This window comes from Blautia sp. RTP21359st1_E11_RTP21359_211015 (genome assembly GCF_040910705.1).
Lineage (GTDB): Bacteria > Bacillota > Clostridia > Lachnospirales > Lachnospiraceae > Blautia_A > Blautia_A fusiformis.
The window spans coordinates 34641-84794 of the sequence record NZ_JBDGAB010000011.1 but is presented as its reverse complement, the minus strand read 5'-3'; the positions used below and the strand labels follow the sequence as shown (position 1 = coordinate 84794).

The following is a 50154-nucleotide window of genomic DNA, read 5'->3' as shown; positions in this document are numbered from 1 at the left end:
GGCGAGTTCTGGCCCTGCCGCAATGCTTTTAGCCGTCTCACGGAGCCCTAGTAGTATCCCCCGACGGAGTCCCTGCCTGGAGCGATGCCACCTTCCTCTAGCGTCCCTCTATACATCCGCCTCACGAGTCCACAAGCCCTTCCCGGACCCGCTCCGTAAGACTGTCTCCACCCTTACGATACCAATCTTCCACAAAAGAGTCAAAAGAACTCACAGGCATCCTCCCCATAATGATCTGGATAAATGCGTTCTTCTCCAGCAAACGCAAAGTCTGAGGAATCTCCCCGTCACCATCCCCCAGATACTTCTTCTCCGGAGCACGGTAATTCGCATCCACCAGAAGCCCCACCGCCGAGATCCTGGACTTATACGCCGCCCAGGCCTCTACCGAAGGCACCTCCGCCTCAAGATACTCCTTACACGCATCAAAATAAGACGCCTCAATGGCACTGAGATCCTCCCTGGTCTTCTCATCGCCCGGACTGTAAAGAACCTCACGGATATGCTTTGTCACTATATAAGTAGCCTCATTATAATCCACATTGATCATTAGCGGACGCGCCGTAGGATCCACATTCAAGGCAAAATAAGTGTTCATCTCATCCGCATCCTCTGCCTCATATCTGGAATGGTCAAACAACACACTCAAAATCTTCATTGCAATCTCCGGATGCTCATACCCTTTACGCACAACTACATATTTATTATCTCGAAACGTAGAGTATACCTCCACAGTCCGCTTTACATCCGCAGTCAGATAATACGGTTCCCAGTCTGCCTCTTTATTCTTCCGATACTCATCCATAAGAGGATTATTCGGAGTCCACCAGAGCCCGAAAAACGCTCCGCATTTTCCATTCACCACAAGATCACGGATATTATTCTGTGCACGTAAAGCAAAATCCGAATCAAGTATTCCCTGCCTGTAAAGCTCTCTGAGATACCCCAGAGCCTCCTTTGTCTCCTCCGTCAGCGATCCATAGACAATTTCTCCATCTGCATTTTCAATCCACTGCTGCGGATATGCCCCGAACTTTTCAAACACAGAGTCCACCGAATAGCTGGTGCTGACCGTGCCCACAAGTCCCGGATCACAGACAAGTCCCACAGGATCTTCACCATCCTCTGCGCCCATCCGGTTTTCCTGAAACGCACGGATCACTGAAAAAGCCTCTTCCAGTGTCTTCGGTTCTTTCAGTCCCAGCTGCTCCATCCAGTCACGTCTCAGCCATAAAAGCTGCGCCCCATCATCAATGGCAGTCTCCGGAAGTGCATACAGTTTTCCGTCAAAAGTCCCAGATGCCAAAAGTTCCTCTCCATAGCTCTCATACATTTCCTTTATTTTATCGGAAGCGCAGCTTTTGTATACTTCCGTCAGATCCTCGATAAGATCATTTTCAACCAGTTCTTCCAGAGTTTCCCTGTCCGACACCAGAAAAATATCCGGAAGATTCCGATCTTTGACCAGGATGTTCAGGGCTTCGTCATACCGCTCCTCACTCTCCATAAAAACATTCTTATTCTGAATATTCAGTGTTTTTTTCAGATACCGGGTATATGCATTGTCCTCATAATTCTGCCCGTCCGGAAGATTAGAATTATTAGCCCCTTTCATCTGTCCCAGAGTATAAGTTACAAGCTCCGGATATTTCCCCAGAGGCGTGGTTTCTGCCTGTTCCCAGCTCTTACTGTTCTTTTCGGACAGAACATCTATATCTGTTTTTTCCATTTCTGCAGTTCCTAAAGAACACCCCGTCAAAAGTGCCAGGCTCAGTATCGTACTCAGAAATACCACTGTTTTTCCCAGACTAAGTCTCATCTTTTTTTACCTCTTTCGGGATCCTCATATCAACGCTTGTCCCCTCACCTACCTTGCTCAGGATCCGGATGGCATATTTTTCTCCATATAAAATGCACATACGGTCATTGACATTTTTAAGGCCATAGCCTTTTGCCTGATATGTGAGCAGCTTTTCTGCCTGCTCCTGCTCCATCCCTATTCCGTTATCTTCAACCCGGATCACTACATCTCCATTCTCTTCAAAGAAATAAAGTTTCAGAAGCTTTTCCCCTTCCTCCTTCACATCCAGGCCATGCTCCAGAGCATTCTCAACGATGGGCTGCAGGGCAAGCTTCGGAACCAACTCCTGCTGCACAGACGGATCGATATTCCACTCCACCTTAAAATCATTGTCATGCATGATCAGCTGGATTTCCAGATAAGCTTCGATATTCCGAATACAGGTTTCCACAGTCACCATATCTGCTCCCTTACTGAGCGCTGTCCGGTAAAATGTAGATAATGCCAGTGTCACACGGCTGATCTCCTTCTGACGGCTCTTAATCGCCATCCAGTTTATAATAGAAAGAGAATTATAAAGAAAATGGGGATTGATCTGGGCAGTCAACGCTTTCAGTTCAAATTCCTTCAGAGCGATCTTATTTTCATACACTTCTTCGATCAGTCGATTAATTTCATCCATCATATGGTGAAAGCTTCTCACCAGCTGTCCTACCTCATCTCCAGAATCACTGTAAACCGTAACTTCACGGCTTCCCTGGTTCACCTGTTCCATATTTCTGGTAAGCTGCTCAATCTTTCTGGTAAACAGCTTAGAAAACGTCATTCCAAGCACAATGATGATCACAACACAGAAGCCGATCAGTGGGATCTCACTGATCAATACTTTTGAAACCGAGCTCTCGATCACAGCCGGAGGTTTGTAAAAATAATAGGTCCATCTTGTTTCATGTCCGCTGCTGCTGACATAGGTATATTCTTCCCTCAGACGATCCAGCTTTTTTGCGGTTTCTTTCTGTGCTGAAATATCACTGGCCGCCAGATTTTCTCCATGATAGACGATATTTTGCTGATCATCCACCACAAAGCCTCCGGAATTCCGTTCAATAATATTAGCCAGAGGCTGGAATACTTTTCCGTAATCCAACAAAATACAGAGCACAGCCTCCCTGATCTTACCATCATATATTTCCCTGACTGCCGCGATCTGACGATTATCCCGGTCCACGATCCACTGAACCGTCACGGTATTATTTAATTTGTCACTCCACCATTCCCCATCAACCTCTGAAAGCGGAGCCAAGGTATATTCATGGCGCACGGGAATGCTTTCTGCAAAAAGATGTATCCCCAGAATTGCTTCGTGGTAGGATTTCGGCACCGTCAACAGCGGATCCACAACTTCCGTATACTGTTCATATGCAGTATAACGATCCATATCTTTGTTGAAGATCACCTCCTGGATTTCAGGAGAATAGGTAAGATAATTCAAAAGGCTGGCATAAATTTCGATCTGCCCGTCAATGTTTTCTCTGGTCTGCTCCAAAATGGAGTACATATCCTCCATCTCATTTTTCCGTACAAGACTACTCATACGACTGTGACTATACAGTGCCAACACAGTCATCGGCACCAGGGATACCACCACAAGAAGATTTGTCAGCTTGTACCGGTATTTCATATTATTATACTTCTTCAGAAGACTCTTCATCCTCATTGTTTCCTTTCCGATAGGACTCCGGGCTGCTTCCGTAATATTCCCGGAAGCTCCGGCAGAAATACGAAGAATTGGCAAATCCTACCTGCTCGCTGACCATGGCTACTTTCATGTTGGTAGTTCGTAGAAGCTCCTTGGCCTTTTCCATGCGGAACACACGGATAAAACGATTCAGGTTCATCCCCGTCTCCTTCTTGAAAATAAAGCTGAGATAGCCGGAAGAAAGATATACTTTTTCTGCCAATGTTTCCAGATTCAGATCTTCCGCATAGTGATTGTAAATATAATTTTTGACTGCTGCCACCTCATCTCTGGATTCGCTCATGGAACGGTCCAGGAACTCCTCGTACTGGCGGATATTTTTTTCTGTAACCTCAATGATCTCCTGAATGGTAGAACAGCCATACAGATGATCCACCTCCAGATCCAGCCTGTGCTCTCCGGCAAAACGATTCTCCTGAAACAGCTCCCTTATCACATTGGAAAAAACAAATTTCACATACATGGCCGAAAACTGGGTATTGGACTGATATTTGGATGCCAGGCTGCGGAAATGGCTCCACAGCTGCTTCACATCCTTTCTGGAAATATCTTCTGAGATTTTTTCCATAAGCCTGGAATCCTGCTCCTCTTCTCCGGTATTTTTTTCCTCGTCCTCCTCGCTGGTGTAGACATGAATATCCGGATGATAAAATTTTTCTTCCATCTGCTGCTCCAGCTGTTCCATGATTTCCGGCAGTTCCTGATATCCGTCAAAACGCCGGCTTACAGCCAGATGAAAGCGAACAGGATGAAGGCGCTTCAGAAGATTATAGACATTTTTTGCCACAAGGACATAATCACAGTACACATCCTTAAAAAGAAGCAAAGACTGACGGCCATTAAGATTCAAATAGAAGAAAGAACGGCGAAGCTCTTCCCGGATCTCAAGGGGAACCTCATCACTGGCAGAATCAAAAAAAGCTTCATCCGATTCAATAAGAATTGCACAGTGCCACTGCTCCCAGACAGAAAAATCCACAATTCCTTCCGCTTCCTTCAGACGCTCCTGATCTCCGGAATAAATGTAGCCCAACAGAAAATACTGCTGAAGAAAGCTCTTTTCTTTTATGGACTGCTGCTCTTTATTTTTCCGGGATGCGATCTCCTTCTGGATCTTCTGTATGGTGTCATGAAAGCGGTCCGGATCCACCGGTTTCAGTACATAATCCGTCACACCATAGCGGATCGCCTCCTGAGCAAAAGCAAAATCTCCATAACCTCTGAAAATGATAATTTCCAGATCCGGATATTCCTCTCTTGCTTTTTTTGAAAGCTCCAGACCATCCATATGCGGCATTTTGATATCTGTCAGCATCAGATCCACCGGATGCTTTCTCAGCTCATTTAATGCCAGCTTGCCATTAGCCGCCTCATAAATCTCCCACTCTCCCTCCTCCATAGACAGAAGAAAGCGGATTCCGTCACGTTCCAGTTTTTCATCATCTACCACCAAAACTCTGTACATTCCTCACCTCGCCAAATATGGCCTGATCCACGTAAAAGCACGCAGAGCAGGCCGTTTTTCTTTCATTTTAACATTATTCAACTAATTTGTCAGCCCTTAACAGCTCCTGCAACCACACCTTCAATGATATATTTCTGGCATGCAAGATAGAAGGCAATGATCGGAATGATGGAAAGAACAAGAACGCCCATCATCGCTCCCATATCAATGGTTCCGTAACCGCCCTTCAGATACTGGATGGCAATGGAAATGGTTTTATATTTCTTGATATCAAGTACCAGATATGGAAGAAGATAATCATTCCAGATCCACATGGTTTCCAGGATCGCTACAGTTACACAGGTCGGTTTCATAACCGGAAGAACCACTTTAAAAAATGTCTGGATCGGGGTACAGCCATCGATCATGGCAGCTTCCTCGATCTCGATCGGAATGGATTTTACAAAACCGCTGAACATAAATACCGCAAGTCCTGCTCCATATCCAAGATAAATGATGATCAGTCCCCACGGAGTATTCAGTTTCAGGATGTTTGCAATCTTGGAAAGAGTAAACATTACCATCTGGAATGGTACGACCATGGAAAACAGGCACAGCATGTACATGGTTTTTGTCAGCGTGTTGGTAACACGGTTGATATACCAGGCACACATGGAGGTACAGAGCAGAATTACCGCAACAGAAAATACTGTGATAAATAATGTCCATCCAAATGCCTGGAAAAATCCGGTTTTTGCTAGACCATTTACATAGTTTTCCAGACCTACGAACATTTTATCCGTTGGGATCGCAAAGGGATAACGACTGATGTATGCTTTTTTCTTAAAAGAATTAATCAAAACCAGAAGGATCGGGAAAATATAAGCAACAGATACCACACTCAGGATCGCAGTCCACAGACCGCTGAATTTTACTTTTTTATTCATTACTGCTGTACCTCCTTACTTCTTGTGAGACGATTCTGGATCATGGCAATTGCTCCAACCAGGATAAAGAAGATCACGGCCTTCGCCTGTCCTACACCTTCCCATCCGGTACGTCCATAGAAGGTATTGTAAATATTCAGTGCAAGCATTTCTGACATATTGGAAGGCTCACCATTTGTAAGAGCAAGGTTCTGGTCAAAAAGCTTGAAGGAGTTGGTAAGTGTCAGGAAAGTACAGATGGTGATGGACGGCATGACCATAGGAATGATCACATGCTTCAGAAGCTGTCCTTTGTTCGCACCATCGATCTGTGCAGCCTCGATCAGTTCACCCGGGATATTCTGGATACCTGCAATGTAAATGATCATCATATATCCGATCTGCTGCCAGCACATCAGGATCACAAGACCCCAGAATCCGTAAACAGAAGAATATGTAAGTGTTTTATTGATCTGAAGAAGCAGACCGTTTAACAGAAGCTGCCATACATAACCAAGGATGATTCCACCGATCAGGTTTGGCATAAAAAATACAGTACGGAATATATTGGTTCCTTTGATCTTCTTGGTCAGAAGCAACGCAACTGCAAAACCGATCACATTGATCAGAACTACTGATACAACCGTAAATGCGGTGGTGTACCATAATGCATGTCCAAAGGTTCCATCCTCAGTAAAAATCTTCACATAGTTCTGTAATCCCACGAATTTTGCATCCGTTACTGTGGTAAATTTACAGAAGGAAAGATATACGCCCATGATAAAGGGAACGATAAATCCAATGGTAAATGCCAGCAGGGTAGGCAGGACAAAAACCGGAAAATACTTTTTCATCATCTTATTCTGCATGTTTTCTCTTCCTTTCTCCTGAGGATGCATCCTTCCCTACTTTACACATCCTCTCTTCATTAAAAGAGGCAGGCGGAAACCGCCCACCCCTTCGTGATCACGTTTCAGTTATACCTTATCAGCCTTCATTTGCTGCTTTGTACTCTTTTGCCCATCCGTCAACAAATGCAGTTTTCACAGCATCCCACTCGCCGGTACCCTGTGCATACTCAAGCATTGCACTGCCGACCTGGTTTTTCCACTCTTCAGAAGGCATGGTTGTAAAGTTCCATGAAACCGGAGTTTTACCAGCTTTTACATATTCGTCGGCTGCTTTTACAAGCGGATTTGCAGACTCATAATTCTCATCAAAGGTCTTGAATGGTGTTGTAAATCCCATTTCCTGGCTTATAGATTCTCTTCCTTCATCACTTGTGATAACCCAGCTGAGGAAATCAAGAGTTGCCTGGATATCCTTCTCATCTGCTTTTTTGTTTACGCACCAGTAGTTCTCACTGCCTGTGCAAAGTCCCTGGTCCTCTTCACCATCTACACCAATATAGATTGGAAGCATTCCCATATCCTCGTCTGCTACTTCGTTATCTTTGATGTTATCATAAGCCCAGGTTCCATTCTGATAGAACACAGCCTCTCCAAGACCAAATTCAGCATTTGCATCATCGATAGTCTTGCTGGAAAGAAGGCTTGGCTCACAGGTAGAATCTGTGATATAAAGGTCAAACAGGTTCTTGAAGTTGTCAAGATAGGTCCCTTTGATCGCATCTGTGGATGTGATTCCGTCTTCTTTGTACTCATAATAGATTGGAAGGTTTGCAAGGTGTGTCTTGAAGCGCCAGTCACTGGAAGAATCAAAGCCTGCGGAAGTAAATGCACCGTCAACTCCAAGGTCATCTTTCTTAGCCTGGATATCATCTGCAACCTTCTTTAATGTCTCAAAATTGTTGATCTCATCTGCAGACTTGATCACAGCGCCATCCATCTCACAGTATTTCTTAAGAAGCGCTTTGTTGTAAATAATTCCATATGTTTCAATTACATAGGCGATACCGTCAACTGCACCGCTGTCCTCCTTCAGTACGAAATCGTCACTCTCCACATTTTTATAAACATCGCTGTCTTTCAGGTCATAGCAATAATCCTTCCAGGATGCAAGTCCAACTGGTCCGTTAACCTGGAACAGTGTCGGAACCTCATCCTTGGCCATCTCTGATTTCAGAGTAGACTCATAAGTTCCGGAAGCAGCTGTAACAACGGTAACCGGTACACCAGTCTCATCGGTGTATTTCTTTGCCAGGTCTGACCACTGATCTGCCTGCTCCGGTTTAAAATTCAGATAATAAACAGAGCCTTCACTGTCATCCCCCTTTGCCATAGCCGGAACTGCCGGGATCATAGTAGCTGCCATCAAAGCTGCAAGACCAAATGCTGTTGCTTTTTTCATTCTCATAATCGTACCTCTCCTTTACCTTATATGATATTCAATTTGTTTCGCGGATATGCTTAAAACGTCCATTTCGCATATTCCTGACCGATAAGCTTCAAATCAGCTTCTCGATTAACTTGATATTATTGTAAATCGAAGAGGTCATTTTCACTATATAAAAAAATCAAGAAACATGTTGATTTTTTTATATAGTAAAAATATTGATATTTTATCATGAAAAAAGAAGCCGGAACAGGCTTACTCCCATTCCGGCTTCTTTCATATATTATTTTCGATTCATCATGCTTTATTGACAGATCCGAAAAGCTCCATTTTCTCTTTAACAGTAGCTTTGATCGCTTCTGCTCCAGGTGCAAGAAGCTTACGTGGGTCATATCCTTTACCCTGCTGATCTTTACCCTCTTCAATGTATTTACGTGTAGCTTCAGCAAATGCAAGCTGGCACTCTGTATTTACATTGATCTTGGAAACGCCAAGGCTGATCGCTTTCTTGATCATGTCTGCCGGGATACCTGTACCACCGTGAAGAACAAGCGGCATATCTCCTGTCAGTTTCTGAATAGCATCCAGAGTCTCAAAGCTTAAGCCCTGCCAGTTAGCCGGATATTTTCCGTGAATGTTACCGATACCAGCTGCAAGGAAGTTGATTCCGAGATCTGCAACTCTCTTGCACTCCTCAGGATCAGCGCACTCGCCCATACCAACAACACCATCTTCCTCGCCACCGATGGAACCAACCTCTGCCTCAAGAGACATGTTGTGCTCAGCAACGATCTTAACCAGCTCTTTAGTCTTAGCTACGTTCTCATCGATCGGATAATGAGATCCGTCGAACATAATGGAAGAGAAACCAGCCTCAACACATTTCAGGCATCCATCATAGCTGCCGTGGTCAAGATGAAGAGCAACCGGAACAGTGATGTTCAGCTCTTCCATCATACCGTTAACCATACCTACAACAGTCTTATAACCTGTCATGTATTTACCGGCACCCTCGGAAACACCAAGGATTACAGGAGAGTTGAGCTCCTGAGCTGTCTGAAGGATAGCTTTTGTCCACTCAAGGTTGTTGATGTTGAACTGACCAACTGCATAATGGCCTGCTTTTGCTTTTTTCAGCATTTCTGTTGCGTTTACTAACATGATAAAATCCTCCTAACCTGTATTAGGATACGGAAAAACCGTGTCCTTTATATCCAACCGTACTCATAATAGCAGATTTCCTTTGGTAAGTCCAGTATTTTACCAAAAATGCTGATGCTGTGGGAATTATTATTTTTTTTGAGAAAAAGCTTGCAATTTTATCAAATGTTATATATAATACATTTGTTGTTCACGGATGGATTCCCGAGTGGCCAAAGGGGGCAGACTGTAAATCTGTTGGCACCGCCTTCGAAGGTTCGAATCCTTCTCCATCCAGCGAATTTAGCTCTTACATCTTTGCGATGTAGGAGCTATTTTTTTTGTGCAAAAAGAAAACCGCAAAGGGGCCGCAAAGCCGCGGCCCCTTTGCACACCCCTCGGGCTTTTTTAAGGAGTTCTTGGTTGTGGATGAGGGGAGGGTGTTGACTTGTGTCTGTATGCTTGGGTATTGGATGTGGGACGCTGTGCCGATCTGGTTCCTGTATGCTTCGGTGTTGGATGCGGGATGCTGTGCCGATTTATTTTTTGGGGGATACGGCCGGCTGCTTTATTGGTTATGGATTGTTTTGAGGCCGTTTTCTGTATGCTTCGGTGTTGGATGCGGAACACTGTGCCGATCTGGTTCCTGTATTCTTCGGTGTTGGACGTGGAACGTTGTGCCGATTTATTTTTATATATTGTGTTTTTTGGGCACTGGGCAGAATGTACATTCGCTTCTATTGTCTGCTCTCTGCGGTTGAATTTTCAGCCGGGGATGTGGCAGCGGTATGGGCTGCTGCGGAGGAGGTGTGATACTGCTTAGGCTGCGGGGATCGGCGTTATTGAGACAGGGGCTGCTGTCTGAGCCAGAGGCGAGTTCTGCCCCTGTCTCAATGTTTTTAGCCGATTTCCGGAGCCTTAGCAGTATCCGCCGACGGAGCCCTGCCCGTACCGCTGCCACATCCCCGGCGTACGGTTCATTCAATCCACCACACAAAGAAAAAGACGGCCACCCCCCAAAAAGCGAGACAGCCGTCCTTTCCTCACACATCATACATAGGAAATCGAAACACCGAAAAAAATCTATTTGTTAACTCTGTTAACCGTATTACCATCCAGAAAAGCCTTGATATTATCAACCGTAATATCCATGATCCTCTGTCTGGAAGCCTGAGCAGCCCAGGAGATATGCGGAGTGATGATGCAGTTTTTAGCCTTGAGAAGCGGATTATCCCCCTTGATCGGCTCAGTAGAAACAACATCAAGACCAGCAGCATAAACCTTCCCACTATTCAGAGCATCTGCCAGATCCTGCTCAACAACAAGCTGACCACGGCTGTTGTTGATAAGGATAACTCTATCCTGCTTCCTTTGTTTGCAAGAACGATAACATCTCCCGGCTGAGCCATATCCAGTGCTTTATGGAACAGAAGGTTATCTCCTGCCGGTGCATTTACTGTAAATGCAGTTCCCAGAAGTCTTGCCTTCGGGTTCAGCGGGAAAATACTGGAATCTACGGCAGCGATCTTTCCACAGTTATCATCAATATTTGCAACTGGAATTCCACGGAAGGCTTCTACTAATTCTTTTGACGGTCTTTCAAAATTTCGTCTGATCCTACATCCTAATGCCATATGAAAACCTCTCTTCTTTTGATATACAAGCTTACTATTGAATAACGAATAATTTCTCTGTATAATATAAATAATTTTTATATTATCAAAGCTTAAACCATCCTATAGACAACACCAAAGAAAAGGAGCTGTTCATATGAATCTTGCTGAAATCGAAACCTTTCTCACCATTGTAAATACCAAGAGCATCACCCGTACAGCGGATCTTCTTTTTCTTTCCCAGCCTACTGTCAGCCACCGGCTCACATCTCTGGAGAACGAACTGGGTTTTCCCCTTGTGATCCGTCAGAAAGGCCACAAGCAGGTGGAACTGACTGCCAAGGGAACAGATTTTATCATCCTTGCGGAACGCTGGATGTCTCTCTGGAAGGAAACTATGGAGTTGCAGCGCAATCAGGATTCCCTGCTACTTACCATCGGCTGTACAGACAGCCTGAACGTAGCTGTTTTCGCACCACTGTATGACAGGATCTTAAATGAACAGACCAAGCTGGACCTGAACATCGAGTCCCATCACTCTTCAGAGCTCTACGGTCTTCTTGGAGAACACAGCATTGATATCGGATTTGTCTACCACAAATTGCATTACAAGAATATCATAACAGAGAAAATCTTCGAAGAAAAACTTTATCTGATACAATCGGATCAGCCAGTGATTCCGGCTCCGGCAATACATACCGATGAGCTGGATCCATCCCTGGAGCTGTTTTTAAGTTGGGATGACAATTATCAGATCTGGCATGACCGCTGGCTTTCCTCCGCTTCCAGGCCTCACATTGCGGCAGATACCATCACACTTTTGGACCGTCTCTGGAAAAAACCGGGGAACTGGATGGTCGCACCACAGTCTGTGATCCTGGAGCTTTCCCATTACCGGCCTCTTTTTATCAGTGAACTGAAAAACACACCGCCAAACCGTGTCTGCTATAAGATCAAGCATAAATATCCAAAGTCCACTAGCAAACGTGCCGTGGAATTCTTCGAAAATGCACTGGAAGACTTTCTTGCAGAATCCACTCCGTCCTTCCCGATCGGCCAGGTATGGGAACGACAGAAATAAAAAAAACGGTAAGCACAAGTCCGTCAGGAAGATTTTCTGCTTTACCGTTTCTTCTTATTATATTATTTATACCAGGATTTTTGATCCACCGCTTTCCACCAAAAAAGCGGTGGGTATTTTTTATCTGATCATTTGTTTTTCAGCTCTTCCACTGCTTTTTTGATCCTTGCACATGCTTCCTGAAGATCCTATTTGTCACAAAAATTGTCATAAAAGAGCCACGCCCGATAAAGGGAATGGCTCTGATTATTACATTACATTTTCAAGCTTTTTTATTTCATTCTGTACTCTTGCAGCATCTACGTGATTGTATATGTTCATTGTAATGCTTATGTCACTATGTCCCATGATCATTTGTAAAACTTTGATATCTAGGCCAGCTTCTGCACATCTGGTGCAAAACGTATGACTCAGCATATGTGGATGTGTCAAGTATAGGACAAAAAAATTTTATTTTTTTCTGCCGAAGACTATCTGACGTTTCCATCAGGTAGTCCCAGCACCTTTATTATCTTCTGATAAGTCATTCTTGTCCTGCTCAAGTTATCTCTGTTCTGAAAAAATATCGTCAAAATTCCATTCGATTTCAATTTCATCCTGAATCAGAGAAACAGCAGCACCCATCACTGCAATCAGCCACACTCTCCAGTTCATACAGGTAAGACACGAAAGAATACAGATAAAATTCAGATAACCTCCTACAAAGTTATCAATCATACGGATTCCCATTCCTTCCAGCGTATGAAGGCCAGTAGTAATGGAATTGAGAATCGTGCCTTTATTCATATTCTGGAAATATCCTAAAGATACACGTTTCAGTGCATCTCCTACTGCAAGTCTGTCTCTGGCAATCAATTCATAACTGATCGACTCCTGAAATCTTGCTCTCAGATAATCAAACAGAAAGCGCAGAAAAATGAAGAACAGCAGAATCACGATACTTTTCCCAATCCAAACCGTTGAGACAGCTTTTCCCTGTCCTTCGCATTCTACAAGCTTCCCGATCATATATGCAGCCCATATGACCGGCATTGCCGCAAACCAGCCTGAAAAAAAGGAAAAAATAAAACCGATATACAGATTCTTTTTACAGTGCCAAACATGATTCTTCACCTTCTTTCTGGCTTCCTACTGCCCAGTGCCTTACTCCCACATGAGCCTGCCACATTCGCTGATAAAGCGGACAGTTCTGAATCAGCTCTTCCTGGGTTCCTGCTCCTTCTATACAGCCATTTTTCAAAACAACGATTTTGTCTGCATCTGTGATTGTGGAAAGTCTATGTGCAATAACCAGCAATGTCTTGCCTTTTGTCAGTTCTTCAATACTCTTCTGAATCTTGTTCTCATTTTCCGGATCCGTAAATGCAGTCGCTTCGTCAAGGATGACGATCGGTGCATTTTTCAGAGAGCTCCATTTGTTTTCCGTAAATATAGCAGTTCCAACCGGAACATCAAGAAGATTTCCTGAAAAGTCATCAGGAACATATGATAAAACTTTTCGTGCTATATCATTATCATCCGTGCCACTCCAAAATAGCTTAATATACAGTTTGCTGAAAATATTTCTTTGCGTAAGAACATCGTCATATATATTTTTTGATGTTTCATAAGCATTTTGTATTTTGTCTGCCATATTACCCTCCAAATTTAATTTTAATTCTAAAAGCTTAAAACTATCGTTCTCTAATCTTCCTGACATTACGATTCATGAGGTGTCTTCCAATATGTCTATAAGCAAATGCTTTAAAGGCTGAAATTTCTTGATGATGTTCCTTCAACAGTTCATCTGGACAATCATAAACACCAAAATCCTGATTGATTCCCTCGCTCTGAATATAAGTATTGTTCCTATCAAACTCAATAATGAGATTTCTGAAATCCTTGACTGCTACTCCATAACCGCAAAATGCACCTGTACATTCCGAATTTTGTTCCTGTAACTTCTTTATGTAGGTTTTATCCAAAATGAAAGCTTCCAGTTCGTACCACTGATTTTCGAAATTAATTTCTACCCAGCTATGGAAAATACTTTTTGGAGCATTACGGTAAACAAACCCGGTCATAGCCCCTTTCTGCAATCTTTTATCAATCGTAAAACCATGTACTCTGCATGGAATATTGCAGGCACGTAAAAGTGCCATAAATAAAGTTCCTTTTGTATTACATTGTCCATAACCATCTGCAAGTACTTTTGAAGCTGAAATTCCGTCATCAATATTATATCCAAATAAAACATCATCTCTTACATAGTTGTAGATTGCCTTAATCCTTTCAAATTCACCCATTTCCTTCCATTTCATATTTTGAATAAGTTTTTGAATTGCCGGATTAGAAAAATCAACCATTCGTGTTTCCCTAAGATACTTATCTTTCATTTCCTATCGCCTTTCCCATAGGTTTTCTCACAACACAATGCATTCGCATACCTTTACGAATTTCAAATTTTTCTACTTTTAATCCTGCTTTTTTGCAACATTTTATGACCACATCTCTTGTTGGCACTTGGACATCTCCATGTCCGCATATATTTGCCAACGGCATTTCCAATGTATTCATTAGCCATACCAATACTTTATTGTCACTGGTCACATCTCTCAGTATCAATCTTCCATTTGGGCGAAGACATCTTTTCACACTGTCAAAAAATGCCTGTGGATCCGGATAATGATGGAAGCTCATAGAACAAATAATTGCATCAAATGAATCCTTTTCAAAAGGAAAGTTCTCACAGTCTCCTACAACAAATGTTGTATTTGGTATATTTTTCTTTTTTGCCTGTTCAATCATTGCCGGAGTCAGATCCAGTCCTGTATAATACCGGTCTGGATGTTTTTCTGCTAATAAAGAAATCATCGGAGCAGGCCCACAGCCTGCATCTAATAAATCTCTAAATGGCTCCTTCTCTAATTCTTCCAGAATATCCGGATAATCTTTCTTGCACATTTCGTAAATGCCAGCATGGTTACTTTCATATCTTCCTGCTGCTTTTGTAAACTCTTTAATTGACAATTTTTTATATTCTTCATTTTTCATGCTTTTTTCTCCAATCACTGTACCTTTTTCGCCTTGCATCCGCATTTCTTCATTTTTTTCATATAAGCATAAAACTGCTTATGCAATTCCCTCATTTCATCTGGTGCCTTCATAGCATGTTGATACATAAATTTATCTCCAAAACTGCTTCCAAATGTAACTGCCAGCATAATCGTCAGAAATGACAATGGTAAAAAGCGAAAAATATTCATTTTCCATGGTGACAGTTTACCCTTTTGTTTTCGCCAAAAATTAAAATTTCTTTTCAGCCTTTCTGCTGTTTTCCTCATGATTTTCCATTCTTTTCCCACTTTCTCCGGATCGTCTGATTCATAATACGCATCTGCAATCGGTACCACCATAGCAAGATGACAAAGCTGCCATAGATGCATATCCGTTACTTTCTGGTATGGTATATGAGCATGCCTCAATATCTCTGAAAACTGCTTAGTTCTTTCGGATTTATTTCCTGATATTTCTGCAAATGTTGTTGGCTGAATCAACCTTGGAGTAAGTGCTGCATCAAGGATACCATCATCATTTATACTTCCGCCTGCTCCTGGAAAAGCCGGTAATATTCTTCCTTTTCCGACAATGTCTTCCCATTTATTGTAACTGTCCAGTGAATTTATCATTGTAACAATCGTATTACTTTTATTATTTTTCAATTCAGTAAGTGCTTCATACAGCTGGTTTTCCCGGACAGTAAGCAAGACAAAATCATAAATATCATCGTTTGGTAGTTCTCCAAGAATCCTAATCTCTGCCTTTATTACTTCCTGATTTTTCTTATATTTCAATCCATTATTTCTTAAAGCCTCAAGTCTTTTACCTCTGGCATAAATATTTGTATCATAACCGGCTTCTGCAAATAAAGCCGCATACAAGGATCCAATCACACCAGCACCATAAATCAATATTCTCATAAGAATCTTTCCTCTCCTCTTACCCCAGTGCCACATCCAAGATCATCATCAAACTAAATCCAAGTGCAAAGAAAAGCGTACCGATATTCGAGTGCTGTCCCTGAGACATTTCCGGAATTAGTTCTTCAACCACGACATATAACATAGCTCCTGCTGCAAAGCTGAGTAAATATGGTAATGCCGGGATTACCAGCTGTGCGACAAGAATCGTCATTACTGCTCCAATCGGTTCAACGACTCCTGAAAGTACACCTCCCAGAAATGCCTTTCTCTTACTTTCACCCTCTGCCCTAAGCGGCATGGATATAATCGCTCCTTCTGGAAAATTCTGGATAGCAATTCCAAGTGATAAAGCAAGTGCACCTGTTGCTGTAATCTGTGCATTTTCAGCAAGAAATCCTGCATACATTACACCAACTGCCATACCTTCAGGGATATTATGTAATGTAACTGCCAACACCATCATCGTAGTACGGCCAAGTTTGCTTTTCGGTCCCTCTGTCTGATCACTTCCAACATGAAGATGTGGAATCAAATGATCAAGTGCGAGTAAAAACAATATACCAATCCAGAACCCAACAACTGCCGGAACAAACGATAAAGTTCCCATATTCTCAGATTGTTCAATTGCCGGAATCAGAAGACTCCAGATTGAAGCAGCAACCATTATACCTGCTGCAAACCCTGCAAGTGCACGTTGCAGTAACTTGCTAAGTGTTTTTCTCATAAAAAACACGCATGCTGCACCTAGCGTTGTTCCAACAAATGGAATCAGTATACCTTCAAAAACATTCATTAGCATTATGTATTCCTTTCTGTATAGTCAAAAGTACTTTCACATCGTTCTGTTGTTAGCTTTAACTAACTATCATATATAAAAGAAACCGTGCAAAAAGCAAACTGTAATTTCACACGGTTTTCCTTATGTTTAAGTATATCACTTACGAAATCATATAACAATATAATTCTTTTAACAATTTACAAGAGAAAGATCATCCATGTATGCACGATCTACAAAAATCTCAGATGCTGTGCGAAGTCCCTTGCTCTCAGCGATATCACCAAGAACTGCTCCTGCACAGTAATAAACGATCAGATCTTTGTCATACTCACAGATTGCCTCGCAGATCGCTGTGGAAATATCCTCGTCATACTGGCAGGCATTCCCCATTGCTCCATGAGGAGCGACATGCTGAAGCTTCATTCCGTAGCTCTTGGTAAATGCAGCCAGTGCTCCGATCTGGTATCTGACGTAATTCTTAACTTCATCATGAGAGAGAACCATCTTTCTTCGTCCAAAGCCAAGAAGATCCGGATATCTAGGATGGGCTCCAACCATAACGCCACGTTCCTTTGCCATGCGGACTACCTTATCCATTACCATCGGATCGCCTGCATGCCAGCCATATGCTACATTTGCTGTTGTGACATATTTGATGATCTCTTCATCGCCGCCAAGCTTATATGCGCCAAAGCTCTCACCCATGTCACTGTTTAAGTCGATACTGTACATGTTGCTACCTTTCTTTACTTGTTGAAAGTATAACATGTTAAATAAAAATAATAAAATAGATTATTTTTTCAGAATATATTAATATTTTCTATATTTCTTTTGCAATAAATTTTACTTTTCTTTGATCCGTTCTTTGAAAAGCTGTTGACAAAGATTTTTATATATGATTAAATAGTCATATGAACATTAATTCATATATTCATATAAAAAAACAAACGAATCAGCAAGGAGAGTTCATATGGAAGAAAAATTAAAGAAAGATTCCATGAAGTCCGCAGATTCCTGCGGCTGCGGTCACGAGCATGCGCATCACAGCCATGATGAGCATGAAGAACATCACGATCATGAGCACCATCACCATGATGATCACTGCGTCTGTGGTTACGAGAATCATGACCATGAAGATCATGAACATGAGCATCATCACCACCATGAGCACTGCGGCTGTGGTTGTGAGGATCATAAACATGAACATCATGAACACGAGCACTGCGGCTGTGGCTGCGGGGATCATGAGCACGAACATCATGAACACGAGCACCATCACAGCCATGGCGAGCACTGTGGTTGTGGCTGCGAGGATCATGAGCACGAACATCATGAACACGAGCACCTTCACAGCCATGGCGAGCACTGTGGTTGTGGCTGCGAGGATCATGAGCACGAACATCATGAACACGAGCACCATCACAGCCATGGCGAGCACTGCGGCTGTGGCTGCGAGGATCACGAGCACGAACATCATGAACACGAGCACCTTCACAACCATGACGAACACTGCGGCTGTGGCTGCGAGGATCACGAGCACGAACATCATGAACACAAGCACCTTCACAACCATGACGAGCACTGCGGCTGTGGCTGCGAGGATTCCGAACACGAACATCATGCACACGAACACCATCACCACCATAACGAGCACTGCAGCTGTGGCTGCGGGGATCACGAGCATGAGCACCATGGTCACTCCCACAATGCTCTCACCGCAAAGCGTGTCTACATTCTGGAGAACCTCGGCTGCGCTCACTGTGCTTCCAAAATGGAGGAACGGATCCAGGCTCTTGAAGGCGTCGAAAGCGCTACCATTACTTTTGCAACAAAACAGCTTCGCTTAGGGGCTGCAGATCCAGACGCTCTGCTTCCGCAGATCCGCAAGATCTGCACATCCATTGAGTCTGAAGTTAAAGTTGTTCCGAGAAATCCAGCTCCGGCAGCTTCCACTGACACAACAACCAAGACCTATCTTCTGGAGAATCTAGGCTGCGCTCACTGCGCTTCCAAAATGGAGGAACAGATTGCAAACCTTGAAGGCATTTCCGAAGCAACCATCACTTTTGCAACAAAACAGCTTCGCTTAACTGCAAAGAATCCGGATCGATACCTGGATCAGATCCGTAAGATCTGTACATCCATTGAATCCGAAGTTCTTGTAAAAGAAAAGGATCCGAAGCCAAAGGCTCAGTCCCCAAAAACAGTGACTCACACAACCGCTTCCAAGAAGAAATTTTTCTCCAGGGAAAACGTAGATATCATCTGTATTATCATCGGTGCAGTACTCTTCGTTGCCGGAGAGATCATGGAACACAAAGGCTTTGGTACCAGTGCCACTCTTCCTGTATTTGTGATCGCATACCTGGCGCTTGGGGGTGTTATCGTTGTAAAAGCTGCCAAAAACATCTCTCACGGACAGATTTTTGACGAAAACTTTCTCATGAGCATTGCAACACTTGCCGCTTTTGCCATCAATGATTCTGCTGAGGCCGTAGGCGTTATGCTCTTCTACCGCATCGGCGAGCTTTTTGAGGAAAAAGCCGTTGAACGAAGCCGCGGGCAGATCATGGATGCCGTAGACCTTCGTCCGGAAGTTGTAAACCTGGTCACAGGCGATGATATCCAGGTAATTCCCTCTGAAGAGGCTCAGATCGGAGACATTCTTCTGGTCCGTCCCGGAGACCGCATCCCTCTTGATGGTATCGTAATTGAGGGAAACAGCCGTATCGACACTTCTCCGATCACAGGAGAACCTGTACCGGTTGCTGTAAATGAAGGTGATGAGATCACTTCTGGTTGCGTCAATACCTCCGGACAGCTTAAGATCCGCGTGGAAAAACCTCTGGAAGAATCCATGGTCACTCGTATTCTGGATTCCGTAGAAAACGCGGCAGCAAGCAAACCGAAGATCGACCGCTTTATCACACGTTTTGCCAGGGTTTATACTCCTTGTGTTGTAGGAATCGCAGTGGCAACTGCCATACTCCCATCCCTTGTTACCGGAAACTGGCATTACTGGATCTACACAGCCATTACTTTCCTGGTAATGAGCTGCCCTTGTGCTCTTGTACTTAGTATCCCGCTGGCCTTCTTCTCCGGGATCGGTGCCGGTTCTAAAAAGGGTATCCTTTTCAAGGGTGGCCTTTCCATCGAAGGATTAAGTAAGCTCGGCGCTGTGATCATGGATAAGACCGGTACTATCACAGAGGGTAACTTCCAGCTTCAGAAGGTTGTTGCCACCGGTAAATACACAGAAAATGAACTCCTTTCCATGTGTGCAGGCTGTGAACAGAACTCCACACATCCTATTGCGAACAGCATCGTTGCTGCCGCAAAGGAACGTGAGATCCAATTTGAAAAACCGATCTCCCTGGAAGAAATTTCCGGTCACGGGATCGTTGCGGAAATGCCGGAGGGAAAAGTTCTCTGCGGAAATCGCAAGCTGATGGATAAATTCGGAGTTACAATCGGAGAATTAAAGGAAGCCGCTTACGGCTCTGAAGTATTTATGGCAGTAAACGGAACCTTCGCAGGATATATGCTGATCTCCGATACCATCAAACCTGACGCAAAGGAAGCCATTGCTTCTCTGAAAAAGCTTGGTCTCCACACCGTTATGCTCACTGGAGACTCCGAAGACAGTGCACAGGCTGTAGGAAAAGATGCCGGGATCGATGAGATCTATGCAAAGCTTCTTCCGGAGGATAAGCTCAATGCCCTGAAAAAGGTCCGCCAGGCACATGGAACGGTTATGTTTGTCGGTGACGGTATCAACGACGCTCCTGTTCTTGCAGGTGCTGATGTAGGTGCTGCCATGGGAAGCGGTGCAGATGCTGCCATTGAAGCCGCAGATGCCGTATTTATGAATTCCAATGTAGATGCGATCCCTCAGTCCATCGCCATTGCACGAAGCACAAACCGTATTGCATGGCAGAACGTAATATTTGCCCTGGTGATCAAGATCGCAGTTATGATCCTTGGTCTTGCCGGACATGCTAACATGTGGATGGCCGTATTTGCAGACACTGGCGTTGCCATGATCTGCGTGCTGAATTCCATTCGTATCCTGTATAAAAAATAAGATCCGTTCTGCAGGGCAGATATCCTGCAGCGGATCCCTGTGCATCCATACAACTCCCCAGTGATGCAGAAAAGAATTTGACCGGTGCGTTTTTTTCAGCTACAATAGAAGTTAACAGTTTGGAGGATGCGCAAATGAAGAAAACACATATAGATTACCCGATCAATGATGATACACTGTACCGGCTTGCCGACCTGTTCAAGGTTTTCGGTGATCCTACCAGGATCCGTATCCTGTACGTACTTTCTGTGGAAGAGCTCTGTGTTCAGGATATTGCCGATCGTCTTTCCATGACCCAGAGTGCCATTTCCCATCAGCTCCGGGTACTGAAGCAGATGTCACTGGTCAAATTTCGAAGAGACGGAAAAACCATTTACTACTCCCTGGCAGACAGCCATGTGGCAACCATCATGAATCAGGGTCTGGAACACGTTACAGAAGAATAACTCATAAAACACAATGCAAAAAGCCAATCTGCTTCCCAATGGAAGAACAGATTGGCTTTTTTTCTCTGCCTTACTCGTGCATCATTTATATTTATCCCTCGCCCTGTGGTGAAGCACCATCGCTCCGTATGCAGGCATCTTCACCTGAAGAATCCCTGCATCTGCAATATATTCTTCCGGCATTTCCGTATAACCCTCTCCGGAAGAAAGCATCAGGCGCTGAAAAGCCGTTGCTTCTTTCCGGCTTACACCGGTTTTCCAGGCTGCTACCCTTATGTCTCTCTCCTGATCCTGATTATTAAGGATCACTAGGATCTGTTCAGAATCAGAAAAACGACCATAGCTCAAGCCCTGATGATCGTTCCACAAAAATTCCAGGGAACCCTTTGCAAGAATCGGATATGCCTTGTGTATGCAGATCATGCGTTTATGAAAGTCCAGCATCTCTTGGTCTTCTTTTCCCCAGGGATAAGTTCTGCGGTTATCCGGATCTGTAAAGCCGCAGACGCCGGCCTCATCCCCGTAATATACCGTAGGCGCACCAGGCCACGTCATCTGGATCACAACAGCCTCTCTCATGATGGCAGGATTGATGCCTGCAGATGCTGCCTCTGCGCCTGCGTAGGAAAGCCTTCCTACTCTGTGATTGGTCCTTGTCAAAAATCTGGAATGGTCATGGTTTGAAAGCTCATTCATGGCTCCATAAAGCGCTCCCATATGCAAAGACTGCATATGATGCTTCATCGCCCCGATAAAGGCCTCACTGTTGCCATAAAGGTCCTCCCGGTACTCATCACTGTGCTTCTCCATTCCGGTCAGGAACCAGGTTACAGGCTCCATAAAAGCGTCATAGTTCATAACCGTATCCCACTCATCGCCGCGAAGCCAGCTTTCCGGATTTCCGTAGTGTTCTGCAAGGATCACTGCATCAGGATTGGCTTCTTTTACTGTCCTCCGGAACTCTTTCCAGAAGTGATGGTTAAAATCATTGCTGTGGCCCAGATCTGCAGCTACATCCAGTCTCCAGCCGTCTACGTTATACGGCGGCGAAACCCATTTTCTGCCCACATCAAGGATCGTCCGGCAAAGCTCCTCAGATTCTTCGTAGTTCAGCTTTGGCAGGGTATCATGGGTCCACCAGCCGTCGTAGGTTGGATTATAGGGCCAGCGGTTCTGATCCTGGAAGCAGAAGAAAGAACGATAAGGGCTGTCCGCCGAAACATAGGCCCCCTTTTCGTAGCCTTCCTGATTTTCGTAGATCCGTTCCCTGTCCATCCATTTATTAAAGGATCCGCAATGGTTAAATACCCCATCCAGGATCACTTTCATCCCTCTTCTGTGAATTTCCTCCACAAGCTCCTGAAAAAGCTTATTACTGGCCTCCAAATTCCGTTTATCGGTCACACGGCGGATATACTTAAGGGCATGACTGTTATCACTGTCTCCGGGACTTAACAGACCATCACAGTCCGCTACGATCCTTCCGATATGCGGATCGATATGATCGTAATCCTGACAGTCATACTTATGGTTGCTGGGAGAGACAAAGACCGGATTCAGATAGATCACATCTACTCCAAGCTCCTGAAGATAATCCAGCTTATCCATAACTCCCTGAAGATCGCCGCCATAAAATTCCCGGACACCCATCACAGCCGGAACCTTTTCCCAGTTATCCACTTTTACGGAAGTGTCCCCGATATAGAAATATTCCCCTGTTTCCACATCATTGGAAGGATCTCCGTTACAGAAACGATCCACATAAATCTGATACATCACAGCACCCTTCAGCCACTCAGGCACATGATATCCGGGATAGATCTCAAATTCTGTCCTTTCCTCATGTCTGGTGCTTACACCATTTGTATCATAATAACAGGTAACAAGTCCTGAATGGATCTCAAAGTAATATCGTACAAGATTTTTTCCCATTACGATCTGTGCAGTATAATAATCAAAGCTTCCGGAAGTTTTTTCCCACTTCATTTCCAGATATTCTCCGTCATGCACAAGACAGACGTTGTCCACATTATTTCTCTGGGTACGAAAACGGATCGTAACTGTATCACCTTCCCGCGGCTCCACAGGTGTACGGTAATATTCCGTCCCGTCACTGAACATTGCGTCTTTATTTAATACCGGACTCATATTGAGTATATACCGCATCTTCTTTGCAGTCTCCATGCTTTCATATAACATTCTATCTTCCTCATTCCGTTTTTAGTACCATGTTTTAAATATATTATCTTAATTTTTCCCATCCCGCAAGCATATATATCTGTTTTCTCCGTAATCCGTCTTTATTTTTGGGCAGTAAAAAAGGCAGCTGGTTAAGCTGCCTTTTTTGGAGAAGGTATTTCTTCTTATGGGGTGTAGCAAAAACTATATAATGTATTGGGGGGTTTTTACGGTATTTATAGTACCATGTGTCCCCCAAAAAGTGTGCACAAAGTTCACAAAATTCAATATATTTTTTTGTGCATTTTATTCGTTTGTTTTTGCAACCTCTTCTTTTTCTGTTGTAAAAAGTGCTTCAAACTCTTCACGATGTATCTTTTCCTTCTCGAGAAGAAGGGCCGCACAGCTGTGAAGAACGCCGATATTCTCACGGATGATGCTCTCTGCATTCTCATGGCACTCACGGATGATACGGGAAATCTCCCCATCGATCTCTCTTGCCACTTCCTCACTGTAGCCTCTGGTATGTGCCAGATCACGGCCGATAAATACCTCATCGTCATCGTTGCCGTAAGCGATCAGACCGATTTTTTCAGACATACCGTATTTCATTACCATAGAGCGTGCAGTCTCTGTGGCACGTTTGATATCATTGGAAGCACCGGTAGTGATATCTCCGAAGATGATCTCCTCAGCCACACGTCCGCCAAGAAGCGTGGTGATATCCTCCAGCATTTTGTTCTTTGTATTAAACATCTCATCATTATCCGGCAGCGGCATGGTGTAGCCAGCAGCTCCCATTCCCGTAGGGATAATGGAAATGGTGTATACCGGATCCATATGAGGAAGTACATGGAACAGGATCGCATGGCCTGCTTCATGATAAGCTGTGATCTTTTTCTCTTTATCAGAGATGACCTTGCTCTTCTTTTCTGCACCGATCCCGACCTTGATGAATGCTTTCTTGATATCCTTCTGCATGATATAAGGACGGCCCTCTTTTGCAGCATCAATGGCAGCTTCGTTAAGAAGGTTCTCCAGATCTGCGCCTGTAAATCCTGCGGTTGTCTGGGCGATCTGGCGAAGATCCACATCATCTCCCAGCGGTTTGTCCTTGGCATGGACCATAAGGATCTCTTCTCTGCCCTTGACATCCGGGCGTCCCACACCGACTTTACGGTCAAATCGTCCCGGACGGAGGATCGCAGGATCCAGAATATCCACACGGTTGGTCGCTGCCATTACGATGATTCCTTCATTTACTCCAAAACCATCCATCTCTACAAGAAGCTGGTTCAACGTCTGCTCTCTCTCATCGTGGCCGCCGCCCATACCGGTTCCTCTCTGACGGGCTACCGCATCGATCTCATCAATAAAGATGATGCACGGTGCATGACGCTTGCCCTCTTCAAAAAGATCTCGTACACGGGAAGCACCGACACCAACAAACATCTCCACGAAATCGGATCCGGAAATGGAGAAAAACGGAACTCCGGCCTCTCCTGCAACTGCCTTCGCGAGAAGAGTTTTACCTGTTCCCGGAGGGCCCACAAGGATCACGCCTTTCGGGATCCTGGCACCTACCTTGGTATACTTCTGTGGGGATTTCAGGAAATCCACCACTTCCTCCAGATCCTCCTTCTCCTCCTGAAGACCTGCAACATCCTTGAACGTTACTTTCTTATCATCAGGGGACGACATCCTGGCTCTGCTTTTTCCAAAGTTCATCATCTTCGCATTGCTTCCGCCGCCTCCGGACATCTGCCGGTTCATCATCATAAAGAAAAAGAGAAGGATCGCGCCGGTAAGCACTACCGGAAGTACTGTTCCGATCATGGAGCTGTCCTTGGGTACATTGCGGATCGTCGGATCGATATCATGTTCTTCAAGAAGCGCCTCCGCTTCCTTTACATCGGTTACGTAGACTGTCTTCTGACCGTCTGAAACAATGTTTGCTGTTACATAACCGGTGGGCACTTCTCTGTTCTGATGGATCACCGCATCCGTCACTTTGTCTTCTTCCAGAGCCTTTTCCAGCTGGCCCATTGTGTAGCTGCCCTGGGTAGATACCTGGTCATTGAGATACAGATATCCTGCGATCAGTGCCACAATAAGCAGAAGGTACAGACCTATCTTACCTGAATGCTTGCTCACTTGGTTAAATCTCCTTTCAGTCCTGAAGCTCCACTACTCCGATGTAAGGAAGGTTTCTGTATTTCTGGGCATAATCAAGTCCGTATCCTACTACAAACTCGTCCGGAATATTGAAGCAGCAGTAATCTACCTCTACATCTGTCACACGTCTCTCCGGTTTGTCAAGAAGTGTACAGAGTCTGATGCTTGCCGGATGTCTGCCCTTCAGGATACGCAGCAGATAGCTTAAGGTTCTGCCTGAATCAATGATATCCTCTACGATCAGAACATCTTTCCCGTCCAGTGGCTGATCCAGATCTTTGACGATCTTTACAACACCGCTGGATTTCGTATCATCACCGTAACTGGACACAGACATGAAATCCAGTGTTACCGGGCGTGTGATCCTCTTGGCAAGCTCACACATAAAGAAAACGCCGCCTTTCAGAACGCAGATCATGTGTACATCTTTTCCGTCATAATCCTTGTTGATCATATCTGCAACTTCCTGGATACGGGCATCTACCTCTTCTTCACTGAGTAAAACCCTGATTTTTTCGCTCATGCTAAAGCTCCTCCTTGGTAATGTAATTCTAACACTCTCCCTGTAGTGGAAGTGATCTTATACTTCTCGTTCATCCGTCCTCCCGGGATCCAGAGTATCTCAGATCCTACCGCAACAACCGGAAGCCTGTCTCTCATCTCCGCCGGAATCTTCTCATCAATAAAGATCCGGTTCAGCTTCTTTCTTCCGCCTTCACTGTTTACAGTAAGATAATCTCCCTGTCTTCTGGTCCGAACGCATGGACTATTTTTTATTTTATCATAATCAAACCATTTCGTATACTTTTTTTCTTCAATCTTCTGTTTCTTATAAGAAAAAATTTTCGACTCAAAAACTCCGAAAGGACTTTCCAGAATTCCAGGTACCGGAAGCTCCATAGACATTTCTCTGAGACCTGCCGATACTTTTTTTTCAGTGGAAGCATCGTTCTCTCTGTCTGATGCAGAGTTCTTTTTCAGACATACCCCTCCGTACTGTCGTATTACCCGCAGCGATTCCGGAAGGTTGATATAACGACCGTTTTCTTTTTTTTGAAGCGAAAGGACCTGGTCCACATGAAGAGATGTAAAGTCTTTACGTTTTCCTGACAGTATCTCAAACGCCTCCATCACCGCATATTCCTGAAGGATAGGATCCTGTGCAAAAAATTTTTCATCCAGAAGATAGCCATTTTCTTTCCGGCAGCCTGCCAGAAGCTCCCTTCCCTTTTTCTGAAGATACGAATCTGCCTCTGCCAGAACCCGTGCGGTTTCTGCCATATGCTCCACCGCTTTTGCATTGATCTTCTGTTCCATAGCCGGAAGAATATGGTTACGGATCCGGTTTCTTGTATAGTCATCTGAAAGATTGCTGCTGTCTGTGATATAGGAAATACCTCTCTCTTTCAGATAATTGACGATCTCCTTCCGTTCTAAACACAAAACCGGCCGGATGATCTCACCATTTACCGCCTGTATCCCGGAAAGTCCCCGGATACCGGTTCCCCTTGCCAGATGATGCAGCATAGTCTCTGCCAGATCGTTGCGATTATGTGCCAGCGCAACCCGGAACTGTCCGTTCTTTTTTGACTGTTCTCCGGAAAAACCAAGTCTCTTTTTTTCCTCCTGAAACGCCTGTTTTCGCACGATCCTTCCGGTTTCTTCTTCTCCCAGTTTCCACTTTCCGGAAAGCTCCGGAACCGGATAATGCCTGGACCGGAAAGGGATTCCCCAATCCCGGCAGATTTTTTCCACAAACTGCTCATCCCGGTCCGCCTCCTGGCCACGGATCCCATGATGGACATGAACCACTTCCATGGAAAAACCGATCTCTTTCTGAAGACTTTTCAAAATATGAAGCATTGCTATGGAATCCGCCCCTCCGGAAACCCCTGCCACAACCATATCCTCTGCTTTCAGCATCCGATTGTCTCTGATATATTTTCTTACACGTGTGATCATTTTTTCTCCTGTAACCAAAAATACTCTATTTTTTCCACAATCCTGCCACAACTACTGTCATATCATCCCTGGCATGATAATCACTGTATCCCAGGACCCTTTCCAGTATTCCCCGTCCCATCTCCCTGGGCTCTTTTTCCCGGACATCCATAATGATCTCCTTCATGGTTTCCTCTTCCCGTTCTGTAGGAAGCGCATCCAGAACTCCATCTGTCATCATGATCAGATAATCTCCATGATAAAGCTTCCTTGAGGCAGTATCAAAATCCAGCTGCTGGACCAAGCCTGCTGCAAGATTTTCCGAAGCAATGGATTCCACCCAGTGATCTCTTTTAATAAATGTGGAAGACGCCCCTGCTTTCAGAAAATCACAGATCCCGGTATAAAGATCCACCGCACAGATATCAACAGTAGAAAACATCCCTTCCCGTCCTTTCAATAGCAGTGCGGAATTCACCATTCTGGCAGCTGTTTCCTGAGAAAAGCCGGATTCCAGAAACTGTTCCAGAAGTTCCACCACGATCTCGCTTTCTTTAAACGCTTCTATTCCGGAACCCATCCCATCAGACAGACAGAGAAAAAACCTGCCATCCTCTTCCTGACGACAGATATAATTGTCTCCGGAAACCTTTTCCGCTTCTCTTGTAAGCCGCGCTACTCCGTAAAGCATCTGATAACTGACATCCTCCACAAAATGGACCATACGAAAATCTCCATTTACAATACTGCGGCTGTCGGCGTCCGGCGTCATGGAGCTTCCGCAGATCCTGGACAGGATCTGTGCGATCTCTGTCATGGAAACACACTGTCCGCTCCTGGCTCTCAGATTCAGAAATATCTGCCGTCTTCCTTCGATCTTATCCATGACCCAGACATTCTTTACAAGTACATGCTTTTTACGAAGAGCCTTTTTCAGATCTTCCTGAAACTGCGGATCTGCCGGCATGATATCATACAGCTCTTCTGCCATATGATCCATGATCCTCGAGATTTCCGTCAGCTGCTGTGCAACTGCAAGCCGGCTTTCGATCATCCGGTTATCCCACACGAGATTCTGCCTTTCTTCACGAAATCCCTCATTCAGGACCTGAAAATACTGGGCGGAACGGCCACATGCTCCCATCCATTCACTGCGTGCTCTCTGGATACTCTCTTCATTGCCTTCCTCCATGGTACGGATCATATTCTCACTGCCCCGCATGGTTTCCCCGGCACGCTCTCCCCAGCAGATCTCTCTCTGATAACATCTGGAACATACAGCCGCACTGGTGTCCGATATGATACGGTTCAGCTGTCCTCCGCTCAAAAATTCCTTACGGTAAGGCATTCCGTAGAATGTATCCGCAAGCTTCCGGAAGGATGCTGCATACCGTTCCACTTTTTCCTTCTGGGGATGGCTTTCACAAAGCGGCAGCATTTCTTCTTTTTCCTTCGTCTTTCCCGAAAAGACAGTTTTTGCCATGTCCCGGAGTATCAGCAGTATGCTGACTACGAGCATGGCAATGATCCATTCCTGCATATTTTCCCCTCCCCTTATAACCTTCACTGACTGAACATTATAAAGGAAGATCCCTGAAATATCTGTCAAAGCCGCACGAAAATGTCAAAAAAAATTTCGTCGAAACCTTTGATTTTCAGCTATTTTTCTTCCTGAAACACGATCTCGTTGTCTTTCACAAGTCCCAGCTTCTCACGAGCCGCCTCTTCCACATATTCGTCGGTCTTCATATGTTCTTTCTCTGCTTCGATTTCCTTGGTACGTTCCTTCTCACTTTCAATGGACTTCTCCAGTGCTGTAGCTTTGGAATCATAATAATCCCTGCGCCGTTCCAGAGTCTTACTCTGCAGCATAAGGCTTCCCAGCAACACCAGTGCGATCACCATGATCCCCGCCATGCCAAGATAATTATATCCGATCCGTTTTTTTTCTTTTCCATTTTTTGGATTTTTCAATCTGCTGCTCCTTTTTTACACAATCTGATCTCTTTACCTTTTACGAGCTTATACATCCAGATTTTACAACTTCTTCAAAAAAATATCAACCGGTTTGCTGTCATTTTAGCTTTAATGGAACAGTCTTTTTAAAAGGGATCCTTCTTTTTTGTCCTTTTTCCTGCCAAGATAGGTAAGACTGTCGATTTTTCCCTCCAAGCTAAGCTGCCCGCTTTTCAGATCAAGATGTTTTACATGAAGTCCTTCGCCTTTTATGGATAACTTTCCTTCCTCTGTATGCAGCAGTATTTCTTTTTCATTGAAAGAGATCACCTCCCGGATTCCCGTTATGGTGCCGCCTTTCTGCCGCTCCAGCATCAGACTGTGAAATGCTGCCGGTTTCTTCTCGTCCAATCCATACCTCCCTGGGGATGATTTCTCTTTTATTTTATGAAAAATCCATCCGGAATAGACCATCACGCCCAAACGGCAGCTGTCCCTGCATCAGATATAGCGGAACATGCTTTCCACTTCATCCTTTTTTACCGTTTCCTTAACTTCCAGGACTTCAACCTTTACATTACGGCTTCCAAACTGGATCTCCACAGTGTCACCGGTCTTTACCTGTACAGAAGCCTTGGCCGGCTTGTCATTGACCAGAACTCTTCCTGCATCGCAGGCTTCATTTGCCACCGTACGGCGTTTGATCAGTCTGGATACTTTCAGATATTTATCAAGACGCATAATTTTTCCTCCTAAAAAAGCAGGGGAAACCAAAACCCGGTTTCCCCTGCCGTTATCACTCTGAACCAACAGATTATTTACCGTTGACAACGTCCTTTAAAGCTTTTCCTGCTTTGAACTTCGGAGACTTGGAAGCCTCGATCGTCATGGTCTCACCAGTCTGAGGATTTCTTCCCTCTCTTGCAGCTCTTGTGCTTACTTCGAAAGTTCCAAATCCAACCAGCTGAATCTTCTCGCCTTTTTTCAGTTCATCTGTTACAACATCGATAAAAGATTTCAGAACAGCTTCTACATCTTTCTTGGAAAGATTGGTGTCTTTCGCCATTGCTGCCACTAACTCTGTTTTATTCATGGTGTTTCCTCCTATAATTGATGTTCTCTTATTTTTGACTTTGCTTTATATATATACCGCTTTTGGCTTATAATGTCAAGGTTTTTCGCATATTACAGGCGGAATGTGACCATTTTATCATTTCATGGAATCAACCATTTCGAGAACAGCCTTGCCCATTGCATCGGATTTCTCGTCTGCATCTGCAAGAGATGTTCCCTTAACGCCATAATAGAATTTAACCTTAGGCTCTGTTCCGGACGGTCTTACGCAAACCCATGCATCATCGGTAAGCTCATAGTAGAGAACATTGGAATTCGGAAGTCCTGTCGGCTTCTTCTCACCTGTTGCAAGATCTGTGATCTCATCCAGCTTGTAGTCACGTACAGCAGTCACCTTATGTCCGGCAAACTCAGCAGGCGGATTCTGACGAAGTGTTGTCATGATCTCCTGGATCTTCTGAAGTCCCTCGATACCCTTCATGGTAACTGCCTGAATGGCATCCTTATAGTAACCGAACTCCTCATACATATCGATCATTGCATCCCAGAGAGTCTTGCCCTGTGTCTTATAGTAAGCAGCAGCTTCGCAAAGTGCCATGGTAGCAACAATGGCATCCTTGTCTCTTGCATAGGTTCCGATCAGGCAGCCGTAGCTCTCCTCAAATCCGAAAAGATATGTACCCTTGCCACTGTTCTCAAATCCGAGGATCTGCTGTCCGATGTATTTGAATCCGGTAAGTACTTCGATAAGATTCACGTTGTATCCCTTGGCAATGGCATCTGCCAGGTTTGTTGTAACGATAGTCTTTACAAGAGCTCCGTCCTCCGGAAGGCTTCCGTTTACAGCCTTTCTCTGGCTCAGCTCATAGTTTGCAAGAAGGCATCCGGACATGTTACCGGTAAGATCATGATACTCTCCGTTTTTATCCTTTACGCGGACGCCAAGACGGTCTGCATCCGGGTCTGTGGCAAGTACGATGTCTGCATCCACTTCCTTCGCAAGCTTTAGGCCAAGCTCAAATGCCTCTGCTGCCTCCGGGTTCGGATAGCTGACTGTCGGGAAATCCCCGTTCGGAAGCTCCTGCTCCGGTACTACATATACATTCTCAAATCCAAGCTCTTTAAGGATCCTTCTGGCCGGGATATTGCCGGTTCCGTGAAGAGGTGTGTAAACGATCTTCAGGTTCCTGCCCTCTGCCTGGATCGCATCCATATGGATGATCTGTTTCTTAAGCTCTGCCATGTAAGCATCATCGACAGCCTGTCCGATCACTTCGAAAAGTCCTGCCTTTACTGCGTCTTCCTTGTCCATGGTCTTTACGGTATTCCAGTCGGAGATCGCCTTTACCTCGCCCATGATACCGGAATCATGAGGTGGTGTGATCTGCGCGCCGTCCTCCCAGTAAACCTTGTATCCGTTGTATTCCGGAGGATTGTGGCTGGCTGTTACGTTGATACCTGCCACACAGCCCAGATGACGTACTGCAAAGGAAAGCTCCGGTGTCGGACGAAGTGTCTCAAAGATATAAGCCTTGATCCCGTTTGCTGCCAGGCAAAGTGCTGCTTCCTGGGCAAACTCCGGTGACATATGACGGGAATCATATGCGATAGCAACTCCCTGGGATTTCTTGTCAACCTTGGCAATATAGTTTGCAAGCCCCTGGGTTGCTCTTCTTACCACATAAATATTCATACGGTTGGTACCTGCGCCGATGATACCACGCAGGCCTGCCGTACCAAACTCTAGATCCATATAAAAACGCTCTTTGATCTCATTCTCGTCGTCTTTGATCGCTTTCAGTTCTTCTTTTGTCGCCTCATCGAAGTATGGGTTTTCAAGCCACTGATTATAGATTTCTTTATAATCCATGTTCCAAAATACCTCCCTGTTTCTTTATATAAGATACTTAATATTATATAACAATTTTCAGAAAAAGGGAAGTTTTGTTTTTGTCACATTCAGAATCATTACTGCCTGAAGCACTGTTTTGAAAATTCCTCCCACTGTTTTTTCTGATGGATCAGGGTTCTCAGCTTTTCCACATTTTTTCCGGAGATCACAGCCTTGTTATGTGTATAATAATGATTTGCCAGTTTCCAGTATTTTTCCGGATAACAGAACCGGACTCTCAGGTTCTGCCACTCAGACTCCGAGAGCGGCCGTACGGAATCATATGCAGAAAGCATCTTCTGCGCGAGGTGCAGATCCCAGCTGTATTTCTCCAGGATTTTCCGCATAAAGCGGTACAGATCTGCCATCTGCACATCAAAGCTCCAGTGACTGAAATTCGTCACCGCTGTGTTTTTCCCAAGTATCAGCACATTATGCTGATTATATTCGCCATGACAGATACTGCCGCTTTGAAGAGACTGCTGCCGCAGATTTTTATAATCCGTGGTTTCCAGCATAGCTGCCGCTTCTTCTCCTTTTTGCAGAAACCATTCCACGCTTTTCAGATAATCTTTCTCAAAAGAATTGACCGCTCCTTTTTTTCGGATAAAACGGCGTATTTTTTTCATTTCCTGATTATGCCGGATATATTCTTCCTGCAGATTTCTTCCCGCATAATCCATTTCCACAGGAAGCTGCATGATCTTGTGGATCTGTGCCAGAGTCCGGATGCTTTTTAAAATATCGTTTTCGGATCTCGTGTCACATTCCCGTCCCTCAAACCAGATCTGTGCAGTATATGGAACAGAATCTTTGTCCCTGCTTACCAGTACGCCTTCCCTGTTTCTGAGATAGGCGTCCACAAGACAGTTCTGTTCTTTCATTTTTTCAAGAAGCTGCTGCTGCATGGAAAGCTTTTTTTCCGAGCCATGAAATTCCCGGAGTATCACCGGACCTTTTTCTGTCCGGCACAGAAGTGCCCCCCGCACCCTGCCGGAGAATGAAGCCGTAAGCCCATACTGCTCCAGCACGCTCAACCCATAATCATACAAAAAAGTTCCCCCCTGCCTTATTTTACGTTCTATTTTATGCAGGGGGGATTTTTGTTATTCTATTCGGTTTTTATGCTGTCTTTTTCTGCTGTTTCAAGAAGTTTTTCTTTTGTATTAAGGGTTGGATCTTTCAGCACACAGTCAAGAAGTCTTTCGAGCAGTGCTCCCAGTGCCGGTCCGGCCGGATGTCCTGCCTTTATAAGATCCTTTCCGGAAACTGCCAGGGTTTTCAGAGATGTACATTCACCTCTTTCAAGGATTCCCTGATAAGCTTCCGTCACACCGCTTAACCGTGCCAGCTTCTCCTCCCTCCTGTAAGTACTCTGGGATAAAAGATCTGCCTTCTGCACTTTCAGATACAGCGGAAAAAGCTCTTCTCCGATAAGATTCACAGCTCTCCGCACATCCTCGGCGTCCGGAGTGGGACGAAGATCATGATACCGGATCAGACGACAGGTATTTCGGATCGTTACATTATCAAATTTCAGACGGCGCAGGATCTTCCCCGCCAGCTTCTCGCCTGCAGGACCATGAGTCTTGAAGTGGTCTCTGCCATTCTCATCTGTCTTTTTTACAACCGGCTTGGCAATGTCATGAAGAAGCATGGTGATACGGAGAAGCCGGTCATTCTCGATTTCTGTAAGACTTTTCAGAATGTGTTCTCCCACGTTATAGCAATGATGAGGGGTATTCTGCTCGGTTTCCATACAGGCGTCAAATTCCGGAAGAAATTCCCGGGTAAGACCTGTCTCCCAGGCGGTTCGGAGATAATCCGGATGATCGGATACCAGAAGCTTTACAAGCTCTGTCTGGATACGCTCTGCACTGACATGCTCCAGATTCCCCGACATCCGCGCCAGTGCCGCTTTCGTATTTTCCTCCACAGTAAAACCAAGCTGTGCGGAAAAACGCACTGCACGGAGCATACGAAGGGCATCCTCTGTAAAACGTTCCACCGGATCCCCGACACAACGGATGATCTTCCCATTGATATCTTCCATTCCACCAAACAGATCCACCAGTCCATGTTCCGGATGATACGCCATGGCGTTGATGGTAAAATCTCTTCGTTTTAGATCTTCCTCAAGACTCCTGGTAAAGGTCACGGCATCCGGGTGGCGGCCGTCATGATATTCTCCGTCCACACGGTAGGTTGTCACCTCAAAGCCCTCTTTGCCCATCATTACAGTTACTGTTCCATGCTGGATCCCCGTATCTACAGTTCTGTGAAAAAGCTCCTTCACCTGCTCCGGAAGTGCGGAGGTAGTGATATCCCAGTCCCCAGGCACCCGATCCAGGATAGAATCCCTGACACAGCCGCCTACAACATATGCCTCATAGCCGGCAGCATTCAAGGTCTTCAGTATCTGCGCTGCCTTTTGTGGTATATTAATCGTCATGATAACTCCTCTTGATGATCGCTGCTGTCCGTTCAAAACACGTTTACATTTCGCTGTATTATCTCCATGTCAGCAGCCGAATAATATTCTGATATGTTTTCCTTAACGCTATTATAACATAGATTCATAAAAACAGCGGAGCATATTTTGCCCCGCCGTTGTTTCTGCAATATGATCATCCCACTTTTTTGAAGTGGCCTGCTGTATTTTTTAGTATGCACGTCCCCAGTAAACCATTTTCTTAGCCGGTTTTCCGCAGCATACGCAAACGTCGCTTAACTGCTCCTGCTCAAACGGCATACATCTGGATGTTGCCTGGAAATCTTCCTTGATCTTGTCTTCACATGCACGATCACCGCACCACATAGCTTTGATGAATCCCGGTTTGCTGTTGATGATCTCACCGAACTCCTCATAATTCTTTGCTACGTAAGTATGTGCCTCTCTGTGTGCACGTGCGCGCTCCAGCATATCATGCTGAATGGTATCCAGAAGCTCTTTTACCTTATCTGCGAGCTCCTCGAAGGATACTGTGTATTTCTCACGGGTATCTCTTCTGCAGAGAACTGCCTGACCGTTCTCGATATCCTTCGGTCCACATTCCACACGAAGCGGGATACCACGCATCTCCTGCTCAGCAAACTTGAATCCCGGGCTCTTGTCTGTCGCGTCAACCTTTGCACGGATACCTGCTGCCTTCAGTGCTGCAAGAAGCTCGTCAGCCTTCTCCATAACCCCTTCTTTACGCTGCTGGATCGGGATGATCACAGTCTGTACCGGAGCGATCCTCGGAGGAAGAACAAGTCCGCTGTTATCACCGTGAACCATGATGATCGCACCGATCATACGGGTTGTCATTCCCCAGGATGTCTGGTGAACATATTTCAGTGTATTATCTTTATCTGTGTACTGGATTCCGAATGCTTTGGCAAAGCCATCTCCAAAGTTATGGCTTGTACCGGACTGGAGAGCCTTACCGTCGTGCATCAGAGATTCGATGGTATAAGTAGCCTCAGCACCTGCAAATTTCTCCTTGTCTGTCTTCTGGCCTTTGATGACCGGAATCGCAAGAACTTCCTCGCAGAAGTCTGCATAGATGTTCAGCATCTGGATGGTACGCTGCTCCGCTTCCTCAGCTGTTGCATGAGCAGTATGTCCCTCCTGCCACAGGAACTCTCTGGAACGAAGGAAGGGACGTGTTGTCTTCTCCCAACGGACAACGGAACACCACTGATTATATACCTTTGGAAGATCTCTGTGGGACTGGATCTCTTTCTGGTAGAAATCGCAGAACAGAGTCTCAGAAGTCGGACGCACGCAAAGTCTCTCCTGCAGCGGATCAAGGCCGCCATGAGTCACCCATGCAACCTCCGGAGCAAAACCTTCTACATGATCTTTCTCTTTATCAAGAAGAGACTCCGGGATAAAGATCGGCATGTAAACGTTCTCTACACCGGTTTCTTTAAATCTGCGGTCAAGCTCATGCTGGATATTCTCCCAGATCGCATAACCTGCAGGTTTGATCGCCATACAGCCCTTAACACTTGTATAGCCACAGAGCTCAGCCTTCTTAACAACGTCTGTATACCACTGAGCAAAATCCTCATCCATAGATGTGATGGCCTGTACTAATTTCTTTTCTTTTGCCATGATAAATCTCCTTTTTCTTGTGATCTGTTACATATTGCCGGCTGTCAGGCAGCCACAGCAATCCGGAATCCTTCCAGCTTACTCTTCTGTCCCATAAACCGTACACTGTATTTACAATCCTGTTTTACGGACAAAAAATAAGCCATCCAAATCCCTCACAAGGGACCGAATGACTTCGGCGGTACCACCCCAGTTAACAGCCTGAAAAGCTGTTCTCTCAACACCCGTTAACGCCGGAAACACACGCCACGCTTCAATCACGCAGAGCTCCGAGGCCGGTTCCACAGTTCACGCACAGGATCCTTCCACCAAAGCAGATCCCTCTCTGAGATAATTCCCTGTGTACTATTCTCATCATCGCCGTATCTTTGATATATTTTAGGCGAAAACCGCCTCAAAGTCAACCCCAAACAAAAAAATATAACAAGTCTCTCTGCTATGAGTTACTGCTCACTCCGTTCTCAGTAACACGCTTCGCGATGCACAGAATTTATGCTAATCGCATAAATTCGCGCGGTATGTCTCGGGTTTTCTGTGATCTTCGCTCACAAAAAACACCTCGCGGAACATTGCCAGTGAACAGTAACTGCTATGCTCCTATTCCTTCACAGACACAGCCGGCATCTCCAGATACCTGTTCAGATCTTCTGTGAGAATATGGAGCTTAGTTCTGGTATCCTGTTCCTGGTACGTCAGCCGGCCTGCGATCCTGGTGATATAATCCTCTTCTTCGATGATCTCACAGGTCTCAGGAAAATTGATATCATAATACTGTGCAAGATAAGATACCCAGTAATCCACCGGCACATGTCTGTCTGCGGATAACACGGATTCTCTTCTGAGACAGGACTCCCACACTGCCGGTGAGATCAGCCCTTCTCCTGCAACCTCTTCTGATACACCAAGCATGGCCTCTATTGACGCCTCCAGCTTTACTCTGCAGTTATCCAGCTTATCGGCATCCCGGATCAGTTTTGCATGGAAAAGTGTTCTTGCATCGTGGATTCCTTCCAGTTTGAAATCACTGTGCTTCCGAATTGCTGCATCGATCAGCTCATCAAATTTATCATCCTCCACGAAACGCCGGATCAGCTTCTCCTCCCCGAAGAGAAGTTCTGCCCCGAACACGGCATGATCCATGGTTCCCGGCTCAAAGCTGTGAAATCTACGGATCTGCTCAAAACGGCCAATATCATGAAGCAGACCGATCAGCTCCGCAAGTTCCACATCTTCACCGGAACATTCCATTTTTCTGGCAATCTCTCCTGCGTATTTCACCACGCCATAGGTATGTACGATCTTCAGACAGGTCTGTTCATCCTCCCGGTCGTATTCATCCAGATATTTTTCGAATTCCTGTTTTGCATGTGCAATGTCGATCATTCTGCCACACCCCTTCTTCTTTTGTTCATTCCGTAGTTCTGTAAACACTCTGTATTTATTATATCGAAGGTCTCTGACAAATTCTACTGTATTTCCCGGAATTTTAAATCTTCTCGCTGCTGCCGAATGACTTCCCTGCTCAAGGAGCCAATTATACCCTTCGTTTCCGGAAATGATATCCGGAACAACATGGGCAACACCGCCCTCCTCTGTCTGGTCTGCCTCCACATCACGGAGCCATTTTCGGTAGAAGGAATAGGTATTTTCAAGGAAGCATGCCGTACGGCAGAAGATTTCTGCATCACCGGTCCATCCAAGACGCTCATCTCCCTGTGGTGTCTCAAAAATATTTTTTGGTTTTACTTCCTCCATAAGGGAAACCTGTCCGGTAAACCGTTTTTTCCGGTTTCATCTATTCATACTTTACGATTTCTTTCCGCAGCCGCTTCATGATCCGCTTTTCCAGGCGGGAAATGTAGGATTGCGAAATTCCCAAAAGATCCGCTACCTCCTTCTGTGTTTTCTCGCTTCCTTCCCGGTTTCCGATACCGAATCGCAGACGGATGATCATCTGTTCCCGCTTTGTCAGTTTGCTGATGGCTTTTCCAAGAAGTGCGATCTCCACCTCATCTTCCAGACGTCTGGAGATCACATCGTCATCCGTTCCCAGGATATCCGAAAGCAGCAGCTCATTTCCATCCCAATCCACATTCAGCGGCTCATCAATGGAAACCTCCATCTTTGTTTTGCTGTTTCTCCTCAGATACATCAGGATCTCATTTTCGATACATCGTGATGCATAGGTAGCAAGCTTGATATTTTTTACCGGATCAAAGGTATTGATAGCCTTTATGAGCCCTATGGTTCCGATGGAGATCAGATCCTCCACACCTACCCCTGTATTATCAAATTTCTTTGCAATATAAACCACCAGCCGTAGATTGTGCTCGATCAGAACCGACTTTCCCTCTTTTTCCTTTTCTGTTCCCAGCATTTCGATCACTTCAGCCTCCCGTTCCGCTGACAACGGCGCCGGAAGGATATCATTTCCACCAATATAAAAAACCTCTCCCGGACGATTGAACATAAATTTCCGGATCACCTGAAACGGATAGGATCTTGCAGCTGCTCTGTTCATAACATAAGCCCCCTTCTCAATTTAATAGTCTGGAATTCAAAAGTATCTCGTACTCTTCTCCCAAAGCTGAGGGCTCGGATGTTATGGCAAGCACCGGTTTTCCTACATGTACCACCCTTTCGGGAGTCTGGATCAGAAGTTCATCAAGGATCACTGCCAGCAGCAGTCCTTTTTTTCCATCTGCGGTATGACAGCTCAGAAAATGCGGCTGCAGACTGACAAATCCTGTATTTTCCAGTGCCTCTGGTTTATCTTTAATATCCATCAGTTTTTTCACCTGCTCTTTCGATATCAGGCTTCCCAAAAGTTCCTGTTTGATGATCGATACCGGCTGTTTTTTCACAGGATCCATAAGGAGATTTCCTGTATCATAAAAGCCGTATGTCTGCTGCAGCTTCCCCTGATATTTCAAAGTGACCGGGAAAATATTTCTTCTTCCAAACCGGAAGGTCTCGGTCACACATCCCAGAGTATAAAGTGTGCCATAAATCCCTGCCAGAAAAAGCAGAAATATTTTCACCGTCATGGTTCTTTCCGTTTCCAGTGCCTGATAGATCCCGCCAACCACAAAAGCTGTGAAATACAGAGCCAGAATGGTTTTTACAAGAAGGCCGCCTTTTTTCAGTCGAAAAGCAAACGACGCCATAAAAAAGGCGCAGCCGCCATGGATCAGTACAGCGGCAGGAAAAATGATCTTAAAAGGTGCACATACAAGCAGGCAGGATACAAAAGATCCAAAGGCAGCGGATATCACACATCTTCTGCGTTTCCCGTCAAGATGCAGAAATTTTCCCACAAGTCTTAAAAGCATGTAATCCATAAGGAAATTCGTCATAAAAACGATATCTATGTATATCCTCTGATACATAAGCTTCCCCCACTGCTGTTTCGTCTGCCATCGATTCTCAACTTTGGTAAGTGTATTTATTATAGGGCAGGCTCTTTGCATATTTTGTCAAATCCGGATGTCGATTCTTCTAACTTATCGGGTCGTTTCTGTCTGTCTCGACATTTATAGATTTTTTCTATGAATCGGCGACAAAAATGTATAAATTTCCGTACAATATTTGTATTTGTTGATTTTCGTACTTTATAGTGCTAAAATATTTTTTATTATATTTCGTAAAGAAATTCTATTATATGAGATACAGGAGGGAATCGAACAATGATCAATATTACCGGACATACCGGGCTTACCGGCCTTCTGGGAAGCCCCGTGGCACACAGCGTATCACCTTTAATGCACAATGAGGCATTCCGTTATCTTGGACTTGATTATGTGTATCTCTGTTTTGATGTAACAGAGGAGACCCTTCCCCAGGCTGTGGAAGGACTGAAAGCCTGTGGGATCAAGGGCTTTAACCTGACCATGCCAAACAAGAATAAGATCGTGGAGCTTCTGGACGAGCTTTCTCCCACTGCCCAGCTGATCGGAGCGGTAAATACCGTACGCAACGACAATGGAAAATTAAAGGGGTTTAATACGGATGGTTATGGATTTACTCAGTCTGCCAGAGATGCCGGCTGTGATGTAAAAGGGCGCACCATCACCGTTATGGGCGTCGGCGGTGCCGGAATGGCGATCTGCGGCCAGTCCGCCCTGGAGGGTGCAAAAAAGATCCATGTTTTTGCACGTCCTACCAGCCGTTACTGGGAACGTGCTGCTGCCATGGCAGAAAAAATGTCTCATATGACAGAATGTGAGATGATCCTTCATGAGATGGATGATCACACTGCGCTGAAGGACGCACTGGAGGAAAGCAATCTCCTCATCAACGCAACTTCTGTGGGAATGGTTCCGGATGTGACAGGCACCGTGATCCCGGACAAGACTCTGTTCCATCCGGAGCTTACCGTAGCCGATGTTGTATATGAGCCAAGAGAAACAAGACTTCTCAGGGAAGCCCGGGAAGCCGGATGTCCGACCTTTAACGGAATGTACATGCTGCTCCACCAGGGTGTAAAGGCTTTCCACATCTGGACCGGACTGGACATGCCGGTTGAACTCGTCAGGGAGAAATATTTTAAATAAAAAATATCCGGCAATACTGACCGCCTCCGCATCACAGCGTGGTCTCAATATTGCCGGATCAAAAATAAAGGCGGCCCGCCTATCACACGGGTCGCCTTTTATTTATCCGTCAATCATCTGTTTTGTTTATTTCTTCTCTTCCTGAACCTCGATCTTACGGATCGTCTTGTTCTTGATCTCTTCTTTGATGAAGTCAATGAACTCACCAAGCTCTTTCATTCCCTCATCGCCAAGATAGCGGCTTCTTACGGAAACCTTACCCTCTTCTTCCTCTTTTGCACCAACGATAAGCATGTAAGGTACTCTCTCAAGACGTGCCTCACGGATCTTGTATCCCATCTTCTCGGAACGTCCGTCTACAGAGCAGCGGATTCCTGCTTCTCTCATCTGAGCTTCAACCTTCTGTGCATAATCGTTATACTTCTCGGAGATCGGGATCACACGAACCTGCTCAGGGCAGAGCCATGTCGGGAACATTCCTGCGTATTTCTCAATGAGCCATGCCAGTGTTCTCTCATAGCATCCCATGGATGTACGGTGGATGATGTACGGACGCTGTTTGTCGCCATTCTCATCGATATAGTACATATCAAACTGCTCTGCGAGAAGTGCATCCCACTGGATCGTGATCATGGTGTCTTCTTTTCCGTATACGTTCTTTGCGTTGATATCAACCTTCGGTCCGTAGAAAGCAGCCTCGCCCACATCCTCTGTGAATGGAATGTTCAGCTCCTCAAGCATCTGGCGGATATGGCCTTCTGTCTCTTCCCATACCTCCGGCTCACCGATGTATTTCTCTTTGTTTGTCGGATCCCATTTGGAAAGATGATAGGTTACATCTTCCTCAACACCAAGTACCTGCAGACAGTACTGGGCAAGTGCGATACAGTCTTTGAACTCTTTTACCATCTGGTCCGGTCTTACGATCAGATGTCCCTCGGAAATAGTAAACTGACGAACTCGTGTCAGGCCATGCATCTCTCCGGAATCCTCATTACGGAACAGTGTGGAGGTCTCGCCGAGACGGATCGGCAGATCACGGTAGCTGTGCTGCTCTGCTTTGTATACATAGTACTGGAACGGACATGTCATCGGACGAAGTGCATAAACCTCTTTGTCCTTCTCCTCATCACCAAGTACGAACATACCATCTTTGTAATGATCCCAGTGTCCGGAGATCTTGTAAAGATCGCTCTTTGCCATAAGAGGAGTTTTTGTTCTTACGTATCCACGCTTTGTCTCCTCATCCTCGATCCAGCGCTGAAGCTCCTGCATCATGATCACACCGTTTGGCATGATAAGCGGAAGTCCCTGTCCAATCACATCTACAGTTGTGAAGATCTTCATCTCACGGCCAAGCTTGTTATGGTCACGTCTCTTTGCTTCTTCCATCTGCTCCAGATGCTCTTTCAGCTCATCCTTTGTAGCATAGGCTGTTCCGTAGATACGTGTGAGCATTGCGTTTTTCTCACTGCCTCTCCAGTATGCGCTGGAAGAAGAAAGAAGCTTGAATGCCTTGATGCCTTTTACACTCATCAGGTGCGGGCCTGCACAGAGGTCTGTCCAGTCTCCCTGTGAATAGAAGGAAATCTCTTCTCCCTCCGGAAGATCCTCGATCAGCTCAACCTTGTATGGCTCATTTTTCTCTTTAAAGTATGCGATGGCATCCTCACGGGATTTTGTAAAACGCTCGATCTTTGCGCCTTTTTTGATGATCTTTTTCATCTCTTTCTCAATGGCGTCAAGATCCTCCCGTGAAAATGGCTCGTGGTCGAAATCATAGTAGAAGCCTGTATCAATGGATGGTCCGATGGCAACCTTTGCCTCCGGGTATAAGTTCTGTACAGCCTGTGCCATTACGTGAGATGCTGTATGACGGAGAACTGCAAGGCCCTTCTCGTCTTTCGCTGTAAGGATATTCAGCTCACAGTCGCTGTCAAGAACTGTACGAAGATCTACGACCTCTCCGTTTACTTCTCCTGCACATGCAGCACGTGCAAGGCCTTCGCTGATGTCATATGCGATATCGATCACAGCTTTTGCTTCTGCATATTCTTTTTTTGAGCCGTCTTTTAATGTAATGATCATTGTTTTTTCTCCTTTCATTTTAAATGAAGTTTCTATGGTACACAGTATGTGTCTGCTTTTGCAAGAGATTCTGCAATAAAAAAATCCCTCACAGTACATCACATACTGTAAGGGACGAGTTCATTCATTCTCGCGGTTCCACCCTGCTTGCTCTGCTGCCCAGTCATGCCAGGATGCAAAGCCTCTTAATTATGATGATAACGGAATCACCGGACCGGATTGGGGCCACTCGGAGGTAGTCTTCGGCTGTTTCCCGATAAGATGTTTCCAGCACTTCACATCTCTCTCTGTAACGTTTCACAGCTTACTCGTCTCGTCAACGTGTTTTTTATTTCTTTTTCTGTGGTTCATTATAAGCGCAGTATTTTTATTTGTCAACGCATGTTGACAAAATTTTTGAGATTTCTCTTCTCGCACAGATCTACAGATTTCCCATGAGTTTGTCTTTGATAATGGCCAAAATCTCACGGGGAATGTAGATAAAAAGACGCCAGCTTCGATACCTGGAAGGTACCATGGCCACTTCCCGGAATCCACATTTTCTTGCAATGGCTGCTCCTCTCCATACATGAAAATTGTTCGTCACCACGCCTACGGAACAGTCTGTAGTTCCGATCTTTCTGCAGCTGAATTCCAAATTCTCTTTCGTACTGGTAGATTCCTCTTCCCGTATCAATCTGTCCCCGTCTATTCCGTGACCGGTAAGATAACGATACATAGCCTCTGCCTCGGAAATGTTTTCTCCATCGCCTTTTCCTCCAGAGAGCACTGCCTTCGTACCCGGATTTTCTTCAAGATAAAGAAGGGCCCTTCTGGCTCGTTCCAGAAGGGCAAGTGTCATCCGTGTTCCGTCCACATGGGCACCTAACACGATAATGTAATCCAGATTCTTCTTTACGCTCATTATCTTCCGCAGCAGTGTTTGTATTTCTTGCCGCTTCCGCATGGGCACGGATCGTTTCTTCCGACCTTGTGCGGTTTCACAACTGTGCCGGATTTCTTCTGCTCCATGTAGAGGGTTTTCTTTTTCTCTTCTGTGAAGATCTTGTCCCACTGAGGAAGGTTGTAAAGCCAGTCAGCCTTGGCATCTACCATGTTCTTATAGAGTGCCTCTTTATCAAATGCAAGGTTTACCTTGGTATCCTCATCCATAGTCTCGATCGGGTTCGGAACCTTCAGACTGTCATTGATTCCGTCAAGGAAACCAACCATAGTCATAACGTCCTGACCGTATTTCTCAGCAAGCTCTTTTACAGTTCCGGAAACAACCTCATCCGGGTTCTCAAGAAGCTGCTCATAAATATTCTTCTCAATGTTAAAATAATTTGCCCAGAAGCGCTGAAGCTTATTCTTATCTGCATTCTGATTATAAGCAATGGAACGCCACTGCTCAAGAATTGTCATATCGCTCATTGTCTGATCCTCTTTTCCAAAATTTTAGATAAATAAGACGGAGATTTATATTCCGCTTCGCAATTTCTATTTATTATATCATCTTTTGGCGAAGAAATCAAATATATCTGTTTCATATCCGAGTTATTTTATCACACTGTGATTTAGTTCAAGCAGATATTCGCGCCCCCGCAGGGGACTTACTTGCTTCAGTTAAAATATTTTCTGAGAAGATAAGTCGGAGTGCAGCTCCATGCGTGGCAGTAGCTGTTGACAATGCTGCTTCCATATGGAGATTCTACAGGATTTTCCGGATTATAAAGCTCCCAGAATGTATCCGCACCGTGGCTTAACATTCCGCCCCAGTAATATTTCATATATTCCATTGCCTGGTCTTTTTTACCACACATCAGAAGTGCTTCCACAAAATGATGGTTCATATACGGAGAAACCATTCCTTTTTCCGGTTTCAGTTCCACCAGACGATCCAGTATTTCTGCTCCTTCTTCGCCGCTGACTGCTTCCGCCAGAATAATCCATACCTGACTTGCTCATGATATAAATGGCAATATCGTGCTTTCCAAGCATTACCGCTATACCCCTGTTTTTCCCCATGAACATGAATTTTTTGAGATTCTCTGTCTGTATGACGGAACTGCCCACACTGCGATACAGGGGATCGAACACACTTTGCATACCGGAGATATCTGTATCATCCCACCGCATACCACTCACAGTGTGGGGATCTTTGATGACAGTGTTGCTTTTAATATTCTGGGCCATGCTGTTGCGTTTTCACGAAAATGATATTGAATCCATCCTTACAAAGGACAGCACCGGAAATTCTGTAACGGAAATCCTCAACTACCTGAACCGTCACTACCAGAGCGTTACCTTACATGAAGCTGCAAAGCATTTTGGCTATAGTACTTCCCACCTCAGTACCCTGATCAAGGAAAGTACCGGACGGACATTTTTACAGATCATCCGGGATATCAAGCTGAACCAGGCATGTCATGCTCTGCGTGAAACCTCTCTCAGCAATCTTGCGATCTGTGAACTTGTAGGGTATGAAAGTCCGGAGCATTTCATGCGTATTTTTTAAAAAACATATGGAATGACTCCCGGTGAATACCGGAAGAAGAACAGGGAATAAAAGATTACAAGATCTTATATATTTTCTGTATAACAGATGCCCTTCCGGGAGATACTTATCATATCCTCCCCTTTAGAATGCAGAGGGCTTCGCGATGGTGCAGGCCCTCTGCGTTTCTCTTTTCACACTGAAGGTCATTTCACACCAAGCTTCTCAAGCGCCTTCGCCGCCTGCTTCAAATTCTCAAACTGGATGGTATGGATACCGGCTTTTCCGGCTCCCTCACAGTTCACGGCACGATCATCCAAAAATACCGATTTCTCCGGTTTCAGGCTGTAACGCTTCAGAAGTGTTTTGTAAATATCCACCTCAGGCTTGATCTGCTGCACATCACAGGAAAATACCACTCCGTCCATATATTTCAGAAAAGACATATCCTGCTTTGTACGATCCAGCATATAAGTTCCGTAGTTGGAAAGGACATAGAGATGATATCCCTGATTTTTGAGATATTTCACCCAGGTTTCCGCATAATCATACAGATGCATACACTCCGGATCACGTCGTACCACCTCACGGATATCTGCTTCATATTCCGGTGCACTTTCCACAAATTTATCTACATACCAGGACTCCTCATGCTGTCCACGGTCCTGTTCCTCCCAGATCGGGTTTCGAAATACTGCATCTGCGATTTTCTGATACTTTTCTTCCGGGAAGTCATAGCTCCGAAGATACTCTTCCCAGTCATAGCCCATCAGCACATTTCCCACATCAAAAATAATATTCTCGATCATACGGTTTTCATCCTCTCTCGGCTTCTTATTTCCCCAGATCCGATACGCCATCCAGAAAACATACGCTACGATCGGTACCAGAACTGCTGCCGCAAAAGCCCCCCGGAACAAAGCCTGGGCGTTTTCACTGCTTCCCCAGGCAAATGCCATTGGAAGGCAGAATATAAGAAGTAATATGACAACACCTGCAAGTGCTGCGATTCTTTTAAAATTTTTCATTGAACTTCCTTTCACATGATACATCCGCTATTCTATCTGTTATTTTAACTGAATATCTCTTTGAACCAAAAGGGCGCCGGAGAAATTCTTCCCCGGCGCTTCCTGTTGTCATAATCCTGATACTGTAAAAATAATTATCTATAAATGATGTCGTTTCTTCCTGGTCCGTTAGAGATCATTGTGATCGGGAATCCAATATGTTTTTCTACGAACTCTACATATTTTCTGCAGTTCTCCGGAAGATCCTCATATTTTTTGATTCCACGGATATCGCATTTCCATCCCGGAAGCTTCTCAATAACCGGTTTTGCTTTCTCAAGCTGCACAGTTGTCGGGAATTCTGTTGTCACCTCTCCGTCGATCTCATAGCCTGTGCAAACCGGGATCTCATCCAGATATCCCAGAACATCCAGTACTGTAAAAGCAACGTCTGTAGCTCCCTGGAGACGGCATCCGTATTTGGATGCAACACAGTCGAACCATCCCATACGTCTCGGACGGCCTGTAGTAGCACCGAACTCACCACCGTCACCGCCACGTTTTCTCAGCTCATCTGCTTCCTCGCCGAAGATTTCAGAAACGAATGCACCTGCTCCAACTGCACTGGAGTAAGCTTTGCATACGGTTACGACCTTCTTGATCTCATATGGAGGCAGGCCTGCACCGATGGCACCATAAGCAGCCAGTGTGGAAGAGGATGTAACCATCGGATAGATTCCGTGATCCGGGTCTTTCAGAGTTCCGAGCTGTCCCTCAAGAAGAACCTGTTTTCCCTCTTTCAGTGCATTCCAGAGATAGAGAGATACGTCGCATACGTATGGCTCAACCATCTTCTTGTATTCCATCAGCTCATTCATGATGTCTTCCGGTTTCAGAAGAGGCTTATGATAGAGATGCTCAAGTGTTACGTTCTTGGTCTCGCAGATACGTACAACCTTCTCTTTCAGTGCTTCCTCATCAAAAAGCTCACTTACCTGGAAGCCGATCTTTGCATATTTGTCAGAATAGAACGGAGCGATTCCGGATTTTGTGGAACCGAAAGCCTTGCCTCCAAGACGCTCCTCTTCATACTGATCGAACAGAATGTGGTAAGACATTACCATCTGTGCTCTGTTGGAGATCAGGATCTTCGGTGCCGGTACTCCACGGCCTACTACTTCGTTGTACTCCTTGAAGAATACCGGAATGTTCAGTGCAACACCGTTTCCGATGACACTGGTCGTATGTCCGTAAAACACACCTGACGGAAGTGTATGAAGTGCGAATTTACCGTAATCATTTACGATGGTGTGGCCCGCATTGGCTCCACCCTGAAATCTTACGATGATATCGGCTTTCTCAGCAAGCATATCTGTGATCTTGCCTTTACCTTCATCTCCCCAGTTTGCTCCTACTACTGCAGTTACCATAACACAGTTCCTCCTTGTGTCTTTCTCTATTATTCGGAACGGCATGTTCTCTGCCTGTAATACACAGAGACACGTCATTCCTGTCTGTGTTCATTTCTTAATGTTTATAACATCTTGGAATTATACGTTGATCTCAACCTTAACGCCAAGCAGATCCTTATGTGCATCCAGAACCGGCTGTACCACATTGGCGATAAATGCCTCTGTCTGCTCTTTGGCACGTCCTGTATATCTGGACGGATCCATGGATTTCTGAAGATCCTCAAGAGTCAGGTTAAATGCCGGATCTGCTGCGATCAGCTCAAGAAGATTGTTATCTTTACCCTCTACCTTCACGTTCTTTCCTGCTTCCATGGAAAGCTCACGGATACGCTCATGAAGTTCCTGACGGTCTCCGCCTGCCTTAACTGCATCCATCATGATATTCTCAGTTGCCATAAATGGAAGCTCAGACATCAGTCTCTTCTCGATAACCTTCGGATAAACAACCAGTCCGTCTACAACATTGAGGCAGAGATCCAAGATTCCGTCGATCGCAAGGAATCCTTCCGGAACGCTGAGACGCTTGTTTGCAGAGTCGTCCAGAGTTCTCTCAAACCACTGTGTTGCAGATGTGATCGCCGGGTTCAGTGCATCGATCATCACATATCTGGACAGGGAAGCAATTCTCTCACTTCTCATCGGATTTCTCTTATATGCCATAGCGGAAGATCCGATCTGGGATTTCTCAAATGGCTCCTCTACTTCTTTCAGATGCTGAAGAAGACGGATATCGTTGGACATCTTATGTGCACTTGCAGCGATTCCCGCAAGGATATTCAGCACACGGGTATCAACCTTTCTGGAATAGGTCTGTCCGGAAACCGGATAGCAGGATCTGAATCCCATCTTCTCTGCGATCATCGGATCGATCTTGTCGATGGTCTCCTGATCCCCGTCAAAAAGTTCCAGGAAGCTAGCCTGTGTACCGGTTGTTCCCTTGGAGCCAAGAAGCTTCATAGTGCTTAATACATACTCAAGGTCCTCAAGATCCATCAGGAATTCCTGAGTCCAGAGAGTTGCTCTCTTACCTACGGTTGTCGGCTGTGCCGGCTGGAAATGAGTAAACGCCAGAGTCGGCTGATCCTTATACTGTGCAGCAAACTTGGAAAGCTCAGCGATCACGTTCACAAGTTTCTTGCGGACAAGTTTCAGTGCCTCTGTCATAACGATGATATCCGTATTATCTCCTACATAACAGGAGGTCGCTCCCAGATGGATGATACCTTTTGCCTTCGGGCACTGTACACCAAACGCATACACGTGAGACATTACATCATGGCGAACCTGACGCTCACGCTCCTTAGCCACATCATAGTTGATATCATCCGCATGAGCTTTCATCTCGTCAATCTGCTCCTGGGTGATGTTAAGGCCAAGCTCACGTTCCGTCTCAGCAAGTGCGATCCACAGCTTTCTCCATGTGCGGAATTTCATGTCCGGGGAAAAAATGTACTGCATCTCTTTGCTTGCGTACCGCTCTGACAGCGGGCTTACATATCTGTCTGTATTCATTATTATCCTCCTGATTACATACATCCGGGCCGGAATGGCGAATGATCCGTTATCTGCCCGAATCTGGTTAATTCACGCCTCTTGAAATTATATAACATTGCCTCTTTAAAAGCAACCGTTTGTTACTCCATACCCTGATGGAATTTTCCCAAAAATTCCCTCATTCTGCCATTTTCGGAAGAAAATACCTCCTGCGGCGTTCCCTCCACTGCGATCACACCCTTATCCATAAAGATGATACGGTCGGAAATATCTCTTGCAAAATTCATTTCATGAGTAACGATCACCATGGTGATATGCTCCTGAGCAAGATCCTTGATAACCTTCAGGATCTCACCGGTCAGTTCCGGATCAAGTGCAGATGTAGGTTCATCAAAAAACAGGATCTTCGGATTCATAC

The 50154-nt window shown here is 45.1% G+C and carries 45 protein-coding genes, 1 tRNA gene and 3 pseudogenes; 7 read left to right on the top strand and 42 right to left on the bottom strand.

The window, feature by feature from the left end; genetic code table 11:
* Window positions 1-121: 121 nt before the first annotated feature.
* The 7 genes from AB5026_RS06055 to fba all read right to left on the bottom strand — a co-directional run bounded on the left by AB5026_RS06055 (window position 122) and on the right by fba (window position 9386).
* Window positions 122-1819 (bottom strand): extracellular solute-binding protein, encoded by a 1698-nt coding sequence (locus AB5026_RS06055; RefSeq protein ID WP_059085413.1) that lies wholly within the window; start codon window positions 1817-1819, stop codon window positions 122-124.
* The gene (locus AB5026_RS06050) at window positions 1809-3512 is read right to left on the bottom strand and encodes a histidine kinase (protein ID WP_021650824.1); all 1704 of its coding nucleotides are present in this window, start codon (window positions 3510-3512) and stop codon (window positions 1809-1811) included. Before AB5026_RS06050 ends, AB5026_RS06055 begins: the two co-directional genes overlap by 11 nt.
* Window positions 3487-5025 (bottom strand): response regulator, encoded by a 1539-nt coding sequence (locus tag AB5026_RS06045; protein WP_368212970.1) that lies wholly within the window; start codon window positions 5023-5025, stop codon window positions 3487-3489. The genes AB5026_RS06050 and AB5026_RS06045 overlap by 26 nt, the downstream gene beginning before the upstream one ends.
* A gap of 89 nt (window positions 5026-5114) precedes the next feature.
* Window positions 5115-5951: a carbohydrate ABC transporter permease gene (locus tag AB5026_RS06040; RefSeq protein ID WP_059085411.1), complete on the bottom strand. Its 837-nt coding sequence runs from the start codon at window positions 5949-5951 to the stop codon at window positions 5115-5117.
* Window positions 5951-6799 (bottom strand): carbohydrate ABC transporter permease, encoded by an 849-nt coding sequence (locus AB5026_RS06035; RefSeq protein ID WP_110104281.1) that lies wholly within the window; start codon window positions 6797-6799, stop codon window positions 5951-5953. Before AB5026_RS06035 ends, AB5026_RS06040 begins: the two co-directional genes overlap by 1 nt.
* A 118-nt stretch (window positions 6800-6917) precedes the next feature.
* Window positions 6918-8192 (bottom strand): ABC transporter substrate-binding protein, encoded by a 1275-nt coding sequence (locus AB5026_RS06030; protein WP_227574381.1) that lies wholly within the window; start codon window positions 8190-8192, stop codon window positions 6918-6920.
* Window positions 8193-8522: 330 nt separating this feature from the next.
* The gene (gene fba / locus AB5026_RS06025; RefSeq protein ID WP_015527136.1) at window positions 8523-9386 is read right to left on the bottom strand and encodes a class II fructose-1,6-bisphosphate aldolase; all 864 of its coding nucleotides are present in this window, start codon (window positions 9384-9386) and stop codon (window positions 8523-8525) included.
* A 194-nt stretch (window positions 9387-9580) separates the two neighbouring features.
* Between fba and AB5026_RS06020 the strand changes: the two genes are divergently transcribed.
* Window positions 9581-9662, top strand: a tRNA-Tyr gene (locus AB5026_RS06020).
* A gap of 786 nt (window positions 9663-10448) precedes the next feature.
* Here the strand turns inward: AB5026_RS06020 and AB5026_RS06015 are convergent.
* Window positions 10449-10730 (bottom strand): annotated as a pseudogene (locus AB5026_RS06015) (NAD(P)-dependent oxidoreductase); the annotation flags it as partial.
* Window positions 10658-10999: a demethylmenaquinone methyltransferase gene (locus AB5026_RS06010; RefSeq protein WP_015527134.1), complete on the bottom strand. Its 342-nt coding sequence runs from the start codon at window positions 10997-10999 to the stop codon at window positions 10658-10660. The pseudogene AB5026_RS06015 and the gene AB5026_RS06010, both read right to left, overlap by 73 nt.
* 136 nt (window positions 11000-11135) lie before the next feature.
* On the opposite strand from AB5026_RS06010, the gene AB5026_RS06005 reads away from it, so the two are divergent.
* A complete protein-coding gene (locus AB5026_RS06005) occupies window positions 11136-12059 on the top strand; it encodes a LysR family transcriptional regulator (RefSeq protein WP_015527133.1) in 924 nt (307 codons plus the stop codon).
* Window positions 12060-12308: 249 nt separating this feature from the next.
* Here the strand turns inward: AB5026_RS06005 and AB5026_RS06000 are convergent, their stop codons facing one another.
* The 9 genes and pseudogenes from AB5026_RS06000 to AB5026_RS05960 form a co-directional block, all read right to left on the bottom strand.
* Window positions 12309-12476 (bottom strand): tyrosine-type recombinase/integrase, encoded by a 168-nt coding sequence (locus AB5026_RS06000; RefSeq protein ID WP_173722759.1) that lies wholly within the window; start codon window positions 12474-12476, stop codon window positions 12309-12311.
* Window positions 12477-12602: 126 nt separating this feature from the next.
* Window positions 12603-13172 carry an ABC transporter transmembrane domain-containing protein gene (locus tag AB5026_RS05995; protein WP_330590598.1) on the bottom strand — a complete coding sequence of 190 codons (570 nt, stop codon included), beginning with the start codon at window positions 13170-13172 and terminating at the stop codon, window positions 12603-12605.
* Window positions 13147-13464: pseudogene (locus AB5026_RS05990) on the bottom strand (ABC transporter ATP-binding protein); the annotation flags it as partial. The gene AB5026_RS05995 and the pseudogene AB5026_RS05990, both read right to left, overlap by 26 nt.
* A gap of 271 nt (window positions 13465-13735) precedes the next feature.
* A pseudogene (locus AB5026_RS05985) lies at window positions 13736-14434 on the bottom strand (transglutaminase family protein); the annotation flags it as partial.
* Window positions 14424-15092 carry a class I SAM-dependent methyltransferase gene (locus AB5026_RS05980; RefSeq protein ID WP_044962031.1) on the bottom strand — a complete coding sequence of 223 codons (669 nt, stop codon included), beginning with the start codon at window positions 15090-15092 and terminating at the stop codon, window positions 14424-14426. The pseudogene AB5026_RS05985 and the gene AB5026_RS05980, both read right to left, overlap by 11 nt.
* 14 nt (window positions 15093-15106) lie before the next feature.
* Window positions 15107-16018: a ketopantoate reductase family protein gene (locus AB5026_RS05975; RefSeq protein ID WP_044962024.1), complete on the bottom strand. Its 912-nt coding sequence runs from the start codon at window positions 16016-16018 to the stop codon at window positions 15107-15109.
* 19 nt (window positions 16019-16037) lie between these two features.
* Window positions 16038-16820, bottom strand: a complete 783-nt coding sequence (locus AB5026_RS05970; protein WP_021652375.1) for a ZIP family metal transporter — start codon at window positions 16818-16820, stop codon at window positions 16038-16040.
* Between the two features lie 168 nt (window positions 16821-16988).
* On the bottom strand, window positions 16989-17531 hold the full coding sequence (locus AB5026_RS05965) for a 5-oxoprolinase subunit PxpA (RefSeq protein WP_227945538.1): 543 nt from the start codon (window positions 17529-17531) through the stop codon (window positions 16989-16991).
* A 250-nt stretch (window positions 17532-17781) separates the two neighbouring features.
* Window positions 17782-18558 carry a hypothetical protein gene (locus AB5026_RS05960; protein ID WP_368212968.1) on the bottom strand — a complete coding sequence of 259 codons (777 nt, stop codon included), beginning with the start codon at window positions 18556-18558 and terminating at the stop codon, window positions 17782-17784.
* A gap of 12 nt (window positions 18559-18570) precedes the next feature.
* Between AB5026_RS05960 and AB5026_RS05955 the strand changes: the two genes are divergently transcribed.
* Together AB5026_RS05955 and AB5026_RS05950 are read left to right on the top strand one after the other, a co-directional pair.
* Window positions 18571-20883, top strand: coding sequence for a heavy metal translocating P-type ATPase (locus AB5026_RS05955; RefSeq protein WP_329984590.1), 2313 nt, complete (start codon window positions 18571-18573; stop codon window positions 20881-20883).
* 134 nt (window positions 20884-21017) lie between these two features.
* Window positions 21018-21329: a metalloregulator ArsR/SmtB family transcription factor gene (locus AB5026_RS05950; RefSeq protein ID WP_022427364.1), complete on the top strand. Its 312-nt coding sequence runs from the start codon at window positions 21018-21020 to the stop codon at window positions 21327-21329.
* An 81-nt stretch (window positions 21330-21410) separates the two neighbouring features.
* Here the strand turns inward: AB5026_RS05950 and AB5026_RS05945 are convergent, their stop codons facing one another.
* The 16 genes from AB5026_RS05945 to AB5026_RS05870 form a co-directional block, all read right to left on the bottom strand.
* On the bottom strand, window positions 21411-23528 hold the full coding sequence (locus AB5026_RS05945; RefSeq protein WP_368212967.1) for a glycoside hydrolase family 13 protein: 2118 nt from the start codon (window positions 23526-23528) through the stop codon (window positions 21411-21413).
* A 285-nt stretch (window positions 23529-23813) separates the two neighbouring features.
* Window positions 23814-25661, bottom strand: a complete 1848-nt coding sequence (gene ftsH / locus AB5026_RS05940; RefSeq protein WP_022427362.1) for an ATP-dependent zinc metalloprotease FtsH — start codon at window positions 25659-25661, stop codon at window positions 23814-23816.
* A 16-nt stretch (window positions 25662-25677) separates the two neighbouring features.
* Window positions 25678-26205: a hypoxanthine phosphoribosyltransferase gene (hpt, locus tag AB5026_RS05935; protein ID WP_015527123.1), complete on the bottom strand. Its 528-nt coding sequence runs from the start codon at window positions 26203-26205 to the stop codon at window positions 25678-25680.
* Window positions 26202-27644, bottom strand: a complete 1443-nt coding sequence (gene tilS, locus AB5026_RS05930) for a tRNA lysidine(34) synthetase TilS (protein WP_118753308.1) — start codon at window positions 27642-27644, stop codon at window positions 26202-26204. The genes hpt and tilS overlap by 4 nt, the downstream gene beginning before the upstream one ends.
* Window positions 27645-27669: 25 nt before the next feature.
* Window positions 27670-29163 carry a SpoIIE family protein phosphatase gene (locus AB5026_RS05925; protein ID WP_015527120.1) on the bottom strand — a complete coding sequence of 498 codons (1494 nt, stop codon included), beginning with the start codon at window positions 29161-29163 and terminating at the stop codon, window positions 27670-27672.
* A 119-nt stretch (window positions 29164-29282) separates the two neighbouring features.
* A complete protein-coding gene (locus AB5026_RS05920; RefSeq protein WP_021650636.1) occupies window positions 29283-29597 on the bottom strand; it encodes a septum formation initiator family protein in 315 nt (104 codons plus the stop codon).
* Window positions 29598-29708: 111 nt separating this feature from the next.
* Window positions 29709-29990, bottom strand: coding sequence for a sporulation protein YabP (gene yabP, locus AB5026_RS05915; protein ID WP_368212965.1), 282 nt, complete (start codon window positions 29988-29990; stop codon window positions 29709-29711).
* Between the two features lie 90 nt (window positions 29991-30080).
* Entirely contained in the window at window positions 30081-30320 is a 240-nt protein-coding gene (locus AB5026_RS05910; protein WP_015527118.1) for an RNA-binding S4 domain-containing protein, read from the bottom strand.
* A 73-nt stretch (window positions 30321-30393) separates the two neighbouring features.
* The gene (locus AB5026_RS05905) at window positions 30394-30687 is read right to left on the bottom strand and encodes an HU family DNA-binding protein (RefSeq protein ID WP_227573730.1); all 294 of its coding nucleotides are present in this window, start codon (window positions 30685-30687) and stop codon (window positions 30394-30396) included.
* Window positions 30688-30789: 102 nt separating this feature from the next.
* Window positions 30790-32523 carry a phospho-sugar mutase gene (locus AB5026_RS05900; RefSeq protein WP_015527116.1) on the bottom strand — a complete coding sequence of 578 codons (1734 nt, stop codon included), beginning with the start codon at window positions 32521-32523 and terminating at the stop codon, window positions 30790-30792.
* Window positions 32524-32621: 98 nt separating this feature from the next.
* Complete coding sequence (locus AB5026_RS05895) at window positions 32622-33596, bottom strand: hypothetical protein (protein ID WP_022427359.1); 975 nt, start codon at window positions 33594-33596, stop codon at window positions 32622-32624.
* A gap of 59 nt (window positions 33597-33655) precedes the next feature.
* Window positions 33656-34996, bottom strand: coding sequence for a CCA tRNA nucleotidyltransferase (locus AB5026_RS05890; protein ID WP_368212964.1), 1341 nt, complete (start codon window positions 34994-34996; stop codon window positions 33656-33658).
* 210 nt (window positions 34997-35206) lie between these two features.
* Entirely contained in the window at window positions 35207-36646 is a 1440-nt protein-coding gene (gene proS, locus AB5026_RS05885; RefSeq protein ID WP_015527114.1) for a proline--tRNA ligase, read from the bottom strand.
* 597 nt (window positions 36647-37243) lie between these two features.
* Window positions 37244-38401 carry an HD domain-containing protein gene (locus tag AB5026_RS05880; protein ID WP_368212963.1) on the bottom strand — a complete coding sequence of 386 codons (1158 nt, stop codon included), beginning with the start codon at window positions 38399-38401 and terminating at the stop codon, window positions 37244-37246.
* 40 nt (window positions 38402-38441) lie between these two features.
* Complete coding sequence (sigE, locus tag AB5026_RS05875; RefSeq protein ID WP_015527110.1) at window positions 38442-39167, bottom strand: RNA polymerase sporulation sigma factor SigE; 726 nt, start codon at window positions 39165-39167, stop codon at window positions 38442-38444.
* 16 nt (window positions 39168-39183) lie between these two features.
* A complete protein-coding gene (locus AB5026_RS05870) occupies window positions 39184-40035 on the bottom strand; it encodes a sigma-E processing peptidase SpoIIGA (protein WP_059085399.1) in 852 nt (283 codons plus the stop codon).
* Window positions 40036-40332: 297 nt separating this feature from the next.
* On the opposite strand from AB5026_RS05870, the gene AB5026_RS05865 reads away from it, so the two are divergent.
* Window positions 40333-41199: a shikimate dehydrogenase gene (locus tag AB5026_RS05865; RefSeq protein WP_022427354.1), complete on the top strand. Its 867-nt coding sequence runs from the start codon at window positions 40333-40335 to the stop codon at window positions 41197-41199.
* 126 nt (window positions 41200-41325) lie between these two features.
* On the opposite strand, the gene thrS is transcribed toward AB5026_RS05865, so the two are convergent.
* From thrS to AB5026_RS05845, 4 genes are all read right to left on the bottom strand, one after another.
* Complete coding sequence (gene thrS, locus AB5026_RS05860) at window positions 41326-43287, bottom strand: threonine--tRNA ligase (protein ID WP_110102483.1); 1962 nt, start codon at window positions 43285-43287, stop codon at window positions 41326-41328.
* Between the two features lie 421 nt (window positions 43288-43708).
* A complete protein-coding gene (locus tag AB5026_RS05855; protein ID WP_092071306.1) occupies window positions 43709-44191 on the bottom strand; it encodes a YdcF family protein in 483 nt (160 codons plus the stop codon).
* Window positions 44191-44700 (bottom strand): SEC-C metal-binding domain-containing protein, encoded by a 510-nt coding sequence (locus AB5026_RS05850; protein ID WP_015527105.1) that lies wholly within the window; start codon window positions 44698-44700, stop codon window positions 44191-44193. The genes AB5026_RS05855 and AB5026_RS05850 overlap by 1 nt, the downstream gene beginning before the upstream one ends.
* Before the next feature lie 188 nt (window positions 44701-44888).
* Complete coding sequence (locus AB5026_RS05845; protein WP_256137098.1) at window positions 44889-45158, bottom strand: hypothetical protein; 270 nt, start codon at window positions 45156-45158, stop codon at window positions 44889-44891.
* Between the two features lie 94 nt (window positions 45159-45252).
* On the opposite strand from AB5026_RS05845, the gene AB5026_RS05840 reads away from it, so the two are divergent.
* Window positions 45253-45486, top strand: a complete 234-nt coding sequence (locus AB5026_RS05840; protein ID WP_173759125.1) for an AraC family ligand binding domain-containing protein — start codon at window positions 45253-45255, stop codon at window positions 45484-45486.
* Complete coding sequence (locus AB5026_RS05835; protein WP_368212962.1) at window positions 45431-45784, top strand: helix-turn-helix transcriptional regulator; 354 nt, start codon at window positions 45431-45433, stop codon at window positions 45782-45784. The genes AB5026_RS05840 and AB5026_RS05835 overlap by 56 nt, the downstream gene beginning before the upstream one ends.
* A 185-nt stretch (window positions 45785-45969) precedes the next feature.
* On the opposite strand, the gene AB5026_RS05830 is transcribed toward AB5026_RS05835, so the two are convergent.
* From AB5026_RS05830 to AB5026_RS05815, 4 genes are all read right to left on the bottom strand, one after another.
* The gene (locus tag AB5026_RS05830; protein ID WP_015527102.1) at window positions 45970-46791 is read right to left on the bottom strand and encodes an HAD-IA family hydrolase; all 822 of its coding nucleotides are present in this window, start codon (window positions 46789-46791) and stop codon (window positions 45970-45972) included.
* A 134-nt stretch (window positions 46792-46925) separates the two neighbouring features.
* Window positions 46926-48200, bottom strand: coding sequence for an adenylosuccinate synthase (locus AB5026_RS05825; RefSeq protein ID WP_022426147.1), 1275 nt, complete (start codon window positions 48198-48200; stop codon window positions 46926-46928).
* Window positions 48201-48320: 120 nt separating this feature from the next.
* The gene (purB, locus tag AB5026_RS05820) at window positions 48321-49754 is read right to left on the bottom strand and encodes an adenylosuccinate lyase (protein WP_044961987.1); all 1434 of its coding nucleotides are present in this window, start codon (window positions 49752-49754) and stop codon (window positions 48321-48323) included.
* Window positions 49755-49876: 122 nt separating this feature from the next.
* Window positions 49877-50154, bottom strand: a 278-nt coding sequence (locus AB5026_RS05815) for an AAA family ATPase (RefSeq protein WP_368212960.1), incomplete at its 5' end; no start/stop codon positions are given.

Excerpts from the sequence above, each read along its gene's own strand:
- AB5026_RS05955 (WP_329984590.1), top strand. The coding sequence starts at position 18,571 with ATGGAGGAACGGATCCAGGCTCTTGAAGGCGTCGAAAGCGCTACCATT.
- AB5026_RS05870 (WP_059085399.1), bottom strand. The coding sequence starts at position 40,035 with ATGTATCAGAGGATATACATAGATATCGTTTTTATGACGAATTTCCTT.
- AB5026_RS05970 (WP_021652375.1), bottom strand. The coding sequence starts at position 16,820 with ATGCTAATGAATGTTTTTGAAGGTATACTGATTCCATTTGTTGGAACA.
- AB5026_RS05830 (WP_015527102.1), bottom strand. The coding sequence starts at position 46,791 with ATGAAAAATTTTAAAAGAATCGCAGCACTTGCAGGTGTTGTCATATTA.
- AB5026_RS05890 (WP_368212964.1), bottom strand. The coding sequence starts at position 34,996 with ATGACGATTAATATACCACAAAAGGCAGCGCAGATACTGAAGACCTTG.
- AB5026_RS06040 (WP_059085411.1), bottom strand. The coding sequence starts at position 5,951 with ATGAATAAAAAAGTAAAATTCAGCGGTCTGTGGACTGCGATCCTGAGT.
- AB5026_RS05925 (WP_015527120.1), bottom strand. The coding sequence starts at position 29,163 with ATGCAGGAATGGATCATTGCCATGCTCGTAGTCAGCATACTGCTGATA.
- AB5026_RS05945 (WP_368212967.1), bottom strand. The coding sequence starts at position 23,528 with ATGTTATATGAAAGCATGGAGACTGCAAAGAAGATGCGGTATATACTC.
- AB5026_RS06035 (WP_110104281.1), bottom strand. The coding sequence starts at position 6,799 with ATGCAGAATAAGATGATGAAAAAGTATTTTCCGGTTTTTGTCCTGCCT.
- hpt (WP_015527123.1), bottom strand. The coding sequence starts at position 26,205 with ATGAGCGAAAAAATCAGGGTTTTACTCAGTGAAGAAGAGGTAGATGCC.
- AB5026_RS06050 (WP_021650824.1), bottom strand. The coding sequence starts at position 3,512 with ATGAAGAGTCTTCTGAAGAAGTATAATAATATGAAATACCGGTACAAG.
- purB (WP_044961987.1), bottom strand. The coding sequence starts at position 49,754 with ATGAATACAGACAGATATGTAAGCCCGCTGTCAGAGCGGTACGCAAGC.
- AB5026_RS06010 (WP_015527134.1), bottom strand. The coding sequence starts at position 10,999 with ATGGCATTAGGATGTAGGATCAGACGAAATTTTGAAAGACCGTCAAAA.
- AB5026_RS06000 (WP_173722759.1), bottom strand. The coding sequence starts at position 12,476 with ATGCTGAGTCATACGTTTTGCACCAGATGTGCAGAAGCTGGCCTAGAT.
- AB5026_RS06030 (WP_227574381.1), bottom strand. The coding sequence starts at position 8,192 with ATGATCCCGGCAGTTCCGGCTATGGCAAAGGGGGATGACAGTGAAGGC.
- tilS (WP_118753308.1), bottom strand. The coding sequence starts at position 27,644 with ATGATCACACGTGTAAGAAAATATATCAGAGACAATCGGATGCTGAAA.
- AB5026_RS05825 (WP_022426147.1), bottom strand. The coding sequence starts at position 48,200 with ATGGTAACTGCAGTAGTAGGAGCAAACTGGGGAGATGAAGGTAAAGGC.
- AB5026_RS06005 (WP_015527133.1), top strand. The coding sequence starts at position 11,136 with ATGAATCTTGCTGAAATCGAAACCTTTCTCACCATTGTAAATACCAAG.
- AB5026_RS06045 (WP_368212970.1), bottom strand. The coding sequence starts at position 5,025 with ATGTACAGAGTTTTGGTGGTAGATGATGAAAAACTGGAACGTGACGGA.
- sigE (WP_015527110.1), bottom strand. The coding sequence starts at position 39,167 with ATGAACAGAGCAGCTGCAAGATCCTATCCGTTTCAGGTGATCCGGAAA.
- AB5026_RS05950 (WP_022427364.1), top strand. The coding sequence starts at position 21,018 with ATGAAGAAAACACATATAGATTACCCGATCAATGATGATACACTGTAC.
- AB5026_RS05900 (WP_015527116.1), bottom strand. The coding sequence starts at position 32,523 with ATGGATTATAAAGAAATCTATAATCAGTGGCTTGAAAACCCATACTTC.
- proS (WP_015527114.1), bottom strand. The coding sequence starts at position 36,646 with ATGGCAAAAGAAAAGAAATTAGTACAGGCCATCACATCTATGGATGAG.
- AB5026_RS05850 (WP_015527105.1), bottom strand. The coding sequence starts at position 44,700 with ATGAGCGATATGACAATTCTTGAGCAGTGGCGTTCCATTGCTTATAAT.
- thrS (WP_110102483.1), bottom strand. The coding sequence starts at position 43,287 with ATGATCATTACATTAAAAGACGGCTCAAAAAAAGAATATGCAGAAGCA.
- AB5026_RS05910 (WP_015527118.1), bottom strand. The coding sequence starts at position 30,320 with ATGCGTCTTGATAAATATCTGAAAGTATCCAGACTGATCAAACGCCGT.
- AB5026_RS05975 (WP_044962024.1), bottom strand. The coding sequence starts at position 16,018 with ATGAGAATATTGATTTATGGTGCTGGTGTGATTGGATCCTTGTATGCG.
- AB5026_RS05865 (WP_022427354.1), top strand. The coding sequence starts at position 40,333 with ATGATCAATATTACCGGACATACCGGGCTTACCGGCCTTCTGGGAAGC.
- AB5026_RS05855 (WP_092071306.1), bottom strand. The coding sequence starts at position 44,191 with ATGAGCGTAAAGAAGAATCTGGATTACATTATCGTGTTAGGTGCCCAT.
- AB5026_RS05880 (WP_368212963.1), bottom strand. The coding sequence starts at position 38,401 with ATGGAGGAAGTAAAACCAAAAAATATTTTTGAGACACCACAGGGAGAT.
- AB5026_RS05965 (WP_227945538.1), bottom strand. The coding sequence starts at position 17,531 with ATGTACAGTATCGACTTAAACAGTGACATGGGTGAGAGCTTTGGCGCA.
- AB5026_RS05835 (WP_368212962.1), top strand. The coding sequence starts at position 45,431 with ATGACAGTGTTGCTTTTAATATTCTGGGCCATGCTGTTGCGTTTTCAC.
- fba (WP_015527136.1), bottom strand. The coding sequence starts at position 9,386 with ATGTTAGTAAACGCAACAGAAATGCTGAAAAAAGCAAAAGCAGGCCAT.
- AB5026_RS06055 (WP_059085413.1), bottom strand. The coding sequence starts at position 1,819 with ATGAGACTTAGTCTGGGAAAAACAGTGGTATTTCTGAGTACGATACTG.
- AB5026_RS05980 (WP_044962031.1), bottom strand. The coding sequence starts at position 15,092 with ATGAAAAATGAAGAATATAAAAAATTGTCAATTAAAGAGTTTACAAAA.